Raw genomic sequence first — 56,411 nt, 5'->3', positions numbered from 1 at the left:
CTGTCCGGGCTGACCGTCGTCGTCGACTGTGCGCACGGCGCGGCCTCCGAGGTCGGACCCGCGGCCTACCGTGCGGCCGGTGCGACGGTCATCGCGATCAGTGCCGAACCGGACGGCCTCAACATCAATGATGGTTGCGGCTCAACGCATCTCGAACAAATTCAGCACGCGGTACGCGAGCACGGCGCCGACCTCGGCATCGCACACGACGGCGATGCCGACCGCACGTTGGCCGTCGATGCCGACGGCGCCGTCGTCGACGGTGACGCGATCCTGGCCATCCTCGCGCTTGCCATGCACGAGACCGGTTCGCTCGTCCAGAACACGCTGGTCGCCACGGTCATGAGCAATCTGGGCCTGCACATCGCGATGCGCGAAGCGGGAATCACCTTGCGCACCACCGCCGTTGGCGACCGGTACGTCCTCGAGGAGTTGCGTCGCGGCGGCTACAACCTCGGCGGTGAACAGTCCGGCCACGTGGTTTTCCCCGACTACGGCACCACCGGCGACGGCATCCTCACCGGATTGAAACTGATGGCTCGTATGGCGCAAACCGGCCGCACGCTGGCCGATTTGGCTTCGGTGCTGCAGACCGTGCCGCAGGTGCTGGTGAATGTCCCGGTTACCGACAAGGCCACGGTCGCCGCCGCCCCCGAAATCCGCGAGGCGGTAGCGGAAGCCGAACGAGCCCTCGGGGACTCCGGGCGAATCCTGTTGCGCCCCAGTGGAACCGAGCAACTGGTTCGGGTGATGGTCGAGGCGACCGACCCGGTTCAAGCCCAGCAGTTGGCCGACGATCTGGCCAAGCGCGTCGCCGCGGTGTAGTTGGGGAATCGGCCGCACGTCCTGGCCGCTTTGGGTGGCGGGACCGGTACGAGGCCCGAAGGTTCGCTGCGGCACGGCGAGTTGTCCACAGGGAATCGGTTATCCACAGACTTTCTGTCTGCGCTGGTCGGGCACCGAGGGCGAGGTTCGGTTTCGCCGATAGTTGGCGTATGCGACCAGGCCTGGAAGAAGTGCGGGACAAGCAATTCGGGGTATTCACCTCATGGCAGGTGCTATGCGAGTACACCCGCGCGGAGATGCGAACGCTGCTCGACCGAGGCGAATGGGTCCGCGTCTTTCGCGGCGTCTTCCGCGAAGCAACCACCCCACCCTCCGCCCGACTCCGTGTCGAAGCGGCCCGACTATCCATGGGAGTGCCAACCCTTACCGCCGCCTACCACACAGCCGCGGAACTGCACGGTTTCCCGATACCGCACAGCCAACCCACCCACGTACTGGGCATTCAGGATTCACGATCCTGCCGCCTGATCGTGCATCGTGACCATGTCGACCAGGCCGAACTGGAACTGATCCACGGCATAGTCGCCACCAACCCCACCCGAACCGCAATCGACGTAGCTCGCACAGCGCCCCGGCCCGAAGCCCTGGCCACCCTGGAAGCCGCACTCCGCCTGGGCATCTCCCGCACAGCCCTCACCACCGAACTCCAACGCCACCACCGACGCCGCGGCTACACCCAAGCCGCCGAACTGATCCCCCTGGCGGCCTCTCACCTCAAATCGCCCTTCGCCACCCGCCTGCACTGCACGGGACCATCCCGCCTCGCCCTTGGGCCCACGGCATCCCCGGGTGCGCGTCGATGAGGCGCGGCTCAGCAAGCGGCACCTATAGTTCGCCGGGCAGCAACCCCGACCCGATGAGCCGCAGAAATCACCTAGCTTTCGGTGAGATGTCCGTTGTTCATGTGCCAGCGGCGGGTCGCGGTCACCGAGTCGAGCATGCGGCGGTCGTGGGTGACCAGAAGCATTGTGCCTTCGAAGGATTCGATGGCCTGCTCGAGTTGTTCGATGGCGGGTAGGTCGAGGTGGTTGGTCGGTTCGTCGAGCACCAGCAGGTTGACGCCGCGGGCTTGGAGCAGGGCGAGTGCTGCGCGGGTGCGCTCACCGGGAGAGAGGGTTTCGCAGGACCGCAGGACATGTGGGCCGCGCAGACCGAATTTGGCCAGCAGGGTGCGGACATCGGCGTCGGGCCAGTCGGGCATTTCGGCGCTGAAAGTTTCCGCGAGGGCGGCACTTCCGCTGAAGAGCCCGCGCGCCTGGTCGACCTCGCCGATTTCGACGCCGGAGCCCAGTGTGGCAGTTCCGTTGTCCGGCTGGTTTTTTCCGAGCAGCAGAGCCAGGAGTGTGGACTTGCCCGAACCGTTGGCGCCGGTCAGCACGATGCGGTCGGCCCAGTCGACCTGAGTGGTGATCGGCCCGAGCTCGAACTCCCCTCGGGTGAGGGTGGCATTCGACAAAGTGGCGACCACCGAGCCGCTGCGCGGCGCCGCCGCGATGGACATGCGCAGTTCCCACTCCTTGCGCGGCTCCTCGACCACATCCAGACGCTCGATGCGCCGTTGGGTCTGGCGGGCCTTGGCGGCCTGCTTCTCGGTGGATTCGGCGCGCATCTTGCGGCCCGCCTTGTCGGAATCGACCTTCTTGGGGTCGCGGGCCTTTCGGCGAGCATTGCGAACGCCGTGTTCGAGCCAGTTGCGCTGCATTTGGGCGCGGGCCTCGAGCCCGGCCTTGGTGTCGGCGTACTCCTCGTAGGCCTCGCGCGCGTGCTGGCGGGCGATCTCACGCTCCATCAGATACGCCTCGTAGCCGCCGTCGTAGATTCCCACCTGCTGCTGCGCGAGATCGAGCTCGACAATGCGATTCACGGTGCGCGCCAAGAACTCTCGGTCGTGACTGATCACCATCAGCGGCACCCGCACGCCGGTCACGAACTGTTCCAGCCGGGCGAGACCGTCGAGATCCAGATCGTTCGTCGGCTCGTCGAGCAGCAGAATGTCGAACCGGGACAACAGAACCGAAGCGAGTCCGGCGCGGGCCGCTTGGCCGCCGGAGAGGCCGGTCATCGCGGTGTCGAGGCCGTTCGGCAGGCTTTCCGCGAGACCGAGATCCGCCGCGACCTCCTCGGCCCGCTGGTCCAGATCGGCGCCGCCGAGCGCGAGCCAGCGCTCGAGGGCCGGCGAATATTCGTCCGCACCGCCGTCGGCCAAACGCTCTGCCGCGGCATCCATGATCCGCTGTGCTTCGGCGACACCTGTTCGGCGAAGGAGGAATTCGAGCACCGTCTCCCCGGGGATCCGCTCGGGCTCCTGCGCCAAGTACCCGACGGTGGCGTCGGGCGGGGACAGCGTGATGCTGCCGGTGGGTGTCGATCGGTTCGCGAGCATGCGCAGCAGCGTCGACTTGCCCGCCCCGTTCGTGCCGACCAAACCGATCACATCACCCGGCGCGAGGGTGAAATCGAGGTCGTCGAACAGGGTGCGTTCGCCGTGGCCCGCGGAGAGTCCGCGCGCGTGCAGAGTGGTGCTCACCAGCATGAGTCTGCCGTGTCCGTGCCGCACCGGCACCGCGGGGTCTGGTCGGTGCTCGGGGTTGCACCCTGAGTCCGCGGCCTGCGGAAATCAGGGTCGGGATAGGTCATGCGACCGATGTGAAGCGCTGTTTTCCCCGGCAGAGTTGATGCCGTACCGAACATCACCAGAGAGGGAACACAATGACCGCCCCCGCGCCCACCCGCCGACTCACCCGCTCCACCCACGACAAGTGGATCGCCGGCGTCTGCGGCGGCATCGCCGAATACTTCGGCTGGAACGCCAACGTCGTCCGGTTGCTGTTCGTCCTGTCCTGCTTGCTCCCGGGCCCGCAGTTCGTCGTGTATCTGGTGCTGTGGCTGATCATTCCGAAAAAGTGATTGTCCCCAATAATTAGGGCGCGGAGCTGCGTTCGGGACTCGCGGATGACACTATGGACCGGTACCCACCGATCGACCGCCGTGTCACCCACGCGAGTCCCGACCAGGAGGAGTCATGATCACCTCAGGTGAATTCCCGGGCATGGATCTACCCGGCATCGACGCATCCTCCTCCCTGGACGGCCTCGGAGAAGTCGAACTGCACCACCCGACCCAGGACATCGACGGCGACGGCACCCTCGACACCGTCACCACCACCGGCCCCGAGGCCATGCAGGTGTGGACCGACTGGGACCACGACGGCATCGCCGACCAGGTCACCGTGGTCGAGAAGGACGGCGATTACTCCGCGTGGGAGTTCCATCGGCATCCGGACGGGACTTCCGAGTGGGTGCGGACCGATCAGGGGAAGATCGGGCACTAGCCTCTGGTTTGTCGGCCCGGCCCTGTTCTCGGGGTCGGGCCGTACTCATTTCTTCTGCGACGCGTCGACGCTTGGTTGTAGCCGATAGACCCACCCAGTAGATTTCTGCGCATGCGACCTGGGCCGATCGATCCGATGGAACCGGATCCCGCCCGTACGCGTCGAAGGAAGTAAGGCAAGCACTCGGCGCGAGCTGGATCGCCGCCGCACGATCGGACGACAGGACTGGAGGGGCCTTACCGATGACCGATTCGAGCCAGATGTTGGGCGTCAAGACCGGGGAACTCGGTCAGTTCGGCAGCGACCTGCAGCTGTCGGCGGCTGTGGTGACGAACAGCGCCAAGCGGATATCCGACAATATGTTCGGCGACGGGGATGCCGGGCGTAACTACGCGACCCAGGGGAAAGCAATCCACAGCGGGTTGGAAAATGTCGTGAAATGGCTGAAAGCTTGGGGATCGGCCGGTGCGGCCATCGGTGATACGGCGGGTGCGGCCAGCATCGTGTATTCCGATACCGACAAAGAGAATGCGGACAAGACCAAAAATGCTTAGTCATATTCCGAAGCTGGCGGGTTCGAAGGAGTCATAGCATGGCGGATACCACGTCACCCGACATCAGCGGTAAGAATGCCGATGCAATTCTCGATACGGGGTCGTCAGGACTGCAGTTCTTTGCTCAGTTGATCGAGCGTTATAAGAAGGCGTTCGGGCATGATCCGAGTCTGACCTTGAATCAAATCTACGCCAGGTATGACGAACAGCGAGGCATGAACCTGGAAAAGCTGGCCAATACGGCTACCGCTCTCCGTTCATCGCTCAATGAGGTTGATACCCAGTGGGATACGCAGTATGCACTGTCGCAGAAGTTGGACACGATATGGCAGGGGCAGGCGGCTGGAGCCGCGAAGTATATGTTCGGGCAGCAGCTCGCGATGTCCAAGGAGGACCGACGTAAGGCTAGGGCCGCGCTCGATGCGATTACAACCGTAGTGCCGAAGCTTCGGTCGGCGGTTCAATCGAAGGCGGATCACGTCCACGAACTGGCAAGCAGTTCCGGCGAAGTAAAGGTCGACGGCAAGTCGCCCTCGGATATCGACGAGATAATCAAAGGCGCCAATACCGGCTGGTCGGATTTTTCGTGGAAGGATTGGGGTATTGTTGCCGCGGTTGGTGTCGTTACCGTCGGTGCCGGCAGTTCGGCCGCGGCCGGAGTGCTGGGCCTCGATAAGGAATCGACGAAGAAGGTCAGCCGTAAGTGGCTCGACGATGTTTTCAAGAAGAAATTCGAGGACACGCTGACCAACTTCGTGGACAAGTGCAACTCGACCGATACGGCGATCAAAGAGGCGTATCCGTTGCTGGTCAAGGCCATGGAGGATTTGGACAGCAACCCTTATCCACGCCCGCAAGGGACCACCACGGACAAGACGAACAACAATCCCACCAACAACAACTCCACCACGACTTCGTCGACCCCCGGCCCCGGGACGACGACCCCGAGCACGAATACCTCGACGCCGACGACTACAACCACGGCAACGACGCCCAGCGCTGCCACCACGGCGAGCAATCTCCTGTCCGGGCTGTCCTCGCTTACCTCTGCGGCATCGCAATTGACTTCACTCGGTCAGACCGTCGGTCAAGGACTCACCTCTCTGGGCACTTCGATCAAGGACGGGATCGATAATGCGGTGCAGGAGATCGAAAAGATTCTCAACCCGACGAGTACTGAAGACAAAGATGGCGACGGCAAGCCGGATGACAACAGTAAATCGGGTGCCGAGTTCGATTTGGCCGGAAAGCATTTGAAGTTCGAGATGGGCCAGGACGGACAGTTGAAACTCGTCTCGACCGATGCCGACGGAAAGTCGCACGAGTACAGCATGAAGCTGGACGAGAACGGTGCACCGGTTATCTCGGACACCGAGGTCGAGAAGGAAGGCGAAGACCAGGGGGGCGCTTCTTCCTCTGACAACTCGCAGGAGGAGGAGGGCACAGGAAGTCCGGGCACAACCTCCGGCGTGCCTACCGGAACGGGCACCAAGCGGGAAGAGGACGGCGAGCACACGCCCGACCCGGCGCTTACCGGCACCGAGGAAGAGAAACCCGAGCAACCTTTCGATAGTGGGGCGCAACTCGCCGAGGCCGGCCCGCTCTAGCAAGTGGATGCGATTAGTGGAGGTGCACGATGACGAACTACTCGGAAGAGATCGAGCGGATATTCGAAGAGCACGACCGCCGGTCTCGGATGCTGCGCGAGGAACTCGTAGAGATCGAGCAGCGAAGTGCAGAGCGGGGACGCGACTTCGTTGAACAAATGAACGAAGAAATGCGCACGTTCTGGGAAGAACGCGCTGAGGAGTTGGAGAAGGCACAGGCGGAGGCGGACGAGCGAGAACGTCGCGAGACCGAGGCTCGTGCCGAGCAGGAACGCCTGGCTGCCGAGGCACGGGAGCAGCGCGAGGCGATCGCACGGTCGATCGCAGCCCGCAAAGCTCACGATGTCGTCACACCGATCGACGAGGATGACGACCCTGAGTCCGAGTACTACCGCCGCAAGAGCTGGTTGATCTGAGGATTGCCGGGTTCTACCAGCGGTCTTCTTCGGCTTGTCGGAGGCGTTGGGTTGTTTGGTCGATCCAGGTGGTGAAGTGGCTGGTCAGGGCGGTGGGGGTGGTGGGGCGGACGGTTATGTGCTGGGAGCGGTGTTCGGTGTAGCGGCCGTCGTTGGTTATGTCGTGCCATTGGATGGTGGTCAGCGGGGTGGTGAGTTTGTTGGCGGGGCCGGTGTGGAGGAGGGCGGAGCCGCCGCCGTCGGCGGGGCGGTTGAGGAGGCGTTGGTAGCGCTCGCGAGGAGAGTTGCGGGTGACGCTCTCGAGGTGGCTGTTGGGGCGGCCGTAGATGTCGTTGGGGTGGAAGGTGGCGGGTGGGTTGGTGCCCGGGGTGCAGGGAGGGAGGGAGCTGGTGAGTTGGGCGGGGAGGTGATCCACGGGGAAAAGGCGGCAGCGGATGGGGCCATTGGTGCCGCCAAAAGTGGCTTGGGCCAGTGACATGGCGTGGTGGTCGGTGCGGGCGCCGACGATTCGGTAGACGCGGACGCCGCCTGCCGGGTTCTTGTGTTGGGTTGTGCCGCCGAAGATCTGGATGCGAATGGTCGAGGCGGTGAGGGTGTGCAGGGCGAGTTGGATCTCCTCGAGTTCGTCGGCGGAGTAGCGCTCGCGCATGGTGACCCGGTGCGTGTCGAAGTTGTCGCGGTGGGCGAAGCGGCTGGTGAAGCGGAGTGGATTGGGGAAGCGGTCGTTCGCGGGGCTGAACCACAGTGCGGCGAAATCGTCCGGCTCCCAAGTCCATTCAGCCATCTGGAGATTCCAATCGATCGTGCGGGTGGTTCGTGACGGGTGCGGTGCGTCCGTTGCGTTTCTGACCAACAGGTTTCGGCCGCGGTGGGTGCGCCCGCCCGCATGGACGATCCCGGCCTGCGTCGAGCGCGGCCGGAGGGGTGTTGTGCGGCGGTCAGGTGCGGGCCGGCGGGGGCGGGGATTCCGGATCTTCGCCGATCACGCCGCCAGGGAGGGTGCGCGCGATCTCGCCGAGTAGTTCTTCGGTATTGGCGGCGTTGATGAGGTAGTCCGGTATCTGGTGGGTGCTGTCCTCATCGGACTTGCCGCGGCCCGCGCCGGCGCCCATACCGCCCATTCCCATTCCGCTGCGTCCGGTCGAGGTGGATGTAGTGGCCGCTGCCGCAGCGGGATTGGTCGTAGTTGTCGTGGGCGTGCCGGATACGGTGCGGCCGGGACTCGGCGACGTCGAGGTGGAACTGCCTGGCGAGCCGGGCGAACCCGTGCCGATCGGGGTGGAACTCGGGGTTGTCGCGGTGCTCGGCGTTGTCGCGGTTGTGGTGCCCGGTGTCGTCGTAGTCGGTGTCGTCGACGCCGTGCTGCTCGGGTTCGTCGAGCTAGAGCTGGTATCTGTCGGGTTGGTGTCGGTGGACGTGGTCTCCTCGGGAGACTTGCCCTCGGATTCGGTCCCATCCTTGGTCTCACCGCCAGTCGAGGTGCCGCCCGTCGGGCCCCCGGAGGTCCCGCCGGGACCGGACGATCCCGGTTCGTTGCCGCCGGATTTGATCGGCCCGGAGATGTCCAGTGGATTGGTCGGGTCGAGTGCGGTGGGCAGCACGGGAACTCGTCCGTCGAACTCGGCGAATTTGTTCACGTAGTTGGTGAGCATGGCGTTGCGTGCGCCAGCGGTCGCCTCGTTCTTGGTGTTTTCTTCTTCGTGGGCGCGGGGCGGCCAGACGTTCGCGGTCCAGGAGTGGTGGTTGGCTTCCGGAATTCCGTTGGCGACGTTGCGGACTCCGTCGGCGGCGGATTCCATGTCGTTCGACATCTGGGTGATCAATGGCGTCAGCTCGTGGGCGCTGGTGACGTAGCGGTTGATCGCGTCTTTGGCTTTATCTGCGGCCGAGCCTTCCCATGCTTCGGCGATCGAGCCCTGGACGGATCGAGCGAAAGTCTCCAGCCCCTGGTCCCATTGGGTGGCCACGTTGGAGTAGGTCATGGCCGCACCGTGGGCATTCTTCGGATCCAGCGGTTTGAAGGCTTCCTCGATTTCGGTACGTTCCCAATGGAATACGTTCTCCCCGTGCGGGGGGATTCTCGTGGGCTCATTGCCTGACATTGAATCGCCCTTCTTTACAGACCCGGCCAGGAGAAGATCTTCGGCGTCGCCGGGGCGTGCTGCGGCAGGTTGTCCTTCGAGTCCTTGTGCCGTGCTGCCTGGTCGGTATCGGCACCGGCAATGCGTTCGCGGACAGCGCGGAACAGGGTCTGGAAAACGGACCCGGCCACGAGCTTCCCCCTGCCGACCATGTGGTCCTCCCCGGTCGCCGGATGTCGATGACATCGAACAGGGCCGGACCGGCTCCCCGCCCCCAATTCAGCTGGATCGACCGTACCGAGCGGTCGACCACCGTGCAAGCGCCCCACAACCGAGTTCCACTGGTCCTCCACGGCCCGTAGTCCGGTTGAACCACCCGGAATGCCAACGGCCCGTTGACAGTCCGCAGTCCGCGGCCCTACCGTTAAATCGGAATCGGATTCCGGTTCCGTCAACTGATCGATAGGACCCTCATGACCACCCACTGGACCCTCCCGCGAATCCTCGTCGGCGCCGTCCTCCTCAACACCCTCATCGGCCCCCTCCTCGCCGACCTGGTCATCCCCGACATCGCCGACCTGCACCTGCACAACCCGGCCTGGCCCCCACATGCCAAATTCCACGACGCCCAATACATCGGCATGGGCACACTCATCGGCGCGATCGGGCTGGTGGTCCTATGGCAGCGAAGGGGGAACCTGCGCGCCCAGTTCTATCTGGCTGCCGCACTCGGATCGGTCACCTGGCTGGCCATGTTCGGCGCGCTGCTCTTCCCCGGTACCGCAGCCCAGGATCCGGAGCACGCCGCCGAAGCGACCAGGGTCATCGGCATGGACCCGCAACTGTTCATTGCGTTGGTGATGCTGATCGCCTTGGCGGTAGCGATCGTCGTCGAGCGCACCCGCGCACCGATCCGGGTCTAACCTACGACCGGCAGACAGGGAGATAGATGACCGACCCGAACACCCGCAAACTCCGCACCGACGCCGCCCGCAATCGCGACCAGGTCCTCGCAACCGCGACGGCACTGTTCGCCGAACGCGGTGATGAAGTGCAAATGGCCGATGTGGCACGCGCGGCCGGGGTCGGGGTCGGCACCATCTATCGTCATTTCCCGACTCGCCGCGCCCTGATCGAGGCGGCTGCTGAGCAGCGTTTCGCCGGGATTCTCGAGCATGTGCGCCGCACCTGCCTGCCGAATCCGGATACGCGGCAGGCACTGGCCGGTTTCCTCGGCCATGTCGCCGAAGTGCACGAGCAGGGGCGTGCACTGTCCGGCACCATCGAATCGATGCTCGGCGACACCGAACCGCGCGGTACGGTACGCGACGACCTGGCCGAACTCGGGGCGGAACTGCTGGCCAGGGGGCGAGGCGACGGCAGTATTCGCGCGGATGCGACCGTCGCCGACCTCTATATGATCGTCGGCGCGGTCGCCACGATCAGCCGCGACGGATTCGGCGATTGGCGGCGGTTCATCGAACTCGCGCTCGACGGCCTCCGGCCATGATCACTTGCGCAACAACTGCGCGAGTTGCATGACCGAGAGCTTCGGCTTCTCCTCTTCGCGCGGCGCTTCCGGATCGACAACCGTGGCGTGCGGGATTGCCGCTTCCGGATCGGAAAACGCCGCGTATGTCTTATCGCGCAACAGTTTGTGCAGCAGAAACCCGGTGAGCAGCGCCCGCGTCGTCCGCGCGGTCTTGGCTTCGTGTTTGCCTACCCCCAACGCCGCCAGCGCGCGACGTCCTTCGACAATGCCGTTGTGCGACGCCCCGTCGACCGCCCGCAGCACCACCGGCCCGGCCCACGCGGCGGTCAGCGGGATCGCATTCGAGCTGACCGATTCGATATCGGTCGCCCCTGCCAACACCAACGCGGGTGTGTCGATATCCGGTGCGATGGTCTCGGCGGTCGGCGCGGTCGGCGCTGGATAGAGGGCGGCAACCGCGGCGACGCGACGCTGTCCGGCGGCGATCACCGCGGCGCCCGCGCCCATGCCGTGCCCGGCCAGTGCCAGCCGGTCCGGATACACGCTGATAGCACCGTCACCGAGCCGGACGCTGGTGCAGATATCGAGCGTGGTGAGCAGATCGGTGGCCAATCCGAGGTGTGACGGAATCGGCCCGCGCTCGGTATCCGGGGCCGCGGCCACAAAACCCCAGGACGCCAGGTGTTCGAGCGTGGCGCGATAGTTGGCGGCGCCGGTCAGCCAGCCGTGGCCGAATGCGACCGCGGGTAGATTCAGTCCGGACTCCGGGGTGAACACCACCCCGGGCTGACCGGCGATGGCGAGATTGCCACGCAGTACGCGGTGGGGTCCCCGGCTGGTCAGGGTGCTCAGGAGTGATTTCACAGACGCCGACACGACGTGAACGTTATCCGATAAGTACTCTGGTGAGCCATGTGCGGAATCGTGGGGTACGTCGGGTACCGGGACGCTCTCGGCGTTGTCGTTGACGCGTTGCGCCGCATGGAATATCGAGGATACGACTCCGCGGGCGTCGCGATCCTGGATGGCACGGGCGTGTTGGCGGTGGAACGCAAGGCGGGCAAACTGGCCAATCTCGAGGCCGAACTCGCCGAGGTGGGGGCCGACCACTTCGCGGGCACCACCGGCATGGGACACACTCGCTGGGCCACCCACGGCGCGCCGACCGACCGCAACGCCCATCCGCACCGCGACATCACCAACAAGGTGGCCGTGGTGCACAACGGCATCATCGAGAACTTCGCCCCGCTGCGCCGGGAGCTCGAAGACGCCGGCGTCGAGCTGAGCAGTGACACCGACACCGAAGTCGCCGTGCACCTAGTGGCGCGCGCGTACGCCGAAGGCCCCACCGCGGGTGATTTCGCGGCGAGCGCGCTGGCCGTGCTTCGCCGGTTGGAGGGTGCGTTCACGCTGGTCTTCACCCATGCCGACCATCCGGACGTCATTGTCGCCGCGCGCCGCTCGACGCCGCTGGTCGTCGGTGTCGGCAAAGGCGAGATGTTCATCGCCTCCGATGTCACCGCATTCATCGAGCACACCCGCGAGGCCGTCGAACTCGGCCAGGACCAGGCCGTCGTGATCACCGCCGACACCTACGCGGTCACCGACTTCGCGGGCAATGACGGATCGGCGCGTACTCGCCCGTTCACCATCGACTGGGATCTGGCCGCCGCCGAGAAGGGCGGGCACGACTTCTTCATGCTGAAGGAGATCGAGGAACAGCCCGCCGGTGTCGCCGACACGCTGATCGGCCACTTCACTCACGACGAGGCCGGTGGCCGGATCGTGCTGGACGAGCAGCGCCTCGCCGATCAGGAACTGCGCGACTTCGACAAGGTATTCGTCGTCGCCTGCGGCAGTTCCTATCACGCCGGACTGTTGGCCAAGTACGCGATCGAGCACTGGACCCGGCTGCCCGTCGAGGTCGAGCTGGCCAGCGAATTCCGTTATCGCGACCCGGTTTTGGACCGGTCCACGCTGGTGGTGGCGATCTCGCAGTCGGGTGAGACCGCCGACACGCTCGAGGCGGTGCGGCACGCGAAGGAGCAGAAGGCGCGCGTGCTCGCCATCTGCAATACCAATGGCGCACAGATTCCGCGCGAGTCCGATGCGGTGCTCTACACCAGGACCGGACCGGAGATCGGCGTCGCGTCCACCAAGGCGTTCCTGGCGCAGGTGGCCGCGAACTACCTGGTCGGGCTGGCCCTGGCGCAGGCGCGCGGCACCAAGTATCCGGATGAGGTGGCCCGCGAGTTCGCCGAACTCGAGGCGATGCCGCACCTGGTGCAGCAGGTACTGGAGACCGCGCCGCAGGTGCGCGCGATCGCCAGGGAACTGGCGCATGTGCCGACCGTGCTGTTCCTCGGCCGCCACGTCGGCTATCCGGTGGCGCTGGAGGGTGCGCTCAAGCTCAAGGAACTCGCGTACATGCACGCCGAGGGATTCGCGGCGGGTGAGCTCAAGCACGGCCCGATCGCGCTGATCGAGGAGGGGCTGCCGGTGATCGTCGTCATGCCCTCACCCAAGGGGCGCGCGGTACTGCACTCGAAGCTGCTGAGCAATATCCGTGAGATCCAGGCCCGCGGCGCCCGCACCATCGTGATCGCCGAGGAGGGCGACGACACGGTGCGCCCGTTCGCCGACGATCTCATCGAAATCCCTTCGGCGCCAACGCTTTTCCAGCCCTTGCTGTCGACCGTTCCGCTGCAGATCTTCGCCGCCGAGGTGGCTCAGGCGCGCGGCTACGACATCGACAAGCCCCGCAACCTGGCGAAGTCCGTCACCGTCGAATAGCGCCTGGTCGATCTACTCAACGCGCCGTCCCCCGCCCGACCGGTCCGGCTCTCGCGAGCTTGCCTGCAGACTTCACTGGTGCCGGAGCTTACGGGGCGCTCGGTGGAGAGAGCTGGCGTGGCTTGTTCGGCAGGGCGGCTTGGTAGATCTATCGCGCGGTGAGGCGGTCGGCAGGGGACGGCTCCGCTGTGACATCCGGGTGCCGGTGGTGTGCTGCGACGTGGGTTCGGCGGGACAGTCGTAACCGGCGAGCGCCGCCGGTTACGAGGGCTGCCCGGCCGTTACCAGGGATTCGGTTGGCTCGCTTGATGTTTCGGCACCGCGACGTTCGAGATTGCCCGACGGGAATGCCAAGCCGAGCGCACTCACGACCAGGACGACCCCGACCCAGTTGGGTGCGGTGTACCCGTATTCCGCGGCGATGACGACGCGCCGAGCCATGCGGAGATCGCGTTGCCGAGGTTGAATGCGTGGTCTGAATCGAGCCTGTGCGGCTCACTCGGTGCGCGGGTTGATCGGCGAATGCCGTCGCACCGCTATTCGACGGTGACGGTCCCGCGCATCTGGGGGTGCAGGGAGCACAGGTAGCGGTAGGTGCCGGGGGCGAAGAAGGTGTAGCTCCATTCGCCTTTGTCGAAGATCGGGCTGTTGATGCCCATGGCCTTATCGCCGATGCCCTGGACGGTGTGCGGAACGGAGTCCTTGAATTTCCAGGTCACGGTCTCGCCGACCTTGACGGTGACCTCGGCGGGCGAGAACTTCATATCCGTGACGTCGACGGTGACGGCGGCGGGTTTCGAATCGCCGGACTTGGTGGTCGTCGGCTGGCCTGCCTTCGCGGTGGTCGACGCGGCGGTCGAGCTCGTATCGCTGGAGCCGCAGCCCGCCAGCAGTAGTGTCGCGGCCAGGACGAATCCGGTTGCGATCCGGGTGGACATCGCGCGGCGCACCATCGGCATGACGGCCAAGCGTAGTCTGCTGACGGTGCGGGCTCGCGCGGCACCATGGTGTCGCCGCTCCGGCGTATCCCGTACGAGCGGAACCGCAGTGCCCGATCGACACAGTGGAGGCGAGCGTCCATGTCCAGCCAGCGAGGCTATTTCACCGCCGATGAAGTGCGCGCGGCCGAGGCCGAGCTGTTCACCCGTGTCCCCGAGGGCATGCCCATGCATCGGGCGGCCTACGGATTGGCGACGGTGGTCGCGAGCGAGTTGCGTGCGCGGACCGGCGGCATCGCGGGCAGGTCGGTGCTGCTGCTCGTTGGCTCCGGCGATAACGGCGGCGACGTGCTCTGGGCCGGATCAATGCTGCGTCGCCGCGGCGTCGCCGTGTCCGCTCTGCTGCTGAATCCGGAACGCGCCCACGCGAAAGGCCTTGCCGCACTGCGCAAGGCGGGTGGCAGGATCCGAACTGCGGCGGATGTATTGCGTGCCGATGATGCGAGCTCGGCCACGTCAGGCGACGCCGGATCGATTCCCGCCGGGGCGGGTGGCGCGACGAGGGCAAGTTCCCTTGGACGGGGCGCGGTCGGGTCGAGTCCCGTCGGATCGGCTGGCGTCGCCGAGCTGAGCTCTGCCGGATCGAGCTCTGCCGGATCGAGCAGCGGTGCACCAATTCTCGATGAAACTGGTTTCGGCGCACCCGACCTGGTGATCGATGGCATCGTCGGCATCTCCGGCCGCGGACCGCTGCGTCCGATGGCGGCGGAAATCGTTGCCGCTCTGGATGTTCCGATCATCGCCGCCGACCTGCCGAGCGGGGTCGATCCGGACACCGGCGCGGTGACCGGGCCCGCTGTCCGAGCCGAGGTTACGGTCGCATTCGGCGCTTACAAACCGGTACATGCCTTGGCCGCGCCCTACTGCGGCCGAATCGAATTGGTGCCCATCGGTTTACGGCTACCCGAAGCGAATCTCGCAGCGCTGGAACCTGCGGAGATCGGTGCGCGGTGGCCGATCCCGGGGCACACAGACGACAAATACACCCAGGGCGTCACCGGCATCTGCGCGGGCAGCGCGACCTATCCCGGCGCAGCCGTGCTGTGCACCGGCGCGGCCGTCGCGGCCACCTCCGGTATGGTCCGCTACGCCGGAACCGGCGCGGCGGAGGTCCTCGATCATTTCCCCGAAGTCATTGCCGCCCAGGATATCTCGTCCACGGGCCGAGTGCAGGCCTGGGTATTCGGCCCCGGCGCGGGCACCGACACCGACGCCCGCAAACGACTCGCCGAAATCCTCGCCACCGACCTTCCCGTCGTCGTCGACGCCGACGGCCTCACCTTGCTCGCCGCCGACCCCGACCTGGTCCGCGGCCGCACCGCCCCGACCGTATTGACCCCGCACGCAGGCGAATTCGCCCGTCTGGCCGGGCAAGAAGTCGGCCAGGACCGGGTGGCCGCCGTTCGCGAACTCGCCGAATCCTGGCAACTCACCGTTCTGCTCAAAGGCCGAGCCACCCTCGTCGCCACGCCGGGGCGCCGTGTACTCGTCAACGAAGCAGGGGGTTCCTGGGCCGCCACCGCCGGTGCGGGTGACGTCCTCTCCGGCATCATCGGCGCCCTCCTCGCTGCGGGCTACGATCCCGCCTGGTCCGCCGCCGCTGCCGCCCGCGTCCACGCCCTCGCCGCCAACCTCGCCGCCCACGAAAACCACCCTTCCGCAGCCCCCACTTCCGCATCACCGCTCCTCGACCACGTGCGTCCGGCAATCCGAACTCTGCGCACGCTTGCGGCAAAGTGACGTGTGCTGCCCTGGGCCGCCCTTTTGCCGCATCGACGCCCCTGCGAGACGCGCTGGTCTCGGCAACAGGCGGCCGTCCGGAGCATCCGAGTCCTACCTGCGCTGGCCTCCGAGCGCCCCTGCTCCGCCCCTCGCCGCTGGGCCATGAACCGACGCCCTCGCGCGAGTCAGGTGCCGAATGGCAGGATCAATAAGCGTGGAGGCGCAAGTGGAGACGGTTATCGATCTGGATGCCATTGCCCACAACGTGCGGATCCTGCGTGAATATGCGGGGGATGCGGCGGTGATGGCGGTGGTCAAGGCCGACGGCTACAACCACGGCGCCGTCGAGGTCGGGCGGGCCGCGCTGGCGGCCGGTGCGGTGGAACTCGGGGTCACCACGGTCACCGAGGCGGTGCAGCTGCGCACCGCCGGAATTGCCGCCCCGATCCTGTGCTGGCTCAATAATTCCGATGCCGACTTCGGCGCCGCGGTCGAGCACGATATCGAGATCGGCGTCTCCTCCCTGGAGCACCTGCGGGCGATCGAGGCCGTGGCGCGCGCCTCCGGCCGGACGGCCATCGTCTCGCTCAAGGTCGACTCCGGCCTCAACCGCAACGGCATCGCGCCGCTCGAGTACCCGGAGGTACTCGCGGCCCTGCGCACGCTGGTGGACGAACAGGTGGTGCGGTTCCGCGCGATCTTCTCCCACCTCGCACACGCCGACGAGCCGGAACACCCCTTTCTCGACGTCCAGCGCGACCGCTTCGTCGAGGCCGTAGCCGCCGCCAAGGAATACGGCCTCGAACCGGAACTGGTCCACCTCGCGAATTCGGCCGCCACGCTCACCCGCCCGGATCTGGCTTTCGATATGGTCCGTCCCGGTATCGCGATGTACGGCCTGACTCCGATACCCGAACTCGGCGAGTTCGGCCTGCGGCCCGCGATGACCTTTCAAGCGCGAGTCGCCCTGGTCAAAGAGGTCGCCGCCGGTGAGGGCGTCTCCTACGGCCACCAGTGGATCGCTCCGCACGACACCACCGTCGCCCTGATCCCCGCCGGATACGCCGACGGTGTGTTCCGTCCGTTGAGCAACCGCTTCGCGGTGTGGCTCGGTGGCGAATTGCGCCCCAACGTCGGTCGCATCTGCATGGACCAATTCGTCGTCGATCTGGGCGACAATGCCGCGGGCGTCGTCGAGGGCGACACCGCGATCCTGTTCGGCGCGGACCAACCGCGCGCCCAGGACTGGGCAGATCTGCTCGGCACCATCCACTATGAGATCGTGTGCTCCCCACACGGCCGAGTGGTGCGGCGCCACGTAGGGGGAATTCGATGAGAACAGTCGTCCGCGGCGGTTTGGCAACCGCCGGTGTGGTCGGCGCGCTGGCGGGCGCCCATGCCCTGCGTCGCATCGGCGCCCGGGTGCTCTGGCCAGCTCGCGTCGATGAATACCGCGACGAGAACTTCGACCTGCTCGACGAGGACCGCTCCGGCGCGGTGCTCACCGAAGACGGTGTGCGCCTTGCCACCCGGGAATGCGGCCCGCCCGACGCCCCGGTCACCGTGATCTTCGTGCACGGCTTCTGCAACACCATGGAGTCGTACCACTTCCAGCGCCGTGATCTGGAAAAGCGTTGGGGCACAAGCGCTCGCCTGGTCTTCTTCGATCTGCGCGGCCACGGCCGCTCCGGCACCCCGACCACCGACAGCTGCACCGTCGCCCAACTGGGGCGCGATCTGGCGGCCGTCATCGAGGCGACCGCTGCGACCGGGCCGGTCATACTGGTCGGTCATTCGCTCGGCGGCATGGCGGTGCTCGCCGCGGCGGCGCAGTTCCAGGAGTTGTTCGCGGCACGGGTGATCGGGATCGGTCTGCTCTCGACCGCCGCGGCCGAGGTCACCTCGGCGGGCATCGCGCAGCTGCTGCGCAACCCGGCGGTCGACGGTTTCCGCTTGGCCGTGCACACCGCGCCCGCGTTGGTGCAGGCCGGGCGCAGCACTGTCCGGCATGTGATCACGCCGATACTGCACGTCAGCTCGTTTCACGGACACGTCAGCCCAACACTGTCGCGCTTCACGACGCTCATGATCGACCGCACGCCCGTCGAAACGATCGTGAAATTCCTGAAGGCCTTCGAACTGCACGACGAATCTGCCGCGCTGCCGACGCTCGCGGACCTGCCGGTGCTGGTGCTCGGCGGCGCGCACGATGTCGTCATCCCGTTCCGCAATTCGCGGGCGCTGGCACGCGAATTGCCCGAGAGCGAACTCGTCCGACTCGATGACGCCGCGCATATGGCGCATATGCAATTCCCGGATCTCGTCAATGCCGCACTCGACCGGCTGCTCGTGCGTGCGGGCGTCATCGACGACACTCGATCAACCGCGGAGGTCGCCGGTGGCTGAACGGCAGCAACGGATTCTGCCCACGGTCGCCGACACGGAGGCCTTCGGGCGCGAACTCGCCGCCGGTCTGGGCGCGGGTGATCTGGTGGTGCTCGACGGACCGCTCGGGGCGGGCAAAACCGCACTGACTCGCGGTATCGCCGAGGGCCTCGGTGTGCAGGGCCGGGTCAGCTCACCGACCTTCATCATCGCCCGCCAGCACCGGGCCGGACAGCGCCAGGGCGCCGCGCCGGTACCGCTGGTGCATGTGGACGCGTACCGACTCGGCGGCGATCTGGACGAATTGGACGCCCTGGATCTCGACACCGATCTGCATCAGGCGGTCGTGGTGGTGGAGTGGGGCAAGGGTGTCGTGGAACACCTCGCCGAGCGGCACCTGTACGTGTTGCTCTCGCGCGAACCGAATTCCGAAGTCCGCACCGCGATCTGGGAATGGGTCGGATAGGTCGCGCGGAGGCCCCTTGACCAGGGTGCCGTAACTACCGAGTAGCTCCGCACCACGCCCAGGTACCACCCGGTATCGTTGGGCCAATCATGCTTGTACTAGCCGTCGACACCGCGACACCCGCCGTAACGGCGGGATTGGTGGAACTGGAGCAGGCCGCACCCGGCACCGTCGCCCCGGCGCGGGTGCGCACCGTCGCCGCTCGGGTCCGGGTCGACGCTCGCGCTCACGCCGAGGTGCTCACTCCGCAAATCCTCGAATGCCTCTCGGAGGCAGATCGTTCCAGGGCCGATATCGAGGCCGTCGTGGTCGGCATCGGGCCGGGGCCGTTCACCGGACTGCGCGTCGGCATGGCGACCGCCGCCGCCTTCGGTGACGCGCTCGGCGTCCCGGTCTACGGTGTGTGCAGCCTCGACGCGATCGCCGCCGACGCGATGCTCGAACCGTCGCTGCTGCCGGACATCACACCCGAGAGCGAACTGCTCGTGGTCACCGACGCGCGCCGCCGCGAGGTTTACTGGGCCCGCTACCGTGACGGATATCGCATCGAGGGCCCTGAGGTGAGCAAGCCCGGTGACCTGGATCCCGTACAGGCCACCATGATCGCCGGTTCCGCCTCGCACGTCGACTTGTTCGACCTACCCGTGCTCCCGGCCGAAACCCCGTCACCCGCCGGTCTGGTGCGGGTCGCCGCTGCCGAACTGCTCGCGCGCGCCGTTCCGGAACCGTTGATCCCGCTGTACCTGCGCAGACCGGATGCGGTGGAACGGAGCTACCGCACGCTCGACCGGACGGGAGCGTGACGGCCATGGAGCCCGACCGGAGGTCCAAGGGGCGAAGCGGACCCGTGACTCGCATCGAGCCCATGGACGTCGCCGATATCGAGCGCTGTGTCGAACTCGAGCAGTTGTTGTTCCCGGAGGACGATCCGTGGCAGGCGGTGTCCTTCCACTCTGAACTGGCCGGACCGCACAACCGCTATATCGTCGCGCGCGACGAGGCCGGGCGAATGGTCGGCTATGCGGGTATCGCGCTGCTCGGTGATGCCGAACACCCCGAGGCCGAGGTGCACACCATCGGCGTCGATCCAGGCTGCCATCGCGGGGGTGTCGGCACGATGCTGCTGGAGGCGCTGCTCGCCGAGGCGGGTAAGCGCGGCGGGCCGGTCTTCCTAGAGGTGCGCACCGATAACACCCCCGCCATCGCGCTCTACGCCAAGCACGGCTTCCACATCATCGGGCTGCGCAAGAACTACTACCACCCGAGCGGCGCCGACGCGTACACCATGCGCAGACCGGAACTAGCAGCGAACCCGGCCTGGCGCCCGCAGCCGGCCGAATCGGCACAACCGAACGAGGTGCTTTCGTGATCGTCATGGGTATCGAAAGTTCCTGTGACGAAACGGGAGTCGGCATCGTGCGCCGCCACCCCGACGGGACCTGTGAACTGCTCGCCGACGAGGTCGCCTCCAGTGTCGAGCAGCACGCCCGCTTCGGCGGCGTGGTCCCGGAGATCGCCTCGCGCGCACATCTCGAGGCCATCGTGCCCGCGATGCGCCGAGCGCTGGCCGCCGCGGGCATCAGTAAGCCCGATGCACTCGCGGTGACCATCGGACCCGGACTGGCCGGTGCGCTGCTGGTCGGCGTCGCGGCCGCGAAAGCCTATGCGGCAGCGTGGGATGTGCCGTTCTACGCACTGAACCATCTCGGTGGACACGTCGCGGTGGACACCCTCGAACACGGTCCGATGCCGCCGTGCGTCGCGCTGCTGGTCTCCGGCGGGCACACGCATTTGCTGCACGTCACCGATCTGGCCGAGCCGATCGTCGAACTGGGCAGCACCGTCGACGACGCGGCGGGCGAAGCCTTCGACAAGGTCGCCCGGCTACTCGGCCTCGGCTTCCCAGGCGGACCCGCTCTGGATGCCGCTGCGGCGCACGGCGATCCGAAGGCCATCGCCTTCCCCCGCGGCATGACCGGCCCGCGCGACGCCCGCTACGACTTCTCCTTCTCCGGCCTCAAAACCGCCGTGGCCCGCTACGTCGAGGCGGCCCAGCGCAACGGCTTCACCGCCGCTGAACTGCCGATCCCGGACATCGCGGCATCGTTCCAGGAGTCGGTCGCCGACGTACTCACCATGAAGGCGGTACGTGCCGCCCAGGACGTCGGCGTGCAGACCCTGGTCCTCGGCGGCGGCGCCACCGCCAACTCCAGAATCCGCTCGATGGCCGAAGATCGCTGCGCCGCAGCCGGATTGCGCCTGCGCGTCCCCAAACCCCGCCTGTGCACCGACAACGGCGTAATGATCGCCGCCCTCGGCGCCCACGTAATCGCAGGCGGCGCAACCCCATCCCCCCTGACCGTCGCCACCGACCCCGGCCTCCCGGTCTCCGTCAGCCAAGTCTAGGGGAGCGCGGAGGCAATCAAGATCAGGTGGCACTGAGGGCGGTCATCTCTCGCATTTTGCCGCCATGGTTTCCACGTGATCATTCGACCAGCCGGGCGCGCCTGGTGGGGGTGGGGGAAACTGTGGATGGGGGTGTGGTGGGGGAGTGAGTTCTTGGGGCGAGTTGTTTGCCGTGGTTTCCTGGCTGTGATGGGCGCGTGGTGTGCCGTACGCGGCTTACCTCCCGCAGTCAGGTGGGCAGGCGGTGGCTTCCAGCGCGGTCGACTGGCTGTGGTTGCGTTGTCGGAAGTTTGCCGAGGGTAGTCGAATGGGGGCTGTGGGTGGGATTCTGAGCAACCATTCGACTACCTCGCCGGGTGAGCTGCGTCTGGATGGTGGCAGCACATGAATTGCTCCGGCTCCCGAACCACCCTGTCTGCCTGGGTTTCAGTCGTGCGGTCCGACCAACTGCCCCGACAGCCCCGCGCTCGATCCAGAATTCGCCTTGGGTGGGAATGGAATCCGCGATTGCGCGGGCGTCTGCGGGGGACCCAGTTGCGGCGGCGCTGACGCCGGACCGCGGTCTTGGCCCGACGACCCGGCACCCGGCGAATTCGGATTTCCGAACAGCGGTCCGAGCAACTCGGGGAACGGAATCGGCGGCAGGTTCGGATCCGGGCGCAGCGTCGGCGCGGACGGGGTGGTCCCGACGGGCGACGAGGCGGTCGAGGTGGCCGGTTGGCCGCGGTCCGGAGTGAGCGAGGGGATATTGGCGCCGGAGGGGCGGTTGGTGCTCTCCCGGTTCGGGCCGGTGGTCGAACTGCCCGCACCGGTCGGTGGCACCACCGTCACCGGCGCCGTGGGTAGTTGGGCACTGCTGGTGGTGCCCGCGGGGGAGATCTCGTCGTCCCCGGTCGGTGCGAAGGTCTTCACCCCGTAGCCGATGACCAGCCCGACCACCACGATCGCACCCGCCAGCGTGCCGACGACCTTGGTGAAGGTACCGACCGGCGCGTCGGCGGCGCCGACGACCGGGAATACCGACGGCTGCACCGAATCCGCCACCAGCGCGGCGCCTTTCGCGATCACCGCCTCCGGATCGTCGATGGTGTGCACCGGAATGTCGAGCGCGCGTTCGAGGGTGGACAGGACGGCCGGAATATTGGCCCCGCCGCCGATCACGATGACGGCCTGCGGAAACGTGGGCGCCCGCGCGAAAACCGCGGCGACGAAAACGGCGGTCTCGCGCAGCAGATCCGAGATCAGTTCCTCGAAGTCGGCCCTGGTCAGCTTGAGCGGCTGCCCGGCGACATGATCGATGGTCACGGCGGGCGCGATCGATAGGTGTTCCTTGGCGGCGCGGCCGCGGTTGGTCAGCATGCCTCGGTTGGGGCGGGTGCCGCGCCGGGCGTAGTGCAGATCGACGAGGTGGTGATAGATCAGCTCGTCGATGGCGTTGCCGCTGATCGCCGCGGTGCGCTCGGTACGCAGGACGGTGGAGTCGGCTTGGTCGGCCACGGTGACGCTGAGACCGGTCGCGCCGAGGTCGACGATGGCGACCGTCTCGTAGCGGTCCACGAGTCCGGTGTGCCGCAAATACGTAAGTGCCGCAGTACCTTCCGGAACCAGCCGCAGATCGCGCTGTTTGCCGGTGGCCGACCGGATCACCTGCGCCTGCTCTTTACTGCGATAAGCGACCGCGACGCTGGTGGGCGGGCGACCGGCGGCGGAATCGACACCGACCGATTTCGCGCCGGCGAAGCGCGCGCCGACCGGATGCGTCGGAAAGGCCACGTCATAGGAGAGCTGCGTGGTCGGAAGCTGGGTGGTCATGAGCTCGATCGAGGACGCGACGAGATCGCCGAGATCGGAGTGGGCCGCGTCCGCGGAAACCACTCGATAGTCGAAACTCTGCGCGCCGTTGGACGCGGTAGCGACCAGCGCCGAGCACACGACCTCGTTACCGGCCGATATGCCGAGGGATGTTCGCATGTCACCTCCCTTCGAGCGGATGGTCATGGTGTCGCCGACCATCTCGAATGGACAGCCGGACAGCTCGCGTGGATGGCGAGCGATCCGGACGCGGGACCGGGCCGACCCGTTGTCCGGATGGGTCGCTGGGTCGGCCATGGATCACGTGTGGTCTTGCCCTCTGGTGAAGCTTCTTGTTTGAAAACGCTGGTGTCGTGACGCTGGTACTGACGTTGATCTTGCTCTTGCGGAGCGGGTATTGCTCTGTGGCACTGGGTGTTTCGTGACGCTTGGTGCTCCCCCCACGGCGCCGGTTCGTGACGAACACGGCGAGCGGAGCACGACCGTCGTCAATACTGTCACAATCCGTTATCCGAACGTTACAGATTTGCCGAAGTCTTGGGAAGCCCTCAGACATCTGGGCGTGGCGTGGCGCACGCGTGTCGGAAAATGACACGCATAGGCGGGGACCAACGGTTTTGGCACCGTCCAACCTTGAGCGCTGGCACTCTCATGTATAGAGTGCTAGTCGGCACTGTGTGATGTGCGTGTGCCAGTTCGACTACTGAGCAGGGGTCCCGGCACCCGCGACGACGGGGCTGATGCGCAGGGTCGAGTTCGAGTGACCGTCGGCGACTGCTGCGGGTCGCTCGATACAAACCGATACCGATGGTCCGGGACAACAGTTCCGGACGACCGTAAATCCCCTGAAAGTGGAGGGCTCAACGTGGCGAGCGTGAACATCAAGCCGCTCGAGGACAAGATCCTCGTCCAGGCCAACGAGGCCGAGACGACGACGGCCTCCGGCCTGGTCATCCCCGACACGGCGAAGGAGAAGCCGCAGGAGGGCACCGTCATCGCCGTCGGCGAAGGACGCGTCACCGACAAGGGTGACCGCATCCCGGTCGACGTCAAGGAAGGCGACGTCGTCATCTACAGCAAGTACGGCGGCACCGAGATCAAGTACCAGGGCGAGGAGTACCTCATCCTGTCGGCGCGCGACATCCTGGCCGTCGTCACCAAGTAGCCGATAGGCACATGCGTTCCGCCCCGGTGTCTTTCGCGACCCGGGGCGGAGTGCGTTCGGCCCAGAACACACAGGAGCTGACAAAAACATGGCAAAGCAGATCGAGTTCGACGAGAAGGCTCGTCGTGCTCTCGAGCGCGGCGTCGACAAGCTCGCCGACGCGGTGAAGGTCACCCTCGGGCCGCGTGGTCGCCACGTCGTGCTCGCGAAGGCCTTCGGCGGCCCGACCGTGACCAACGACGGTGTCACCATCGCGCGCGATATCGACCTCGAGGATCCGTTCGAGAACCTCGGCGCGCAGCTGGTCAAGAGCGTCGCGACCAAGACCAACGATGTTGCCGGTGACGGCACCACCACCGCCACGGTGCTGGCCCAGGCGCTGGTGCGCGCGGGTCTGAAGAACGTTGCGGCGGGCGCGAATCCGATCGTGGTGGGTTCGGGCATCGCCAAGGCCGCCGACGCGGTCTCCGAGGTGCTGCTCGCGCTGGCCACCCCGGTCTCCGGCGAGCAGGCCATCGCACAGGTCGCCACCGTCTCCTCGCGCGACGAGGAGATCGGCGAAATGGTCGGCAAGGCGCTGACCACCGTCGGCAAGGACGGTGTGGTCACCGTCGAGGAGTCCTCGACGCTGCAGACCGAACTCGTCGTCACCGAGGGCGTCCAGTTCGACAAGGGCTACCTCTCGCCCTACTTCGTCACCGACGCCGACAGCCAGCAGGCCGTCCTCGAGGATGCCTACATCCTGCTGAACCGGGAGAAGATCAGCTCGCTGCCCGATCTGCTCCCGCTGCTGGAGAAGATCGCCGAATCCGGCAAGCCGGTGCTGATCATCGCCGAAGACGTCGAGGGCGAGGCGCTGTCCACCCTGGTGGTCAACTCGATCCGCAAGACCCTCAAGGCCGTTGCGGTGAAGGCCCCGTTCTTCGGTGACCGGCGCAAGGCCTTCCTCGACGACCTCGCCGTCGTCACCGCGGGCACCGTGGTCAACCCGGATCTGGGCATCTCGCTGCGCGAGGCGGGCATCGAGGTGCTCGGCAAGGCGCGTCGCGTCGTCGTCACCAAGGACGACACCACGATCATCGACGGTGCGGGCACCGCCGAGGACATCGCGGCCCGTGGCGCGCAGCTGCGGCGCGAGATCGAGGCCACCGATTCCGATTGGGATCGGGAGAAGCTCGAGGAGCGCCTGGCCAAGCTGGCCGGCGGCGTCGCGGTGATCAAGGTCGGCGCGGCCACCGAGACCGCGCTCAAGGAGCGCAAGTACCGGGTCGAGGACGCGGTCAGCGCGGCCAAGGCCGCCGTCGACGAGGGCATCGTGCCCGGTGGTGGCACCGCCCTGGTGCACGCCGCCGCCAAGCTCGTCGAACTGCGCGACTCGCTCTCCGGCGACGAGGCCATCGGTGTCGAGGCGGTGCGTACCGCACTGTCGGCGCCGCTGTTCTGGATCGCCACCAATGCGGGCGTGGACGGTTCCGTGGTGGTCAGCAAGGTCGCCGACGGCAAGGAAGGCTTCAATGCCGCCACCCTCGCCTACGGTGATCTGCTCACCGACGGTGTCGTGGACCCGGTCAAGGTGACTCGCTCCGCGGTCGTGAACGCGGCGTCGGTGGCCCGGATGATCCTCACCACCGAGAGCGCCGTGGTCGACAAGCCCGCCGAAGAGGAGCACGACCACAGCCACCACGGTCACGCGCACTGAGCGCAGGCCGCACGGCAGAAGGCCCCCGGGACCGCACGTCCCGGGGGCCTTCGTCTTGTGAACAATATGAACGCAATGGCACGCAACAAGTCGAAAAATATCAATCGCGAGAACTGATTCCGACTCGGGTCGGCGAAGTTCTAAGAGGCGACGGGTGGTTGCTCTGCGGCGATGGCGGCGAGCAATCTGGCACGCAGGGCGGCGGGCGGCTGGGCCGCCGTCGCCTCCGCGAGAGTGCCGAGAACTTCCTTCGTCTGCTGGACTTCGGTCATGAATTCCGCGCGTAGTACGGGGTCCTCGCCGTCGAGCACTTCCTGCACCGCATTGTGGTCTTCGTCGTCGATCGATCCGAGCGCGACGGCGTGCGCGAGATCGATCCGGGCTTCGTTCATCTCACGTCACCCCCAAACTTTTCTTCAGTCGTGTCAATCCGTCCCGTATACGGGACTTAACGGTCGGTAACCCTACGCCGAGGAAGTCGGCGACTTCCGCGTAGGTTCGCCCGCCGTAGTAGGCGAGCGAAATGGCTTCCCGCTGAGTCTGTGTCAACGTCCCTAGACCCTGCTGGACGGCCTGCTGCTCGAGCCTTCGCTCTACTTCTTCGGTGACCTCATCGAATTCGTTGCCGAGAACCCTTATCCCATAAGCGACTTCGCGCAGGGTATGGGCCTGTTCGGCGCGGACCCGGTCGACGGCCCGCCGATGGGCGAGGGTCATCAACCATGTCACCGCGGAACCTTTGGTCGCGTCGAAACTCGACGCGGTCCGCCAGATCTGGAGATACACCTCCTGGGTGGTCTCCTCCGCGTAGCCGGGGTCGTGCAGGACGCGTAGCACCAAGCCGAACACGCGCGCGCACGTTCGGTCGTACAGCTCGGCGAATGCCTCCTGGTCGGACCGGCCGCAACGTTCGAGAAGTGCGGCGAGCTCGATACTTTCGGCGGCGCGTGCCGTTACCGCAGATTCCACCCGATTCGACGTAATGGTGGGTGGGATGGCTTCTCTTCGGAACGAGTCGCCCTCTGCGGCCGGCGGCCGCGTTGTCACAACGCTCCATTCTGTGTCATCGGTCACTACCGTAGCGGGCCGCTATCGCACCCCGTGCGGTGGGGTATCAGCGAACCGCATACGGAGCCGGCAACTGCCCGGTAAACCTCGACACGCCAGACGCTTCTGGAGAGGACACGCCGTGACACGCCGCTGGTTTCGCGAAACGCCGTATCTACAACCGACTTCGGCTTGTGGCCATCGCCGGGTGTTTGCTAGGCATTCGGCGCGCCGCGCCACCTGGATGGGAAGAAGTTGGTTTTAAACGGCCATCCGACGACGGTTACGTCGAGCGTGCATCTCCCGCTCGGTTTCGGACATACCGCCCCAGATGCCGTAGGGCTCGCTGACTTTGAGCGCGTGGCTGCGGCACTGCATGAGCACCGGGCAGGCTCGGCAGATCTCCTTGGCGCGCATCTCGCGTGCGGTGCGGGCGCGGCCGCGTTCACCGTCCGGATGGAAAAACACCGCGGAGTCCTGGCCTCGGCAGGATCCTCGCATCTGCCAGTCCCAGACGTCCGCGTTCGGTCCGGGGAGGTGGGTCGGCATGGGCATGGTGAACTCCTCGTGGTGCGAGCTCGTCAGCGTTGTCGAGCAGTTGTTCTGCAACAGTTGTGGCCACGGCGCTGGGTCGGCGGCGTGCCATGGGCTCGCCTATTGCGGTCGCTGCAATTTCGCGCGGCGCCGACCGTGGCGATGAGTTACGTTAGGTCCAGCCGCGAAATTCCGTCAATAGTTCGATGCAGCAGTTTTCTAAATCTTAAGCTGCGAAAATTAACCTCGAAGCTGTTTACTTTTTGAGCCTGTCCGGTAATACTGATCGGTTGGCCAGCGGGCGGTATGTCTTCGCATGGCGTCAGTATTCCGCATTCCCGCAGGTGGGAACGGGTCGATGGTTGCATCCCCGTGTGGTAGCCAGTAGGCGAAGACGTGGGTCCTATCACACCGACGACGGCCCGCTACGATGTCCGGTCGGCCGGAGATGGCAGAAACGGGGCGCTGAGGTTAATTGCGCGAAACGCATGTGAATTCCGGTCGCACACGCTATGTGATTGCCGGAAGTACTTTTACTTGATGGAAACATGGCGACGGCGATGAAATGCTCAATATTAGCCGGAAGTACCTGACGGCCGGTTTCTCGCTGCGCGATCCCCTGCGGCACTCGGGTTAGAGTTCGGCGTGCTCGTGCCTGCTTCCCCCATATATATCGAGTCCGCCATGCTTGCCGACGCGGCTTTCGGCGCCTGCCCCGGCCGTGCCGCTACCGAGTTGCCAACCGCCGCGAACCCGCTCGATTCGTGGCATCGGGCGGTGATTTTCGGTGGTCAGGGTCGCTACGCCGCGGCACGTGAAGAGTTGCGGGTATTGCGCGCGCGGACCACCGATCCGGTGCTGCTTTCGCTGGCCGCGAGTACCGAGGGCTCGTTTCTGCGTCAGCTCGGCTGGCATGCCCGCGCCGCCGGATACGACGGTCGCGCGGCCGCGTTGATCGTGCCGACGGGGGATGCGGTCGGTCCGGAACGCGTGGACGCGATCTGTGACGCGCTGACCGGTCTCGCGGCCGACGCGCTCGGCACCGGCCGTCTGGCGCTCGCCTCCCGCCTGCTCCGGCGCAGTCATGACGCGATGACCCAGGCGCGGTCGCCGCATGGCTGGCGAACGCTGATCCGGTGGCATTGGGTCTGCGCGGAGACCGCGCTCGCTGGCGGTGCCGCCGACACCGCCGCACCCCATGCCGCGACGGCCCTCGCACTGGCCGAGGACGGGCCGTCCGTCCGGCACCGGGTCAAGTCCCGGCTCTTGGTCGCCGCGACCGCCGCGGCAGCCGGTGATGTCGAGCGTGCGCGAACGCTCGCCGATGAGGTCGCCGAGCAGTGCCGCGCGCACGGATTGCTCCCATTGCGTTGGGCCAGTTCGATGTTGCGCTCCGGGGTGTCCACGGGGGCTCGCGCAAGCGCGGCCGCGACCGATGCGCAGCAGTGCGCGCAGGCAATCGGCCGTCGTGGCGGGCACTTTCGTCCCATGAGTGATTCTCGAGTCTGATCAAGACACCACCGTGTTGCCCGGATCCACGGGTTGTATCGCTATTGTTAGACCCGTTCCGCCCCTTCGGCGGAAGCACTGGTCATCACTGCCGGTGCCACTTGTAACGCCAGGAAATTCTCTGACGATGACGAACACGGGCGAAGAGTTGGACCTCGCCGTCGCTGCCGCTGCGCAGGGCGACAGATCCGCTTTAGCTCAGGTACTCGAATTGGTCCGCCCGTTGGTGGTGCGCTATTGCCGCGCGCGGATCGGCGCCGCGGAGCGTGGACAGCTCTCTGCGGACGACGTCGCGCAGGAGGTATGTCTGGCCGTGATGACAGCTCTGCCCCGGTATCAAGACCAGGGCAGGCCCTTCATGGCCTTCGTATACGGAATCGCTTCGCACAAGGTTGCCGACGCTCATCGCAACGCCGCCCGTAACAAGGCGGAGGCAATGGCCGAAGTACCAGATGTCATATCCACCGACCAGGGGCCGGAACAGCGAGCTCTCGAGTCCGAAACGAGCAGGCAGATGAACAGTCTGCTCGCGACGCTTCCGGAGAAGCATCGAGAGATTCTGATCCTGCGTTTGGTCATGGGTTTGTCAGCAGAAGAAACCGCAGTCGCCGTGGGCAGTACGGCGGGTGCGATACGCGTCGCCCAACACCGGGCGCTCGCGAAACTGAAGTCACAAGTGGCGAGGGCAGGTGAAATGTATGGCTAGGGATGGCGAGCGCGGTCGGGGCGACTGGAAGGCGCGACGTGGATCGCGAAACAGCGGTCCCTACGCCGGGAGTGGTGACACCGGTCCGGTGGACATCGCGGCGGTGCGCAGAGACGATGCGCTGATCGATGCCATTGCTAGCAGCGGCCCGGTACAGACCGACAGCGCGGAGGAGTTTCAGCTCGCGTCGCTGCTGGCGGACTGGCGAGCGGAGTTGATTTCTCCGCCGTTGCCCGCTGAACCGAATCTCGATGAGATCGTTGCCGCGGTCAATCAGGAGATCGGTGCCCGGCAGGTTCGGATCGGTGCGCAGTCCGGTGGGCGACTACGGCTTGTCCGTCCGATTCTCGGGACGGCTGCCGCGCTGGCACTGGTCATCGGTGGTCTTTCGGCGTTCTCCTATGGCGCCGCTCCTGGTGATCCACTCTGGCGCGTCAAGGAAGTCGTGTTCAGCGAACAGGCGCAGTCGACCGTGGTGCAGCGCGCCGACAGCGATCTGGCCAACGCGAAAACGATGCTCGCTCAGGACAATCCGGAGCAGGCAAGGGCAAAGCTGGAGGGCGCCAAGGCGAATGCCGAGCTGATCGACGATCCGGTCAAGCGGGACAAGCGAATCAACGAATTCAATGTCTTGCTCGCGGAGTTGAACAAGATCGCTCCGGAGATCGGGAAGTCGCTCGCGGCGAGTACGACACCGACGACGACACCCAACCCGGCAACAACCGACGGCACCAACTCGCCGACCACCAAGCCTTCCGGCGATGCTGGTTCTACCTCCTCGGTGGTGCCGCCGGTCGATACGAAGGTGCCGACGACGACGGAACCGAACACGCCGGGTAAGTCGACACCGCCGACAACCGCGCCGCCGATAAGCACTCCCGCTCCTGAACAGCCCACCCAGCCCAGTCATCCGACTCAGGCTCCGCCGACCACCGTGGGAACCCAGCCCACGGGGGTCGTGCCGAGCGTGGATTCCGGCCCGCCCGCGCAACCCCCGACTCATCAGCAGCCGCCGACCTTCGTGGTCCCCACCGGTTTGCCGTCTTTGCCGGGGTTGCCCGGATCGGGGCCGGCCACTTAATCGGAGTCGATACTCCGACAGCGCTTTGGTTCGGGAGAAGCGCTCGATCCAGTAGAAGCGCTGTGGCGGATGCATATCCGCCACTTCCGCGCGTGCGTGGGTGCGCGGACATTCGAATTGTTGTGCATGAACCGATCGCCGACCGGCGGTCGGCTTCTTGTCTGTCAGCTATCTCACATCGCGCCCGCGCGTCAGCGCGCTGTGTGGGGTGCGCGATGTCAGCTGTCGAACCCGTCGAATCCGTCGCCGTGGAATGCCTCGTTCATCGAGGCGTCCGCGTATCCCCGGCAGTAATCCCAGGTGACATACGCTTCCGGCATCGGGTCGTAGGCGGGCTCGTGCGGGCGCACCGTGCCGTCGACCAGCAGCTGAAGCAGGTTGGCGCGCAGCATATCCCAGTCGTGGTAGTGATCTTGTCTGCAGTCTTCGCAGCTGACCACGAGTCCTCGGATGCCACGGTGCGCTAGTAGTGCCTCATACACCGCAAGGTCGGCGAGATCCTCCTCGACCGCAAGGCGCTCGTGGGGATCCAGCGGTTCACCGGGCTCGATGGCATCGAGCGCGGCGGACGGGTCGGAGGGGTCTCCGGCGAACGGATCCGGCGGCAAGCCAGGTGGTAGATGGTCACGCACACCCCCACGGTACGCAGAACAGGGTGCTCTTCGCCAGCTATGCGGCGCGCCAGTTTCGGTGGTGGGGTCAGTTCCGTGAGCGAGCGCAGCGAGTGAACCATAGGCACAGGCGCCCACGCGCACGGCGGAGCCGAGCGTCAGCGAGGCGCAGTCGTGAGCGAGCGCCAGCGAGCGAACCATGGATACAGCGCGCCTGGCGCGCGGCGGGGCCGAGCGTTAGCGAGGCGCTGTCGGGCGCCTGTTTGCGGGACAGATACCATGGGGGACAGGCCCCGGCCAGTATCCGACAGCGCTGGCGGAGCCGCCACCGTCCATCCCATCAGCTTCCACGACGCCGGCCAACCCGGCGTTCGTTGCTTTCGACGTCCAGGAGGGGTCGATCCGAATGAGTAATCCCGTATCGGGCGAACGAATCGCGGTCCGCCCTCCTACGGGTGGTGACGATCCGAACAAGATCGCCATGCTCGGCCTCACGTTCGACGATGTGCTGTTGCTACCGGCCGCTTCGGATCTCATCCCGAGCTCGGTGGAAACCTCCAGCCAGCTGACCCGTGAGATCCGGTTGCGCACCCCGCTCTGCAGTTCCGCCATGGACACCGTGACCGAGGCGCGGATGGCCATCTCCATGGCGCGCGCGGGCGGCATGGGTGTGTTGCACCGCAATCTGGCCGTCGCCGATCAGGCCGCGCAGGTCGAGACCGTCAAGCGGTCCGAGGCGGGCATGGTCACCGACCCGGTGACCTGCCGCCCCACCGACACCCTCGCCGAGGTCGACGCGATGTGCGCCCGCTTCCGCATTTCCGGCCTGCCGGTGGTGGATGAGACCGGCGCGCTTGTGGGCATTATCACCAACCGCGATATGCGCTTCGAGGTCGATCAGAACCGGCGGGTCGCCGATGTGATGACCAAGGCGCCGTTGATCACCGCGCAGGAGGGCGTCACCGCCGAGGCCGCGCTCGGTCTGCTGCGTCGCCACAAGATCGAGAAGCTGCCCATCGTCGACGGTAACGGCCGCCTGCGCGGACTCATCACCGTCAAGGACTTCGTCAAGACCGATCAGTACCCGAATGCCACCAAGGACCGTGACGGCCGCCTGCTCGTCGGTGCCGCGATCGGTGTCGGCGAGGACTCCTGGTCGCGCGCCATGACTTTGGCCGACGCCGGGGTGGACGTGCTCATCGTCGATACCGCGCACGGCCATCAGGCCGGTGTGCTGCAGATGGTGACCAAGGTCAAGGCCGAGGTCGGCGATCGCATCCAGATCGTCGGCGGCAATGTGGCCACCAGGGCCGGTGCGGCCGCGCTGGTCGAGGCGGGCGCGGACGCGGTGAAGGTCGGTGTCGGTCCCGGCTCCATCTGCACCACCCGCGTGGTCGCCGGTGTCGGCGCGCCGCAGATCACCGCGATCCTCGAGGCCGTCGCCGCGTGCAAGCCGTACGGCGTTCCGGTTATCGCCGACGGCGGCATCCAGTTCTCCGGTGATATCGCCAAGGCCATCGCGGCTGGCGCGTCCACCGTGATGCTCGGCTCGCTGCTGGCCGGTACCGCCGAGTCGCCGGGTGAGCTGATCCTGGTGGGCGGCAAGCAGTTCAAGAGCTACCGCGGCATGGGCTCGCTGGGAGCGATGCAGGGCCGCGGCCAGGCCAAGTCCTACTCCAAGGACCGCTACTTCCAGGACGACGTGCTCGCCGAGGACAAGCTGGTGCCCGAGGGCATCGAGGGGCGGGTGCCGTTCCGCGGACCGGTCAACCAGGTGATCCATCAGCTCGTCGGCGGCCTGCGGGCGGCCATGGGCTACACCGGGTCGCAGTCCATCGCGGATCTGCAGGAGGCGCAGTTCGTGCAGATCACCGCGGCGGGGCTCAAGGAGAGCCACCCGCACGACATCACGATGACCGTCGAGGCGCCCAACTACACTGGTCGCGGCTAGCCCGGTTGACGTTTGTGTACTGGACCGTCCGGTCCGTGCATGATTGGGCTTGGTAGCGTCTCCACGCGCTTCGACAGCGAAGGCTGTGCGAAGCGAGGAGGCGCTCCGAGGTCCGGACTTCGGCCTGTCGCCTCACGCGACCACAACGGAGCGAGTCTTACGAGCGGCCCGTCTCGCGGCCGAGCCGTCGAAGCGCATGCGACGAAGTCGCGAGTCTCGACGGCGCCGCTAGCGACTGCTTGCAGGTCGCTCGAAAGGGTCGGCCGCGAGACACCAGGGGGCCGCGAACACGCCGCGCCGCAGGCGCGGCCAAGGATACAGAGGAGCAAGCGTGCGCGACATGGTCGAGATCGGTATGGGTCGGACCGCCCGGCGTACCTATGAACTGGACGATGTCGATATCGTCCCGTCGCGGCGGACTCGTTCGTCGAAGCAGGTATCGCTGGCGTGGCAGTTGGACGCCTACCGATTCGAGATCCCGTTCCTGGCGCACCCGACCGATGCGCTGGTCTCGCCGGAGTTCGCCATCGAACTCGGCAGGCTCGGCGGACTGGGCGTCATCAACGGTGAGGGGCTGTGGGCCCGGCACGCCGACGTCGCCGCGAAGATCGACCAGCTGCTCGAACTCGTCGCCAAGGGCGGCTATGAGCGGGCCGTCGGGCTGCTGCAGGAACTGCATGCCGCGCCGATGCAGCCGGATCTGCTGGCCGCCGCGGTCGCGCAGGTGCGGGCCGCCGGTGTGACGGTGGCGGTGCGGGTGAGCCCGCAGAACGCCCGCGCGCTGACCCCGGCGCTGCTGCAGGCCGGTATCGACCTACTCGTGGTGCACGGCACCATCATCTCCGCCGAACATGTCGGCGATGGTGAGCCGTTGAACCTCAAGACGTTCATCGCCGAACTGGATGTGCCGGTGGTGGCCGGTGGCGTGAGCGATCACAAGACCGCGCTGCACCTGATGCGCACCGGCGCCGCGGGCGTCATCGTCGGTTACGGTTCCTACCCCGGCGCGACGACCACCGGCGAGGTGCTCGGCATCGGGGTGCCGATGGCCACCGCCATCGCCGATGCCGCCGCCGCGCGTCGCGACTACCTGGACGAGACCGGCGGACGCTATGTGCACGTGATCGCCGACGGTGATATCGCCACCTCGGGTCAGTTGGCCAAGGCCATCGCCTGTGGCGCCGATGCCGCAATGCTCGGCGTCCCGCTTGCGCTGGCCACCGAGGCGCCGGGCCGCGGCTGGTACTGGCCTTCCTCGGCCGCGCATCCGTCGGTGCCGCGCGGTTCGCTGCTGCACGTGGAGGATCCGTGGGATCTGGGCGGCGAGCTGTCCGGTGATACCGGCGAGTCGGTGCGTCCGAGCCTGGAGCGTGTCCTGTACGGACCCTCCGACGACCCGTTCGGCTCGCTGAATCTCGTTGGCGGCCTACGCCGCTCGATGGCCAAAGCAGGCTACTCCGACCTCAAGGAATTCCAGCGGGTCGGCCTCAGCGTGCGCGCGTGACCCCAACCCCCTCGGCTCGCCGAGCGCAGTCGAAGGGTGGTCGACGAGACAGTTCGCAGCCGCCATTCGGCTTGTCGGCGCACTACGGGTCAGCGGACGTGGGTGGGCACGGATCGGTCGCGGAGGAACTGCTGGATGGCGTGATTCACCGGTTCGGGGTGGGTCATCGTTACCGCCAGGCGCGCGCCCGCGATCTCGACGAAGGTCGATGCGGTGAGATCGGCGGCCAGTTGCTGGGCGCGCTCGCGGGCGATGCCGCTGTCGGTGGCGTGAATCACCAAGGCGGGGCAGGTGATTTCGGATAAGCGATCCGAAACCGAATCGCGGCCGAGCAGACAGCCCGCGGCGACCTCGATGCCCTGGCGGTCGCGGACCAGCCAGCGTTTGGTCCAGATCGCCCGGTACCACTCGTCATCGCCGATCAGCCAATACGCGAGCTGTTCGACGGCCTCCTGCCGGGAGCCGTCGTCGTACCACTCGTCCAGGAATTTCTGGGTCGCGGTGGATTGCTCGGGCGTCGGGCCGTTCGCCTCGGTGCTGATCAGGATCAGTGCGGAAACCCGCTCGGGTGCGATGAGCGCGGTGCGCAGCGCGGTGAACCCCCCTTGCGCGGTGCCGCCGAACACGGCGCGTTCGGCGCCGAGATGGTCGAGCACGGTGAGGGCGTCGCGCGCGGCGGTCCAGTAGGTGAACGGTAGCCCCTGGTCCCTGGTGCGGCCGTGTCCGCGCGCATCCCAGGACACGATCCGGAATTCCGGTGCGAGCGCGGCCATCTGGGATGCGAACATCGTCCGGTCCATGAAGAATTCGTGCGCTAGTAAGACCACCGGACCGTCGCCGCCACTGTCCTCGTAGTGAATGTCGGCGTCTATCGCGCGGGCGAAGGGCACGGCATGAGGATAACCAGCAGTGTGGGGGCGCGCGGGAGGATTTCCGCCGCTGACATCAAAGCCTCGCTGGCGCTCGGCTCCGATGCCAGCGATGCTGCTGTGCCGATGGTTCATCGCTGCGCTCCCTGCCGACTACGCCTAGCTGGCGCTCGGCTCCGCCGTCAGGGAGAACCCTGCTGTGCCGATGGTTCGCTCACTGCGCTCCCTGCCGACTGCGCCTAGCTGGCGCTCGGCTCCGCCGTCAGGGAGAACCCTGCTGTGCCGATGGTTCGCTCGCTGCGCTCCCTGCCGACTGCGCCTAGCTGGCGCTCGGCTCCGCCGTCAGGGAGAACCCTGCTGTGCCGATGGTTCGCTCGCTGCGCTCCCTCACTAAACTGTTCGAGTGGCAGAAACCCAGAGACCGGTCCTCGTCGTCGACTTCGGCGCACAGTACGCCCAGCTGATCGCCCGGCGGGTCCGTGAATCGAGTGTGTATTCGGAGGTGATCCCGCATACCGCCACGGTGGACGAGATCGCCGAGAAGCAGCCGCTCGCGGTGATTCTGTCCGGCGGACCGTCCAGTGTGTACGCCGAGGGCGCACCGCAGCTCGACGCGCGGCTGTTCGATCTCGACATTCCGGTCTTCGGCATCTGCTACGGCTTCCAGGCCATGGCGCAGGCGCTCGGCGGCACCGTCGCGCATACCGGCACCCGTGAATACGGTCGCACCGATCTCGATATCGATGGCGGTCTGCTGCACGGCGGCCTGCCCACCAGACAGCCGGTGTGGATGAGCCACGGCGATGCGGTCACCGACGCGCCCGAGGGCTTCGAGGTCACCGGCACCAGCGCGGGCGCTCCGGTCGCCGCATTCGAGAACCGGGCCCGCAAGCTGGCCGGTGTGCAGTACCACCCCGAGGTGCTGCACTCGCCGCACGGCCAGCAGGTGCTCAGCCGCTTCCTGCACGAACTCGCCGGCATCCCCGCCACCTGGACCCCGGCCAATATCGCCGAATCGCTGATCACTTCGGTGCGCGAGCAGATCGGCGACGGCCATGCGATCTGCGGGCTGTCCGGCGGTGTGGACAGCGCGGTCGCCGCCGCGCTGGTGCAGCGCGCGATCGGCGACCGCCTGACCTGTGTGTTCGTCGACCACGGCCTGTTGCGGGCGGGGGAGCGCGAACAGGTGCAGCAGGACTTCGTCGCCGCGACCGGCGCCAAGCTGGTGACCGTCGACGCGGTGGACAAGTTCCTCGGTGAGCTGAAGGGCGTCACCGATCCGGAGGAGAAGCGCAAGATCATCGGCCGGGAGTTCATCCGGTCGTTCGAGGATGCGGTCTCCGAGGTCGTCGTGGAACAGAGCGGTAGCACCAAGCCGGAGGTCGAGTTCCTGGTGCAGGGCACGCTCTACCCGGATGTCGTCGAATCCGGTGGCGGCAGCGGCACCGCGAATATCAAGAGCCACCACAATGTCGGCGGTCTGCCCGACGATCTGGAGTTCGACCTCGTCGAGCCGCTGCGGTTGCTGTTCAAGGACGAGGTGCGCGCGGTCGGCCGCGAACTCGGGCTGCCCGAGGAAATCGTTGCCCGCCAGCCGTTCCCGGGGCCCGGCCTGGCCATTCGCATTGTCGGCGAGGTCTCCGCGGACCGCTTGGAGACGCTGCGGCAGGCCGATGCCATCGCACGCGAGGAGTTGACCGCCGCCGGACTCGATCGCCAGATCTGGCAGTGTCCCGTGGTGCTGCTCGCGGATGTGCGCAGTGTCGGCGTGCAGGGCGACGGCCGCACCTACGGTCATCCGATCGTGTTGCGTCCGGTCTCCAGCGAGGACGCGATGACCGCCGACTGGACCCGGCTGCCCTATGACGTACTCGAGCGCATTTCCACCCGCATCACCAATGAGGTGGCCGAGGTCAACCGGGTTGTCCTCGATGTGACGAGCAAGCCGCCGGGCACCATCGAATGGGAGTGACCCCGCAATCGGGACTGATTTGCCGGATTTCGGGAGTACCGTCAGCCGGATAGACCAGTTCCCCAGGGGGTCCGGATGGCAGCGAAGAAGCCGCTCTGCACCTTCCACGCGGTTGTCGAGGCACCGTGTGGGGTGGTGGCCGCGCTGCTCACCACGGTGAGCCCGGGCCCGGTCGGTCCGGACAACGCCTTCTTCCTCGTCGACGGGCCCGACCCCGGGATCGAGTTGCGCGGCGGCCCGAACGAATTCCGGGCCGCGATCGCCGGGGATCTCAATGGGATTCGGGTCGAGGTGGATCGGGCGCAGGCGATGTTCGCGGTCGAGGGGCAGCGGTGGTTTCGCGCCGAATGTCGAGTGCTGCCGCATCCGAAGGGCGCTCGGGTGATCCAGCAGATGTTCAACGTCGCGACCAGTGGGCGGTGGATGGTGCCGATGATCGCACGGGGTGTCGAGGGCAAGCAGCGGGTGAGTATGCAGCGGCTACTCGACCGGATCAGTGAACATTTGGGCTGTCCGGCCTATTTGGAGTAGCGGTTGTGGGCGGCGGTGTGCGGCCGAGGATGAGCTGCCCGAGTAATAAGCCGCCACCGAGATAACTGCGGCTCGGTGTCAGCGGCATGAAACGGCCGATCGGGATTCCCGTATGGTCGGTCGGTTCGTCGTGGGTGTCGAACTGTTCCATGGGCATTGGCGTTCTGCTCCTCCGTAAAGAAAATGGCCCGTCCGCGGGACGGGCCATTCGGGTGATCAGCGGGGTCTGCGCGGGGAGATGACCAGGAAGATGCCGACCACGATGGCGGCGATCACGACGACCCAGCCGAGTGAGGCCACACCGGTGGCGGTCATGGTGGCCGGGCCGATGAAGGCCCAGATGCTCACGCCGAGGGCGAGCAGTCCGACGATCAGCAGGGAGACGGAAGGTCCCCGCTTGGTGACGTTGTCATCGGTGGGGTCAGCCACGGTGCACCTCCGCATTGCCGGTCCGGACGTGGACTTTCAGGTCGAGCACCGGTGCGCCGTCGGCATGCGGGCCGGTAATACCGGTGGGGCAGTTGACATCTCCCAGATTGACGGTGCAATCGGTGCGCACCGCCATACCCTCGGGCAGCAGGATCCTGGCATCGCCTAGCCGGACCGCGACCTCGACGGTCCGGTTCTCGGTCAGGTTCAGCGACCGCAGATCCAATGTGCCTGTCCCCACCGTCAACTCGTACTTCGGGGCCAGGTCGGCCATCGAGGTCGGCGCCCAGGTGCGATCGCCGACGGTGGCGCTGTCGAATTCGATCGGGCCGAGCATCGAGGCCAGCACCACGAATCCGGCGAGCGGTGCGGTCAACACCAGCAGGCCGAAGCCGCGACGGAGGAATGCGCCGATCACCAGACCCAACCCGATCACCGCCAGCGCCACCGCGCCGATGCGTCCCGGTGTCATCCACTCGACGCCGGAGGCGGCCAGCGCACCCGCACCCGCGGCGGCCAGGATGGCCAGGCCGAGCACCACCGGGGTGAGCCGGGAGCGGGGACGCTTCGGCGGGGGCGCGACGATGGTGCGGGTCGGGGTGGGTTCGGGGAGGTCCCAGGCGAGTGGGGCGACGCCGAGCGGGTCCCAGGAGGGTGGGGTCAGACCGGTGGGGGGCGCGGCCGTTGTGCGGGATGGGGGAGTGCTTGTGCGCGAGGTGGATTCGGTTCGCGATGAGCTACTGCCGCTCTCCGAGTCGGTGTCGCTCCCGCCGGACGTAGCGGCAGGTTGTGTGGTGTCGCGACCTGTTGCGCTGGACGTAGTGGTCCCGCCGGGCGTGTGCGGCGATTCGGAGGCGGGAATTCCCGGCGTTGTTCCGTTGTCGGGCGTTGTGGTCCCGACGGGAGGCGCTTCGGGACCCGCGTCACCCTTGTCGAGCAGGACGGTATCGGCCTCTTCCTTACGCAGCAGGACGGTGTCGGGATCGGCTGGCGTAGCGCCCGCATCGATCGGCGTGCCGTCCTTTTCGATCAACTCGGTTTCAGCGTCGCCATTTTCGGCATCGGGCATGCGAACCGTGTCCGGATCTGCCTGCTGCGCCGAGGTATTCGGTGCTGCCTGGGCCGGAGCATCCGGAACATATGCGTCCGGCAACTTCGTGTAGGGGGTGTACATCGGCGGCACATCGGGTGCGTAGAAGTCGCCGGGCATCGCACGCGGGGGGAATACCGCCCCGGGGTAGCCGGTCGCGGTGAGACCGCCGTCGAAGCCGCCGAGCGAACTCGTGCCGGGCGGCGGCTGCGGGTTCCGCATATGCAGCATCCACCAACCGGCCAGCAGCAGCGACATGCTGATCATGCCCGAGCCTGCCAGTCCGACGCCGACCGGTCCGATGGTGCTGACCGCGATGGCGAGCGCCACGATCAACACGATGGTCTTGGTCTGCGACTGCGAGCTGTGCCCCTTGCCGAACAGCGACTCGGCCGCCGAGGACTGATCACCCGCCGCGCTGAACAGCAGCCAGGCGAGCAAGTAGAGCACGATGCCTGCCCCGCCGAAGATTGTCGACACCACGAGCGCGACCCGCACGAGCACCGGATCGATCCCGTAGCGCTGCCCGAACCCGGCCGCGACGCCCGCGATCGGACCTTGCCGCGGCAACCGGACGGGCCGCGACTGCCACATCTGGTGAATCTGATCGCCGAAGCTCGTTTTCGTCATGGTTTCCATGGTCGTGCTGACCAGCACTTCGGCGCATCGGGGGGAACCCTGAGAAAATCTCTGATCTCTTTGGACCAAGCGGTCTCTTGTTTAGTCGCAGGGCGGACGGTAGGAGAGTTGGGGCAGGTAGCGCTGCCAGAGTTCGGGCGTCATGAGGGTGGCGGTGGCATGACAGATGCGTTCGATCGCGTGCTGCTCGTCCAGATCCCACAGTCGACGCTCGCCACCGCTACTCGAGGCGGACAGATAGTCGCCTTGTGGATGGAACTGGATGAACCAGACGTTGGGGCCGGGCGGTGCGATGGAACTGGCCGTGAGGCGGGGATGACGGCGATCGGTGAAGTCCCACAACCGCACCGATCCGTCGTTTCCGCTGGTGGCCATCGTCTTGCCGTCGGGACTGAACGAGGTCGAGCTGATCGCCAGATTATGTGCGGTGACCCGGTCACCGATCGGCTCTGGCGATGCCGGGTTACTGATGTCCCAGACCTGGAAGGTTTCGTTCGCGACGGTGACGGCGGTGCGGCCGTCGGGGTGCATGATCACGTCGAGCATCAGCGGCGAGTGCTCCGGCGGGGACGTACCCATCCGGACAGGGCGGTCCGGGTTCGAGATGTCCCACAGTGCCAGCCTGGTTCGCAGGGCCATCGCCGGCGAACTCGGTTCGGACAGGGTCGACTCGATGATCGCGAGGGTGGGCCCGGTCGGATTGAATCCGATGGCTTGGACCTGCGCGGGAGCCACGGACGTCGGTGTTCCGAGTAGCACCGGCCGGGAGCGGTCCGCAATGTTCGCGAGTTGGAAAGTATCGACCTTGGGATCCACAGTCTGCGCCGCCAGGGTCCAGTCGCGGTTGAAGCTCAGGCGCGACCATTGCGACGACGCGGCCTGCCAGTCGCCCGATACCCGAATGTTCTCCGGGTCGGAGAGGTCGACAAGGAACATCGGCCCCGTCGGACCGTCCCGCGCTATCAAGGACTTTCCGTCAGGGCTCAGGGCCCGGATCGATGATCCCGGTTTCGCCCGGAATTCCCCGATCCGGATTGGTTCCCGGGGGTTACCGGTATCCCATATGACGAATGTGCCGTCGCTGGAATCGCTCACCATTCGGGTGCCGGTGGCATCGAATATCGGACTCCGGCCCCAATCGGTGTGCCCATCGAGAACCGCAGGAGCCAGGGACCACAGCCGCACGACTCCCTCGGTGCCACCGACGGCCAAAATCTTTCCATCCGAGCTGAATGCCAGCCCCGTCGGTTCACCGGTACATCGGGTGGGAATTCTCGCGTCGTTGAGGCAGCGGGATGGAATCGCCGACAGCTGGGCGCCCAGCGGGGTCGGCTGGGCGGGATCGGCGATATTCCATAGTTTCGCTCCGGTGGCACCACCGGTCGCCAGTGTGTGGCCGTCCGGGCTGAAGGCGAGCAGGGGGACCGGCTGCTGAACCACGTTATCCACCAGCGGATTTCCGAGCGGGCGCGGGTGGGCGGGATCATCGGCGGCCCACAACTGGGTCACGCTGACGTAGGTGTGTCGTACGGTCAGGCGTGGACCGGCCAGAGCGAAGACGGTGTTGTCAGGGCTGAACCGGATTGCTTCGACATCGTGGGGCACCTCGAATGGTGTTCCAGCGCGGGTGATTTCCCCTGTGGCCGAGACGGACCACAATTCGACCGTAGCGATACTGCGGTCCCAGTCGCTGGTCGCGACCGCCAGTAACCGCCCATTGCCGCTGAACGCGAACGTGGACAGGTCCCGATTGCGCGGCGCGGGGATGAACCGACCCTGGATCGGTTCGGCCGGGTTGCCGACATCCCACAGGGTGATGCCTTTGTCGCGCATGGACCCGACTGCCAGCGTCCGTCCGTTCGGGCTGAAGGACACCAGATAACCCGTGTCGCCGGTGGCCGTCGGCGGTGATCCGAACAGCCGGGGATGCGCCGGATCACGGACATCCCACAGCTGCGGTCGCGCCGAAGTGCCGGTGGTCGCGAGCACCGTGCCATCCGGGTTGAATGCCATGGACATCGCCCCGGAAGGGGATTCGCGTAGCGGCTCGCCCAGCGGGTGGGGATGTCGCGGATCGGCGACGTCCCAGAGACGGATGGTGTTGTCGTTGCTCGCGGAAGCCAGCACGCGGCCATCGGGTCGGTACGCGATGGTCCTGATTCCCTCGTCGTGTGCGACAAATGGTGTTGCGAGGGCGAGGTTCTGGGTCGCGAGCAACCGTGCCCGCACCTCCGGATCGCCCGGCCTGAGTTGTCCGGCAACGAGATATAGCTGCGCGGACAGCGATGGATCGATTTGTTGTAGTCGATCCGCCTCCGCCAGTACGGATCCGAAGTTCTTGTCGTTGCGCTGCTGTTTGGTGAGCTCGGCCTGCGCGTAGGCGACCGTGCCGAGTACGAGTAGGCCGACGCCGAGCATGGCGAGGGCTACGCGGGTCACCGACGACCGTCTGCGGGTATGCGTTCGCGCTGCTCGGGAATGCTCGAGGAAAGTGCGGATCTGGCCGCCGACCGCGGGTGGATCGACATGACCGAGTGCGGTCTCGAGCCGGGTGCCCCGATAGAGCAGTGAGGGATCCTGCCCGGTCGAATCCCATTCCGCGGCATCGGCTTCCAGCCGCTGCCGGACCAGGTAGCCGACGCGGTCCTCATCGATCCAGGTGTGCAGTCGCGGCCACGCGTCCAGCACGATCTCGTGGGTCAGGTACACCGAGTCGGAGTCGAGGGTGATCAGGCGCGTGCGGGCAAGCAGTTCCAGTGCGGCCGTGGCGGATACCGGGTCGGTGGTGCGTTGCAGCAGGTTCGGACGGACGGCGATGCGCCGGGTATCGCGCGAATCATTGGCGACGGCAACGAGTCCGAGCAGCACATCCTTCGCGGAGGACTGCTGGGTGTCGGATAGTTCGCTCCATGCCTGTTCGGCGGTGGCGGCGATGGAGCCGATGACACCGCCCGCCTTGCGATATCCGGCGACGGTGAGTTTGCGACCTTCGCGGTGCTGCCAGGTGGCGGCCATGACGTGCGACAGCAGCGGGAGTGCGCCCGGATCGTAGCTCTGGCGGTTCTCGTGATCGCCCAGTCCGCAGAGTTCGGTGATCACCAGTTCCGCCAGGCCGGACTCCAGTTCGAGCCCGGCGTGGTTGGCCGGCCCGATGAGTGCTCGGTCCAGTTCGTCCAGCCACATGGGGCCGAGTAGATAGCTCCGGTGTTCGAGAGCGTGCTGCAGGATCGGGTAGTCGAGGCACTGGGCATAGAAATCGGCGCGCAGGGCGATGACGACGGTGAGGGCATCCTCGGCCCGAGTGGCGCAGCGGTCCAAGACATTCAGGAAGGTTTCGCGCTCGCGCTCATCCGGGCAGGCGGTGAACAGTTCCTCGAACTGGTCCACGATGAGCAGTCGGCGTTGGTCGGCGCTCCACTGGTCGAGCGCCGTGCACACCTCGTCGGCGGATGGCTCGGCTATCGTGTTGTCCGCGTGAAAAGCCTTGGCCAGCGCGCGAAGCGGCCTCGCCCCGGGTGTCATCGTGGCGGTCGACCAGTTGTCGGTGACGGCGGGTATGAGTCCGGCGGCCAACAGCGAGGACTTGCCCGCACCCGATGCGCCGATCAGCACGACGACGCCATCCGCATCAGCGGCGGCGCCCTGGACCAGATCGACGAGTTCGGCAGTGGATCGGCTTCTGCCGAAGAACAGGTCCCGGTGCTGCTTGCGATACGAGGTGAGGCCGAGGTAGGGACAGCCCGCGTCGTCCTCGTCATTCGGTGTCCAGGCGATGGCGGCCTGCCAGAGCCGTTGCCACTCACGCACTTCCAGCAACTGCCGACTGACCTGCGACTCGGCCTTCTTGGCCAGGTCGATCAGGGTGAGCACCACCGGAAGCAGTGATTCGAAGCGAGCCGGAACATTGCGCCCCGCCTTCCAATCGCTGATCCGTTGCACCGAAGCACTCGCGGCAGCCCGCGTCCCCTGCGCGGCCCGCATCCTCGCTCCGGCCGCCGTGGCCACCCGTCGCAGCGTCGGGTTGCCCGCGGCCGCATAGAGATCGGCGAACCGTTGCGCGAAAACCGCACGCGGTGATCGGATTTCCCCCCGGGCCTCGGCGGTGGTGTCCCCTGCTACCACGTGCGCCCGATCTTTTTGGGCGACACAAACATAGGGACAATTTAGCCGGTTCGAGGACAGGTACGAGTCGGGCGGCGGTGCGATCGTCGATCGCACCGCCGCCCTTGGACTGCCGGATTACAGGAAGATCCGGTCTCCTGTTACCGCGTCGGCGGCGGTGACCTCGGGTGTGTCGGCCGTGAGGGTCACATAGGACTGGATGGTGAGCGGGCCGCCGCAGTTCTTGACCACCAGGTGATAGTCGTGGCTGACCAGATAGCCGGTGCCGCCGAGAGCCAGTGCCTTGGTGCCCACTTCGATCGGCTTGATCTCGCCGGGGCCGATCGACATGTCGAGGCTGACACCGCCGTAGATTTTCGGGCCGATGCTGGCATCGAAGTTCGGTGACGTCGAGTCGCCGCTGCCGCTGACACCGATGCTGAACCCGGCGTCGAAGCCGATCCCGGCCTGGATATCGACCGTGAGATCGAGATCGACCGCACAGGCGACCAGATAGCCCGCCTTCATGGTGCCCGTCGCATTCGCGGGGATGGTGCCGTAGAAGGTGTTGTCCAGGAATACCTCTCGGTTGGTCGGCATTCCATTGAGCGGGGGGACCGGGCGGAACTGTTCGTCCATGTGGCCGACGGTGAGCTCGAATCCCCCCGGGCCCGAGTAGTTCTTCTCGTGCGGCGCCATCCCCTGGGCGGCGGCGAATGGCATACCCGCCAATGCGATTCCGATTGAGGTGGCGGCGGTGAGCAGTACCGACTTGATGTTCATGATTCCTCCCCGAACCTGTGCTCGGCCCCCTGCGGCGCGAGTCCCCTGCGTTCAGTGGGACGTTTCCGCCCCGGAAGAAACGTATGGCGCGCGGTGGTGCGCCGCCGCGGCCGTTGACCGGTGGAGGTATGAAAAGTACTGGTAGATGCGTTCGGGACCAGTTATCCGGTCCGGCGGAGCACGAATCGGCATCCGGTCCGCTCCGCGCCTCCCGCGACGGCTGAGCGGCGGATAAGAACGACAGGTCAGCGCGGGTTTCTTGTCCGGACCGGACGGCATCGGTGTGACGACAGGTTTACCGGGATCGGTGCTGGCGGCGTTCGGCTCGGCCGGACTGTTTCAGGACTCCACGATGTCGACCAACTGCTTACCGAGATTGCCGCCCTCGAAGACAGCGCGCAGTGCACTCGGTGCGGATTCCAAGCCGCTGCTTGCGGTTTCGGCGATGGTGAGCTCGCCCCGGTCGTGCCAGTCGCGCAACGCCGCGAACGCCTCCGGAAAACGGCCGAGATAGTCGAGAAAGATGAACCCTTCCATGCGTGCCCGGCGCATGGCCAGCTGCATGTAGTTCCGCGGCCCGCACTGGGGGTCCGCACCTTGATACCCGGAAGAGATAGCACCTGCCAGAACAACACGAGCGCCGGGCGCCAGGTGCGCCAGACCATGCTCCAGAACGCGGCCGCCGACACCATCGAAGAAGACGTCGACACCGTCCGGGGCCATGCGGGTCAAACAGGCGTCGATGTCATCATGTTTGTAATCGATGGCGGCATGCAGGCCCGCGTGATCAGTGATCCAGCTGCACTTGTCCGGACCGCCTGCGGTGCCGATGACAGTGCAGCCCAAAACTTTCGCTATCTGTCCCGCAATCGATCCGGTCACACCGGCCGCAGCCGACACCAGCACCGTCTGGCCGGGCTCGGGCCGGCCGATATCCGTCATGCCGAAGTACGCGGTCAAGCCGGGCGCTCCGAACAGGCTCAGCATCATCGTGGGGGGTACACCGTCGGGCACCACGTTCAGCCCGAACAAGCCACCTTCGGACGCGATGGCGTAATCCTGCCAGCCGACCATACCGGCGACCCAGCTGCCCACCGGATAGCTCGGAGTGTTCGAGTGCACCACCTGCCCCACCCCGCTACCCCGCATCACCGTGCCGACCGGGACCGCATCGATGTAGTTGTCCGCATCGTTGAGCCAACCACGCTGCGTGGGATCAATACCCAGCCGATGCACCCTGACCAGGGCTTCCCCCGGCCCCGCAGCCGGAACCGGAACGCTCCTGAGCTCGAAATCCCCATCCCGCAACGCCCCGTCGGGCCGCCTCCGCAAAATCCACTGCCGGTTCACCGTCTCCGCCACTCGGCGATGCTAAATCACACACATCGCAGTCTTCGAACCGTTTTCCACTGTGACCGATACGCACGGAATTCGGCATTACCGAGCGTTTCCTGAGCCCGAGATCAGGGTGATTCCTGATGGTCGGTGTCGGTGGGTCGTGCCAGTATCGAAGGCATGTACCCGTCCGTGCCCGCGTTCGATGCTGCTCGGGGGGCCGATCCCCGGGGTTTCGGCGCCGCGCCCGGGTTCACGCCAGGCCCCGGCCGCTTCGGCGCCGCGCCGGCCCTGCCGCCGACACCGCCGTATCCGCGGATGGTGCGGCGTTCGGGTGGCCGGATCGTCGGCGGTGTCGCCGGCGGTATCGCCGACCACCTCGGGCTCGATGTGTTCAAGGTGCGGATGGCGTTCGTATTGCTGTCCGCGCTGGCGGGGGCGGGGATCGTCGCCTACGGGATGCTGTGGATCTTCACCCCGGGCGGCCACGATGCGGTGAAGCCGACCGGTAAGGAGCGCCGTCAGGCGATCGGGTTGGCCCTGCTCGGGCTCGGGCTCGCGGTCGGGGTGTCGTGGTTGTTCAGCGGTACCGCGGCGAAGGTGATCGTGCCGATCGTCGTGGTGGCGGTGGGTGCGGCGCTGGTTTGGCGCGAGTACGACACCGACGGCCCGCGCTCGCTGCTCGGGCTGCCCGCGCGACCCTCGGTGGTGACCTGGTCGCGCATCGTCGCCGGGATCACCATGATCGTGCTCGGACTCGGCGTGGTGGTGCTGGCCAGGATCGATCTGAGCTCGCTCGGCTCCGCGCTGATCGCGGTGGCGGTCACATTGATCGGCGCCGGTCTGCTGACGGTGCCGCTGTGGCTGCGCATGATGCGCGCGCTGAATGCCGAGCGCGCGGCCCGCATTCGCAATGAGGAACGCGAGGAAATCGCGTCCCACCTGCATGATTCGGTGCTGCAGACGTTGGCGCTCATCCAGCGTCAGGCCGACGATCCGCAAGAGGTGGCCCGGCTGGCGCGCAGTCAGGAGCGGGAGCTGCGCCGCTGGCTCTTCGAGGATTCCGGGCCCGCGCAGTCGAGTCTGGCCGCGGCGCTGCGCACGATCGCGGGTGAGGTCGAGGATCAGCACGGGGTGAAGGTGACTCCGGTCACCGTCGGCGATGTGACGATGGACGGCGCCGACAGCGGGTCGGGCCTGCCGAAGGAGCATTTCACCGCATTGCTCGGCGCGAGCCGGGAGGCGCTGGTGAATGCCGCCAAACATGCGGGCGTCCCGGAGATCGATCTGTTCGCCGAGGCGGAACCGCATCAGGTGAGCATCTTCGTGCGCGATCGCGGGGCCGGATTCGATATCGCGGCGGTGCCGCAGGATCGGCGGGGTGTCGCGAAATCCATTCGCGCCAGAATCGAGCGGCGCGGCGGTCAGGTGGAGATCCTGTCCACGCCCGGTCGGGGCACCGAGGTGCGGATCATCATGCCGCGCACCGACTCCGGTGCCGATCGGGACCGGGCCGAGGCGGAACAGCCGGTCGGCGACGATCAGGTCGACGGAGTACGACAGACAGTTCGCAACGCCAAGTGATCGCCCCGATGATGCGACGCAGGTCGTAGCTCGGATGACGACGGCTGCGGTGGCAATTGTGGTACCGATGAAGTGCGGGCGGCCTGCGGGCGGTCCGCGCGTCAGGGTGGGTCGACCCACCGAGGGTGAGGAGAAGTAGGTGACCGTGCGGGTCTTTCTCGTCGATGATCACGCCGTATTCCGCTCCGGTGTGCGGGCCGAATTGAGCCGGGAGACCGATATGGAGGTCGTCGGAGAGGCCGGGGGCGTGGCCGAGGCGGTCGCCGGAATCAATGCCGCGCGTCCGGATGTCGTACTGCTCGATGTGCATATGCCCGACGGCGGTGGGGTCGCGGTACTGGCAGGCATCGATGACGGTCCGGTATGCCTGGCGTTGAGCGTCTCCGATGCCGCCGAGGATGTGATCGCGGTGATCCGCGCGGGTGCGCGCGGCTATGTGACCAAGACGATCTCGGGATCCGAACTGGCCGATGGCATTCGGCGGGTCGCCGGTGGTGATGCGGTGTTCAGTCCGCGGCTGGCCGGTTTCGTCCTCGACTCGTTCACCGGAAAATCGCCGGTCCCGGAGCCGCCGCTGGATCCCGAACTGGATTCGCTCACCCCGCGCGAACTGGAAGTGCTGCGGCTGCTCGCCCGCGGCTACACCTATCGGGAAATCGCGGAGAAGCTCTATATCTCGGTGAAAACCGTCGAGACGCACGCCTCCAACGTGCTCCGCAAGACTCAGCAGTCCAACCGCAACGCACTCACCCGCTGGGCGCACCGCCGCCGCATCGACTGAGCCGCAAGCATTCCGGTTGCCGCGCACTTCCTAGCCGCGCGCCGATTCGTGCGCCGCGCCGATTCGTGCGCGCGGCGTGAAGTCGCGCGGCAACTAAGAAGCTGTGGCGCAGCAGATTCCGGTCGCAGCGATCACATCATCGCGATGATGACGGCGATGATGAGGATCAGGCCGATCAGCAGGCCGATGGCGATGGCGAGCGGGGCATTGCTCGCTTCCTTCGACTTCGCCTTCGGGCGCTGGGGTGCGGCGGCCGCTGGACCCGACGGGTTGCCGCGATGCGGGCGCGGCAGCGGAGTCGAGTGCGGACTGCGCAGGCCCGATGCCGAATTGCGGGCCGCCCATGCCGGAATGGTGCCGTCCTCGGTGCGCACCGGAGCGCCGAGAATATACGGACCGGTGCCGGGACCGAATGCGGCGGTGAGGATTTCGTCCCGTGCCTCGGCCATGGTCGGCCTGCGCTGCGGGGCCGGTTCCATCATGTGCAGCAGCGCGTTGGTGAGCATGCCGCTGCGGCTGGGCGGGATGATCTGGGCCATGGCCGCGCGATAGACCACGGCGTCGGTGTCGTCGTCCATACCGAACGGCGGTTGCCCTTCGATCGCGGTGTAGAGCGTGGCGCCGAGGGAGAACACATCGCTGGCCGTGGTCGGCTGCGCGCCGCGCGCCACCTCCGGGGGGAGATAGGCGGGGGTGCCGGTGATCACGCCGTCCGGTTCGTCGGAGTTGTCGGTCGCACCACGCGAGATGCCGAAGTCGCTGAGCTTGGCCATGCCGACGACGGGTCCGCGGTCGGCGACGAGGATATTGCCCGGTTTGATATCGCGGTGCACGATGCCCGCGGCGTGCGCGGCCGCCAACGCATCGGCGACCTGTGCCCCGATCTGTGCCACCTCGATCGGCGGCAGTGCGTTCACCAGCGCCAATGCCCTTGCGACACTGCGTGATGGCAGATGTTCCATCACCAGCCACGGCTCGCCGGCCTCGAGCACCACGTCGTAGACGGCAATGGCGTGCTCGTGCGAGAGCTTGGCCGCGACCCGGCCCTCGTGCATGATCTGGTTGCGGATCTCGTTGGCCTGCGCCTCCGGGAGTCCGGCGGTGGAGAGCACCTGTTTGATCGCGACGTCCCGGTTGAGCAGACGATCGTGTGCGAGCCATACCGCGCCCATACCGCCGCCGCCCAGTTTCGACTGCAGACGGTAGCGGCCGGCAACCAGATAATCGGGGCCGACAATGGGACGAGCGCGTTCGGTCACGGTGCGAGGGTAGCGGAAAACGAGGCCAGCTGGCCTGATTCGCGCCGTGCCGGTTATTGCGTCAGCAGGCGATCCGGGTGCATTCCGTCCACCATGCCGATGAAGGGCGGGTGAATGCTGTAGCCGAGCATGCGCCGGATTTCGGGCGAGACCGCGCGCACCGTATCGCGACTGGTCGAGAGGGTGAAGGCCTCCTGGGTGCGTAACCACGGCTCGCAGTACTGCGCGGTGGCGGCCAATCGCGGGCTCGCCGAGCGGTTCGCGCCGCCGCCGTGCCAGAGGGTGCCGAGGAAGAAGACGCACGATCCGGCGGGCATGACACCGGGCACGCGGACGTCGTTCTCTTGCGGTATCCGACCGTCCGGCCAGCGGTGACTGCCCGGGATCAGCATCGTCGCGCCGTTCTCGGCGGTGAATTCGTCGATCGCCCAGACGGTGGCCGCCGACAATGCCTTTCGTGGTCGCGGCACCGGATAGAAGCCGTCGTCGGGATGCAGGAGTTGGGCATTTTCGCCCGGGGCGATATTGATGATCTGCAACTGCGACAGCAGATATCCAGGCAGCAGAAGTCGATCCAGTAGGGCGAGCACGCGGGGATGGTCGACCAGCCGATCGACCATGCGCGTCTTGCCGAGCACACTGTAGAGCCGCTGAGTCCGGTGGCCCTCGAACGCATTTCGCCCATTCGGGCCGAGTAAGGGCAGGAGTTCTTCGCGAAGTGCCGCGCACTGCGCCGAGTCGAGCAGGCCCTCGAGAATTACGTAGCCGTCGCGATCGAGGGCGGCGAGATCGGCGTCCACCTGCGCGGCGGGGACGTCGCGTAATTCGTGGACCGTGCGATGGGTTCGGGACAGGTCGCCTGCGAGGTCCTCGAGTCGTTCGACCTCTGGTTGTGCATTACTCATGGTTCTTCCTTCCTGAGCCGGTTGCTCCGGCCACGAATTCCCATACTTGATCGGCGACGACGGCACGGTCCGGGCGCGGACTGCGGGTGAGCGCCACCGCAACTGCCATGTGCACGCCGCCGAGGACGGCCGCGACGAGCAGTTCCGGATCACGGTCCGCGGGCACCATGCCCTGGCGCTGGCCCTGCGCCATATTTCGGATGCCGACCTCGATCGCCTGCTGCAGCCGTTGCCGTTCCACGCCCGCCGCCTCGGCGTCACCGAATCGTCCGAGCGCGACGGGGGCGAGCGGATCGTCGTAGAGGAAGTTCACCCAGGCCACCACGCGCGCGTGTTCGCGTTCGCGCCAATCCCTTCCGGCGAATTCCGCATAGGTGACGGTTTCGCCGAGTCGGTCGTAGAAGTCGGTGATGACGGCGGTGAGCAGTCCGCTGCGCGAGCCGAAGTATCGATAGGGCAGTCCGACGCTGACTCCGGCGCGGCGGGCGACGGCGGCCACCTCGAGTTCGCCGGTTTCGCTCAGCTCCGCATGCGCCGCCTCCAGCAGTCTCCTGCGTGCCGTCGCGCCGCGGCCGGACCATTTTTGGTCACTCATGACTCTGATCCTAAGTTGAGTTCAACTCAAAAACAACGAAGTGATCGCGGTCGGTGCGCGTACTTGACGGAAATCGGGGGCGGGTTTCTACTGAGCGAGTATCGAACGTATATTCGATACCGATCGATAGCTGGATCGGTGCTGAACCTTTGATCGTGGAGGTTCGGGCCGCGCTTCGCCTCGGGTCCATCGTTGGAAGTAGGTGGTTGTGATGGGTTCGGATGAGGATTCAGGGGCGGGGAGGCGGCGGAATGGGATGCCGCCGAGGGATAAACCGACACTGGATGAGCTGCGCCGACGGATGGCGGCGATACCCGGGCGCGGGGAAGCGGCGGCCGAGCGGATTCCGCACGCCGCCGAATTGCGCAGGGAAGCGCTCGCGGTGCCGCCCGCCCTTGCGGAGCTGTTGCCCGATGGCGGCCTGGTCAAGGGTTCGGTGGTGGCCTATTCGGGTGCGAGTTCGCTGCTGGCCGGGCTGCTCGCCGCGGTGACCGAGGGCGGTGGACATGCCGCGGTGGTCGGGGTGCCGCGGCTCGGGCTGCTCGCCGCGGTCGAGATGGGTGCGCAATTGCAGCGCCTTGCCGTCGTCGCCGATCCCGGGCCGGATCCGGTGGAGGTGGCCGCGGTATTGCTCGACGGCCTCGATCTGGTGGTGCTCGGCCTCGCAGGCGCTGCTGTCGCCCCGTCTCGCACCCGTGTCATCGCCGCCCGCGCGCGCAGCAAAGGGGCCACCCTGGTGGTCACCGACGGCCGCTGGCCCAATCCGTCCCTGCGCGTGGACACCCGCATCGCCGGGTACGGCGGCCTCGGCGCGGGGCGTGGCCGTCTCCGCTCGCTCCGCCTCGAGGTCGCGGTCCGCGGCAAGGCGGGCCCACCCTGCCGCGGCCGAATCGAACTGCGCCCCAGTGTGAGTCGAGTGGAATGGGTGGCACTGGAAACGGTGGCCGCGGCCGATGAAGTGACCGTCGAGGCGCGCGGTGCGGCGTCATGAGTCGGGCCGTCACGCCATGCTCAGCTGCGCGAAGCGGCTTTTCCGTCGATTCGGGGTTTCGATGCGGCGGCCTCCTGATCCGCCTTCGCGATACGCGGCTGGCCGCGCCGCGTGCACATCGGTGCCCATATGAGCACGCCAGGCTCGGCCACCCCTCCCGCGATGCACAGGACCATGCGCCGTCGTGGCCACACCACACGAAAACCTGTGCTGCCGACCAGGACACGCCGCCGCTCGGCAGCGAGTTTCAGGTGGTACCGGGGATCCCGTCTTGCGACTGGGCACCGCCTACCAGGAATGCCCGGCTGCTGCGTGGGGTGCCCGTAGGGGTGGGGTGGTGATCCGGCCGAGTCGGGTGGGTGGGATGCGGGTGCTGGCGCTGTGGTGTCCGGACTGGTCGGCGGTGACGGCGGCGGCGGTGGCGCGGGTGCCTGCGACGCGGCCGGTGGCGGTGCTGTTCGCCAATAAGGTGGTGGAGTGCTCGGCCATTGCCAGGGCCGAGGGGGTGCGGCGTGGACTGACGAAGCGGGAGGCGCAGGCACGGTGTCCGAATGTGTATGTCGCGCAGGTGGATCCGGATCGGGATGCGCGATTGTTCGAGCCGGTGGTGGCGGCCATCGATGCGACGGTGCCGGGAGTGGAGGTGCTGCGCCCTGGGCTGTTGGTGCTCGGTGCGCGGGGTGCCGCCCGGTTTTTCGGGTCCGAGGAGGCGGCGGCCGAACGGATCGTCGACGCGGCCGCCGCGGTGGGGGTGGAGGCGCAGATCGGTATTGCCGACGAATTGTCCACGGCGGTGATCGCCGCGCGTTTCGCCGCGATCGTGCCGCCCGGCGACGGTGCGCGATTCCTGGCGCCACTGCCGGTGCGCGAACTCGCGCTCGAACCGAGCCTGTCCGCACCCGAACGCATCGAGCTGGTGGATCTGCTGCATCGCTTGGGGTTACGGCGGATCGGTGATTTCGCCACACTGACCCCGATCGAGGTCACCTCCCGCTTCGGCGCCGATGCCGTGCTGGCGCATCGCTGTGCCAGGGCCGTGCCGGAACGTCCGCCGTCCGCGCGTCGTCCGCCGCAGGACCTGGCGGTGCAGTATCGCTGCGAGCCGCCGATCGATCGGGTCGATGCCGCCGCCTTCGCGGGGCGCATGCTCGCCACCCAGTTGCACGAGGCGCTGTCCAATGCCTCGATGGCCTGCACCCGATTATCGGTGCTCGCGGAAACCGAGGCAGGCGAACAACTTTCGCGCATCTGGCGGTGCGCCGAACCGCTGACCCCGGAGGGCACCGCGGATCGGGTGCGCTGGCAGCTGGACGGCTGGCTCACCCGCCGCGACCGTCCCACCGCACCGATCACACTGCTGCGCCTGGAACCCGTCGAAGTCGTTGCGGCGAGCGCACTTCAGCTCGGTCTCTGGGGCGGTGTCGGGGAGGAGGACGAGCGGGCCCGCCGCGCCCTGATCCGGGTGCAGGGTCTGCTCGGCGGCGAGGCGGTCCGGGTCGGTGTGCTCAGCGGCGGCCGCGGACCCGCCGAACGCATCACCATGGTCGCCCTCGGTGACGAGCCGATTCCGGCCGCCGATCCGGCCCTGCCGTGGCCCGGCCGCCTGCCCCGCCCCGCACCCGCGGTGATCCTGGTGAACCGTCCGGTGGTGCGGCTGGAGGCCGCCGACGGAACGCCCGTGCAGGTCACCGACCGCGGCCTCTTCACCGCCGACCCGGCCCTGCTGCGTTGGGGCAGCAAGCAGTGGCCCCTTGCGGGCTGGGCAGGTCCGTGGCCGGTGGACGAACACTGGTGGACCCCGGAATCCGCCACCCTCTGCGCCGGAATCGCCGCCCGCATCCAGGTGCAGCTCGCCGGTGAACCGGCCGACGTCCGTGTCCTGCTGCTCATCTACAACGATCAGACCTGGCGCGCCGAGGGGCTTTACGACTGACTACGTGCGCGACCACACCAGCGCCAGCGTGAACGGATGTCCGCGCAGCTCCGCCCATTTCGGCTTGGCCGCGATCCATGCGTCATCCACCAGCGCCTCGGCCATCTCGGTGAGCACCCAGCCTGCCGCGGATGCCGCCGACACCTGCTCGCTGATCAAGTGCAGATGCGTGCTGATCGCAACCGGCTCTCCGGACGCGGGTGTGTAGTGCGTCGGCATGCCGGTCACCATCATGAACTGCGGGTGATAGCTGACCGTGACACAGGTGCCGCCGGGTGCGGCCAGCCGCCAGGCTTCGGCGTAGAAGGGCGTCAGCTCGTCCAGGTGCTCGTCGATCAGCGAGGAGATCACCAAATCGTATGCGCCACTTGTCAATCCGGTGTCACGCACATCGGCCTGAGCGAGTGTGGTGTGCACCCCGCGCTCGCGTGCCCGCGCCAGCATGCCCGCACTCGCGTCGACGCCATCGATATGGCGAATTCCCCGCTCTCGCAACCAAGCTCCGGTCCGCCCGGTCCCGCAGCCGAGATCCGCGGCGCGTCGCACCCCACTCCAGTCCGGTCGCCGTAGCCGATTCAGCAGTGCGAGATCCATCTCGTCCATGACGGTCTGCTCATACGTCGGTGCCCATCCGTCGTACCCGGCGGCGACGTCAACGGTGCGATAGTTGCGGCGATCGAATTCGGCGAAGGAGGGCATGGCCGCAGTATTGCCGCGATACCCCGGCCTTCGCCAGACAATTTCGGCACCGCACCCGCCGTGGCTTCGCTGGCCGAGTAATGGATGCCCGGACCATGCCGCCCTGGTGACCACGACGGAGCGAGTCTTACGAGCGACCCGTTCGCGGCCCGTCTCGCGTCCGAGTCGTCGAAGCGCATGCGACGAAGTCGCGAGTCTCGACGGCTCGGACGCGAGACACCAGGGGCCGCGAACACGCCGCGGCCCGCGCGGCCAAAAACACAGTACTCTCGGAAATCGTGGATCTCGCGGTGACCAGGGCTGTGCTCGACGGCGTGCGGATCGCCTATCGGGATTCCGTGGTGGGCGATGGCGTGCCGGTGGTGCTGGTGCACGGTATGGGCGGGGACGGGCATACCTGGGACCGGTTCGCGCACATCTTGATGCGGGCCGGGCGGCGGGTCGTCATTCCCGATCTGCGCGGGCACGGACGCAGCGCGCACACCGAGTCCTATCTGTTCGCCGAATTCGGCGCGGACGTGCTGAATCTCTGTGATCACCTGGAGCTGGACTCGGTGGATCTGGTCGGACATTCGCTGGGCGGTTATGCGGTGTCCTGTGTCGCGCAGGAACGGCCCGAGCTGGTGCGGCGGCTGGTCGTCGAGGAGTGCCCGATGCCACTGCGTTCCGGCGATGAAGAGGTGAAGCTGACCCGTCGCTTCCCGACCATTCCGGAACTCTGGCACGCCACCACCAGCCTGATCCGGCATCCGCGCGCGGTGCTCGCTTTCGATCGCTCGATGACGCGGACCGCGCTCGAACAGTTCCGCAAGCCGAATCCGGAGTGGTGGGATCGGCTCAGCGACATCACCGCGCCGACTCTGGTGCTGCGCGGCGGTCCCGGCGGCTTGGTCGATCCGGAGAAGCTGGCGATTCTGCGCGACACCATCCCGAACTGCGCGGTGACCGCCTTCACCTGCGGTCACAGCATCCACCGTGATCGCTACCGCGAATTCGAGACAACCGTGCTGCCGTTCCTGGCGACGCTCTCACCCGTGGCTATCTAGAGTGAAGCGGTGCCCGCGCAAGACCGTCCGGTTCTGTTCTTCCCCGACGAGCAGTCGTTCCGCGACTGGCTGCTGACCAACCATGCCTCGGTGGACGGGGTCTGGCAGGGGCTGATGCATCCGGCCGGACAGGCTGAGATCGATCGGGCCAAG

Annotated in this window: 54 protein-coding genes (2 of these 54 cut by a window edge); 32 read left to right on the top strand and 22 right to left on the bottom strand. The window is 66.7% G+C overall.

From position 1 onward, the window contains the following. Nucleotides 1–825 carry the 3' portion of a phosphoglucosamine mutase gene (glmM, locus tag ACQPZ2_RS39845; RefSeq protein WP_433523104.1) on the top strand. The gene continues 552 nt to the left of window position 1, outside the view, so 825 of the gene's 1,377 nt are visible here — the last part of the coding sequence; the start codon falls outside the window, past its left edge; its stop codon occupies nt 823–825. 170 nt (nt 826–995) lie between these two features. Next, entirely contained in the window at nt 996–1,649 is a 654-nt protein-coding gene (locus ACQPZ2_RS39840; protein WP_433523103.1) for a hypothetical protein, read from the top strand. Between the two features lie 71 nt (nt 1,650–1,720). On the opposite strand, the gene ACQPZ2_RS39835 is transcribed toward ACQPZ2_RS39840, so the two are convergent. Continuing rightward, nucleotides 1,721–3,379 (bottom strand): ABC-F family ATP-binding cassette domain-containing protein, encoded by a 1,659-nt coding sequence (locus tag ACQPZ2_RS39835; RefSeq protein WP_433523102.1) that lies wholly within the window; start codon nt 3,377–3,379, stop codon nt 1,721–1,723. Nucleotides 3,380–3,555: 176 nt separating this feature from the next. Between ACQPZ2_RS39835 and ACQPZ2_RS39830 the strand changes: the two genes are divergently transcribed. From ACQPZ2_RS39830 to ACQPZ2_RS39810, 5 genes are all read left to right on the top strand, one after another. Next, nucleotides 3,556–3,753, top strand: a complete 198-nt coding sequence (locus ACQPZ2_RS39830; RefSeq protein WP_040686696.1) for a PspC domain-containing protein — start codon at nt 3,556–3,558, stop codon at nt 3,751–3,753. A gap of 115 nt (nt 3,754–3,868) precedes the next feature. Continuing rightward, nucleotides 3,869–4,177 carry a DUF6802 family protein gene (locus ACQPZ2_RS39825; RefSeq protein WP_040686697.1) on the top strand — a complete coding sequence of 103 codons (309 nt, stop codon included), beginning with the start codon at nt 3,869–3,871 and terminating at the stop codon, nt 4,175–4,177. 242 nt (nt 4,178–4,419) lie between these two features. After that, on the top strand, nt 4,420–4,731 hold the full coding sequence (locus ACQPZ2_RS39820; protein WP_063039077.1) for a hypothetical protein: 312 nt from the start codon (nt 4,420–4,422) through the stop codon (nt 4,729–4,731). Between the two features lie 38 nt (nt 4,732–4,769). Beyond that, nucleotides 4,770–6,338: a hypothetical protein gene (locus ACQPZ2_RS39815; RefSeq protein ID WP_433523101.1), complete on the top strand. Its 1,569-nt coding sequence runs from the start codon at nt 4,770–4,772 to the stop codon at nt 6,336–6,338. 29 nt (nt 6,339–6,367) lie between these two features. Continuing rightward, nucleotides 6,368–6,754 carry a hypothetical protein gene (locus tag ACQPZ2_RS39810; RefSeq protein WP_063039073.1) on the top strand — a complete coding sequence of 129 codons (387 nt, stop codon included), beginning with the start codon at nt 6,368–6,370 and terminating at the stop codon, nt 6,752–6,754. Between the two features lie 13 nt (nt 6,755–6,767). Here the strand turns inward: ACQPZ2_RS39810 and ACQPZ2_RS39805 are convergent, their stop codons facing one another. The 3 genes from ACQPZ2_RS39805 to ACQPZ2_RS39795 form a co-directional block, all read right to left on the bottom strand. Continuing rightward, entirely contained in the window at nt 6,768–7,538 is a 771-nt protein-coding gene (locus tag ACQPZ2_RS39805; protein ID WP_433523100.1) for an ESX secretion-associated protein EspG, read from the bottom strand. A gap of 154 nt (nt 7,539–7,692) precedes the next feature. Next, nucleotides 7,693–8,856: a WXG100 family type VII secretion target gene (locus tag ACQPZ2_RS39800; protein ID WP_433523099.1), complete on the bottom strand. Its 1,164-nt coding sequence runs from the start codon at nt 8,854–8,856 to the stop codon at nt 7,693–7,695. A 14-nt stretch (nt 8,857–8,870) separates the two neighbouring features. Continuing rightward, nucleotides 8,871–9,047: a hypothetical protein gene (locus ACQPZ2_RS39795; protein WP_433523098.1), complete on the bottom strand. Its 177-nt coding sequence runs from the start codon at nt 9,045–9,047 to the stop codon at nt 8,871–8,873. A gap of 261 nt (nt 9,048–9,308) precedes the next feature. On the opposite strand from ACQPZ2_RS39795, the gene ACQPZ2_RS39790 reads away from it, so the two are divergent. Next, entirely contained in the window at nt 9,309–9,758 is a 450-nt protein-coding gene (locus ACQPZ2_RS39790; protein ID WP_433523097.1) for a DUF6640 family protein, read from the top strand. A 26-nt stretch (nt 9,759–9,784) separates the two neighbouring features. Further along, nucleotides 9,785–10,345 carry a TetR/AcrR family transcriptional regulator gene (locus tag ACQPZ2_RS39785; RefSeq protein WP_433523096.1) on the top strand — a complete coding sequence of 187 codons (561 nt, stop codon included), beginning with the start codon at nt 9,785–9,787 and terminating at the stop codon, nt 10,343–10,345. Here ACQPZ2_RS39785 and ACQPZ2_RS39780 read toward each other — a convergent pair whose 3' ends face one another. Further along, nucleotides 10,346–11,203 (bottom strand): dienelactone hydrolase family protein, encoded by an 858-nt coding sequence (locus ACQPZ2_RS39780; RefSeq protein ID WP_433523095.1) that lies wholly within the window; start codon nt 11,201–11,203, stop codon nt 10,346–10,348. A 36-nt stretch (nt 11,204–11,239) separates the two neighbouring features. Between ACQPZ2_RS39780 and glmS the strand changes: the two genes are divergently transcribed. Then, a complete protein-coding gene (gene glmS, locus ACQPZ2_RS39775) occupies nt 11,240–13,120 on the top strand; it encodes a glutamine--fructose-6-phosphate transaminase (isomerizing) (protein ID WP_433523094.1) in 1,881 nt (626 codons plus the stop codon). Nucleotides 13,121–13,381: 261 nt separating this feature from the next. Here glmS and ACQPZ2_RS39770 read toward each other — a convergent pair whose 3' ends face one another. Both ACQPZ2_RS39770 and ACQPZ2_RS39765 read right to left on the bottom strand, forming a co-directional pair. Continuing rightward, nucleotides 13,382–13,561: a hypothetical protein gene (locus ACQPZ2_RS39770; RefSeq protein WP_433523093.1), complete on the bottom strand. Its 180-nt coding sequence runs from the start codon at nt 13,559–13,561 to the stop codon at nt 13,382–13,384. Nucleotides 13,562–13,656: 95 nt separating this feature from the next. Then, a complete protein-coding gene (locus ACQPZ2_RS39765; protein WP_433523092.1) occupies nt 13,657–14,079 on the bottom strand; it encodes a cupredoxin domain-containing protein in 423 nt (140 codons plus the stop codon). A 120-nt stretch (nt 14,080–14,199) separates the two neighbouring features. On the opposite strand from ACQPZ2_RS39765, the gene ACQPZ2_RS39760 reads away from it, so the two are divergent. The 7 genes from ACQPZ2_RS39760 to tsaD all read left to right on the top strand — a co-directional run bounded on the left by ACQPZ2_RS39760 (nt 14,200) and on the right by tsaD (nt 21,097). Beyond that, the gene (locus ACQPZ2_RS39760; protein WP_433523091.1) at nt 14,200–15,858 is read left to right on the top strand and encodes an NAD(P)H-hydrate dehydratase; all 1,659 of its coding nucleotides are present in this window, start codon (nt 14,200–14,202) and stop codon (nt 15,856–15,858) included. A 178-nt stretch (nt 15,859–16,036) separates the two neighbouring features. Next, the gene (alr, locus tag ACQPZ2_RS39755) at nt 16,037–17,176 is read left to right on the top strand and encodes an alanine racemase (RefSeq protein WP_433523090.1); all 1,140 of its coding nucleotides are present in this window, start codon (nt 16,037–16,039) and stop codon (nt 17,174–17,176) included. Further along, entirely contained in the window at nt 17,173–18,246 is a 1,074-nt protein-coding gene (locus ACQPZ2_RS39750) for an alpha/beta fold hydrolase (RefSeq protein WP_433523089.1), read from the top strand. The genes alr and ACQPZ2_RS39750 overlap by 4 nt, the downstream gene beginning before the upstream one ends. Next, nucleotides 18,239–18,691: a tRNA (adenosine(37)-N6)-threonylcarbamoyltransferase complex ATPase subunit type 1 TsaE gene (gene tsaE, locus ACQPZ2_RS39745; RefSeq protein ID WP_062983010.1), complete on the top strand. Its 453-nt coding sequence runs from the start codon at nt 18,239–18,241 to the stop codon at nt 18,689–18,691. Before ACQPZ2_RS39750 ends, tsaE begins: the two co-directional genes overlap by 8 nt. An 89-nt stretch (nt 18,692–18,780) precedes the next feature. After that, nucleotides 18,781–19,494 carry a tRNA (adenosine(37)-N6)-threonylcarbamoyltransferase complex dimerization subunit type 1 TsaB gene (gene tsaB, locus ACQPZ2_RS39740; RefSeq protein WP_433523088.1) on the top strand — a complete coding sequence of 238 codons (714 nt, stop codon included), beginning with the start codon at nt 18,781–18,783 and terminating at the stop codon, nt 19,492–19,494. Between the two features lie 62 nt (nt 19,495–19,556). Next, nucleotides 19,557–20,060, top strand: a complete 504-nt coding sequence (gene rimI / locus ACQPZ2_RS39735) for a ribosomal protein S18-alanine N-acetyltransferase (protein ID WP_433527645.1) — start codon at nt 19,557–19,559, stop codon at nt 20,058–20,060. Beyond that, complete coding sequence (gene tsaD, locus ACQPZ2_RS39730) at nt 20,057–21,097, top strand: tRNA (adenosine(37)-N6)-threonylcarbamoyltransferase complex transferase subunit TsaD (protein ID WP_433523087.1); 1,041 nt, start codon at nt 20,057–20,059, stop codon at nt 21,095–21,097. Before rimI ends, tsaD begins: the two co-directional genes overlap by 4 nt. Nucleotides 21,098–21,523: 426 nt before the next feature. Here the strand turns inward: tsaD and ACQPZ2_RS39725 are convergent, their stop codons facing one another. Beyond that, nucleotides 21,524–23,068: an Hsp70 family protein gene (locus ACQPZ2_RS39725; RefSeq protein WP_433523086.1), complete on the bottom strand. Its 1,545-nt coding sequence runs from the start codon at nt 23,066–23,068 to the stop codon at nt 21,524–21,526. Between the two features lie 706 nt (nt 23,069–23,774). Here ACQPZ2_RS39725 and groES point away from each other — a divergent pair. Beyond that, on the top strand, nt 23,775–24,074 hold the full coding sequence (gene groES / locus ACQPZ2_RS39720) for a co-chaperone GroES (RefSeq protein ID WP_040686722.1): 300 nt from the start codon (nt 23,775–23,777) through the stop codon (nt 24,072–24,074). Between the two features lie 88 nt (nt 24,075–24,162). Continuing rightward, nucleotides 24,163–25,773, top strand: a complete 1,611-nt coding sequence (gene groL, locus ACQPZ2_RS39715; RefSeq protein ID WP_433523085.1) for a chaperonin GroEL — start codon at nt 24,163–24,165, stop codon at nt 25,771–25,773. Between the two features lie 140 nt (nt 25,774–25,913). Here groL and ACQPZ2_RS39710 read toward each other — a convergent pair whose 3' ends face one another. The 3 genes from ACQPZ2_RS39710 to ACQPZ2_RS39700 all read right to left on the bottom strand — a co-directional run bounded on the left by ACQPZ2_RS39710 (nt 25,914) and on the right by ACQPZ2_RS39700 (nt 27,375). Next, nucleotides 25,914–26,165 carry an RskA family anti-sigma factor gene (locus ACQPZ2_RS39710; RefSeq protein WP_040686724.1) on the bottom strand — a complete coding sequence of 84 codons (252 nt, stop codon included), beginning with the start codon at nt 26,163–26,165 and terminating at the stop codon, nt 25,914–25,916. Nucleotide 26,166: 1 nt separating this feature from the next. After that, the gene (locus tag ACQPZ2_RS39705; RefSeq protein ID WP_040686725.1) at nt 26,167–26,742 is read right to left on the bottom strand and encodes a sigma-70 family RNA polymerase sigma factor; all 576 of its coding nucleotides are present in this window, start codon (nt 26,740–26,742) and stop codon (nt 26,167–26,169) included. 339 nt (nt 26,743–27,081) lie between these two features. Next, nucleotides 27,082–27,375 (bottom strand): WhiB family transcriptional regulator, encoded by a 294-nt coding sequence (locus tag ACQPZ2_RS39700; protein WP_014981828.1) that lies wholly within the window; start codon nt 27,373–27,375, stop codon nt 27,082–27,084. A gap of 663 nt (nt 27,376–28,038) precedes the next feature. Between ACQPZ2_RS39700 and ACQPZ2_RS39695 the strand changes: the two genes are divergently transcribed. The 3 genes from ACQPZ2_RS39695 to ACQPZ2_RS39685 all read left to right on the top strand — a co-directional run bounded on the left by ACQPZ2_RS39695 (nt 28,039) and on the right by ACQPZ2_RS39685 (nt 30,650). Beyond that, the gene (locus ACQPZ2_RS39695) at nt 28,039–28,863 is read left to right on the top strand and encodes a hypothetical protein (protein ID WP_433523084.1); all 825 of its coding nucleotides are present in this window, start codon (nt 28,039–28,041) and stop codon (nt 28,861–28,863) included. 127 nt (nt 28,864–28,990) lie between these two features. Further along, on the top strand, nt 28,991–29,569 hold the full coding sequence (locus tag ACQPZ2_RS39690; protein ID WP_040686727.1) for a sigma-70 family RNA polymerase sigma factor: 579 nt from the start codon (nt 28,991–28,993) through the stop codon (nt 29,567–29,569). After that, nucleotides 29,562–30,650, top strand: coding sequence for an anti-sigma-D factor RsdA (locus tag ACQPZ2_RS39685; RefSeq protein WP_433523083.1), 1,089 nt, complete (start codon nt 29,562–29,564; stop codon nt 30,648–30,650). The genes ACQPZ2_RS39690 and ACQPZ2_RS39685 overlap by 8 nt, the downstream gene beginning before the upstream one ends. Before the next feature lie 218 nt (nt 30,651–30,868). Here ACQPZ2_RS39685 and ACQPZ2_RS39680 read toward each other — a convergent pair whose 3' ends face one another. Next, nucleotides 30,869–31,282 (bottom strand): DUF5319 domain-containing protein, encoded by a 414-nt coding sequence (locus tag ACQPZ2_RS39680; RefSeq protein WP_040686729.1) that lies wholly within the window; start codon nt 31,280–31,282, stop codon nt 30,869–30,871. A 385-nt stretch (nt 31,283–31,667) separates the two neighbouring features. Between ACQPZ2_RS39680 and guaB the strand changes: the two genes are divergently transcribed. Then, a complete protein-coding gene (guaB, locus tag ACQPZ2_RS39675) occupies nt 31,668–33,212 on the top strand; it encodes an IMP dehydrogenase (RefSeq protein ID WP_157124170.1) in 1,545 nt (514 codons plus the stop codon). A gap of 331 nt (nt 33,213–33,543) precedes the next feature. Then, nucleotides 33,544–34,716: a GuaB3 family IMP dehydrogenase-related protein gene (locus ACQPZ2_RS39670; RefSeq protein WP_433523082.1), complete on the top strand. Its 1,173-nt coding sequence runs from the start codon at nt 33,544–33,546 to the stop codon at nt 34,714–34,716. A gap of 89 nt (nt 34,717–34,805) precedes the next feature. On the opposite strand, the gene ACQPZ2_RS39665 is transcribed toward ACQPZ2_RS39670, so the two are convergent. Then, the gene (locus ACQPZ2_RS39665) at nt 34,806–35,606 is read right to left on the bottom strand and encodes an alpha/beta fold hydrolase (protein WP_433523081.1); all 801 of its coding nucleotides are present in this window, start codon (nt 35,604–35,606) and stop codon (nt 34,806–34,808) included. 382 nt (nt 35,607–35,988) lie between these two features. On the opposite strand from ACQPZ2_RS39665, the gene guaA reads away from it, so the two are divergent. Next, entirely contained in the window at nt 35,989–37,557 is a 1,569-nt protein-coding gene (gene guaA / locus ACQPZ2_RS39660; RefSeq protein ID WP_433523080.1) for a glutamine-hydrolyzing GMP synthase, read from the top strand. Between the two features lie 75 nt (nt 37,558–37,632). Continuing rightward, nucleotides 37,633–38,088, top strand: coding sequence for a hypothetical protein (locus tag ACQPZ2_RS39655; protein WP_433523079.1), 456 nt, complete (start codon nt 37,633–37,635; stop codon nt 38,086–38,088). Between the two features lie 216 nt (nt 38,089–38,304). Here ACQPZ2_RS39655 and ACQPZ2_RS39650 read toward each other — a convergent pair whose 3' ends face one another. The 5 genes from ACQPZ2_RS39650 to ACQPZ2_RS39630 form a co-directional block, all read right to left on the bottom strand. Further along, a complete protein-coding gene (locus ACQPZ2_RS39650; RefSeq protein WP_063039019.1) occupies nt 38,305–38,517 on the bottom strand; it encodes a hypothetical protein in 213 nt (70 codons plus the stop codon). Next, nucleotides 38,510–40,237, bottom strand: a complete 1,728-nt coding sequence (locus ACQPZ2_RS39645) for a PspC domain-containing protein (RefSeq protein WP_433523078.1) — start codon at nt 40,235–40,237, stop codon at nt 38,510–38,512. Before ACQPZ2_RS39645 ends, ACQPZ2_RS39650 begins: the two co-directional genes overlap by 8 nt. Nucleotides 40,238–40,327: 90 nt before the next feature. Then, on the bottom strand, nt 40,328–44,368 hold the full coding sequence (locus ACQPZ2_RS39640; RefSeq protein ID WP_433523077.1) for an AAA family ATPase: 4,041 nt from the start codon (nt 44,366–44,368) through the stop codon (nt 40,328–40,330). Between the two features lie 117 nt (nt 44,369–44,485). Continuing rightward, nucleotides 44,486–45,130 carry an MspA family porin gene (locus ACQPZ2_RS39635; protein ID WP_433523076.1) on the bottom strand — a complete coding sequence of 215 codons (645 nt, stop codon included), beginning with the start codon at nt 45,128–45,130 and terminating at the stop codon, nt 44,486–44,488. 339 nt (nt 45,131–45,469) lie between these two features. Next, nucleotides 45,470–46,492 (bottom strand): NADP-dependent oxidoreductase, encoded by a 1,023-nt coding sequence (locus ACQPZ2_RS39630; protein ID WP_433523075.1) that lies wholly within the window; start codon nt 46,490–46,492, stop codon nt 45,470–45,472. Nucleotides 46,493–46,645: 153 nt separating this feature from the next. Here ACQPZ2_RS39630 and ACQPZ2_RS39625 point away from each other — a divergent pair, with 153 nt between their 5' ends. Both ACQPZ2_RS39625 and ACQPZ2_RS39620 read left to right on the top strand, forming a co-directional pair. After that, nucleotides 46,646–48,049, top strand: coding sequence for an ATP-binding protein (locus ACQPZ2_RS39625; RefSeq protein ID WP_433523074.1), 1,404 nt, complete (start codon nt 46,646–46,648; stop codon nt 48,047–48,049). Nucleotides 48,050–48,194: 145 nt separating this feature from the next. Next, nucleotides 48,195–48,830: a response regulator gene (locus tag ACQPZ2_RS39620; RefSeq protein ID WP_040686746.1), complete on the top strand. Its 636-nt coding sequence runs from the start codon at nt 48,195–48,197 to the stop codon at nt 48,828–48,830. Nucleotides 48,831–48,961: 131 nt separating this feature from the next. Here ACQPZ2_RS39620 and ACQPZ2_RS39615 read toward each other — a convergent pair whose 3' ends face one another. The 3 genes from ACQPZ2_RS39615 to ACQPZ2_RS39605 are packed head-to-tail and all read right to left on the bottom strand — an operon-like array spanning nt 48,962 to nt 51,589. Further along, nucleotides 48,962–50,089: a serine/threonine-protein kinase gene (locus tag ACQPZ2_RS39615; RefSeq protein WP_433523073.1), complete on the bottom strand. Its 1,128-nt coding sequence runs from the start codon at nt 50,087–50,089 to the stop codon at nt 48,962–48,964. A gap of 53 nt (nt 50,090–50,142) precedes the next feature. Continuing rightward, nucleotides 50,143–50,994 (bottom strand): phytanoyl-CoA dioxygenase family protein, encoded by an 852-nt coding sequence (locus ACQPZ2_RS39610; protein WP_433523072.1) that lies wholly within the window; start codon nt 50,992–50,994, stop codon nt 50,143–50,145. After that, on the bottom strand, nt 50,987–51,589 hold the full coding sequence (locus tag ACQPZ2_RS39605; protein WP_433523071.1) for a TetR/AcrR family transcriptional regulator: 603 nt from the start codon (nt 51,587–51,589) through the stop codon (nt 50,987–50,989). The genes ACQPZ2_RS39610 and ACQPZ2_RS39605 overlap by 8 nt, the downstream gene beginning before the upstream one ends. A 256-nt stretch (nt 51,590–51,845) precedes the next feature. Between ACQPZ2_RS39605 and ACQPZ2_RS39600 the strand changes: the two genes are divergently transcribed. After that, nucleotides 51,846–52,580, top strand: coding sequence for a hypothetical protein (locus ACQPZ2_RS39600; RefSeq protein ID WP_433523070.1), 735 nt, complete (start codon nt 51,846–51,848; stop codon nt 52,578–52,580). A 364-nt stretch (nt 52,581–52,944) separates the two neighbouring features. Beyond that, nucleotides 52,945–54,513 (top strand): DNA polymerase Y family protein, encoded by a 1,569-nt coding sequence (locus tag ACQPZ2_RS39595; protein WP_433527644.1) that lies wholly within the window; start codon nt 52,945–52,947, stop codon nt 54,511–54,513. Here the strand turns inward: ACQPZ2_RS39595 and ACQPZ2_RS39590 are convergent, their stop codons facing one another. Beyond that, entirely contained in the window at nt 54,514–55,212 is a 699-nt protein-coding gene (locus ACQPZ2_RS39590) for a class I SAM-dependent DNA methyltransferase (protein ID WP_433523069.1), read from the bottom strand. A 278-nt stretch (nt 55,213–55,490) separates the two neighbouring features. Here ACQPZ2_RS39590 and ACQPZ2_RS39585 point away from each other — a divergent pair, with 278 nt between their 5' ends. Further along, the gene (locus tag ACQPZ2_RS39585; protein WP_433523068.1) at nt 55,491–56,258 is read left to right on the top strand and encodes an alpha/beta fold hydrolase; all 768 of its coding nucleotides are present in this window, start codon (nt 55,491–55,493) and stop codon (nt 56,256–56,258) included. Nucleotides 56,259–56,267: 9 nt separating this feature from the next. Further along, nucleotides 56,268–56,411, top strand: partial view of a hypothetical protein gene (locus ACQPZ2_RS39580; RefSeq protein WP_433523067.1) — the 5' portion only. 54 nt of this gene lie beyond the right edge of the window; only the first 144 of its 198 coding nucleotides appear in the window; the start codon lies at nt 56,268–56,270; its stop codon lies off the right edge, out of view.

This window comes from Nocardia pseudovaccinii, assembly GCF_050942345.1.
GTDB lineage: Bacteria > Actinomycetota > Actinomycetes > Mycobacteriales > Mycobacteriaceae > Nocardia > Nocardia pseudovaccinii.
This window is presented reverse-complemented; position numbering and strand designations above follow the sequence as displayed.

Excerpts from the sequence above, each read along its gene's own strand:
- ACQPZ2_RS39840 (WP_433523103.1), top strand. The coding sequence starts at position 996 with ATGCGACCAGGCCTGGAAGAAGTGCGGGACAAGCAATTCGGGGTATTC.
- ACQPZ2_RS39835 (WP_433523102.1), bottom strand. The coding sequence starts at position 3,379 with ATGCTGGTGAGCACCACTCTGCACGCGCGCGGACTCTCCGCGGGCCAC.
- ACQPZ2_RS39830 (WP_040686696.1), top strand. The coding sequence starts at position 3,556 with ATGACCGCCCCCGCGCCCACCCGCCGACTCACCCGCTCCACCCACGAC.
- ACQPZ2_RS39825 (WP_040686697.1), top strand. The coding sequence starts at position 3,869 with ATGATCACCTCAGGTGAATTCCCGGGCATGGATCTACCCGGCATCGAC.
- ACQPZ2_RS39820 (WP_063039077.1), top strand. The coding sequence starts at position 4,420 with ATGACCGATTCGAGCCAGATGTTGGGCGTCAAGACCGGGGAACTCGGT.
- ACQPZ2_RS39815 (WP_433523101.1), top strand. The coding sequence starts at position 4,770 with ATGGCGGATACCACGTCACCCGACATCAGCGGTAAGAATGCCGATGCA.
- ACQPZ2_RS39810 (WP_063039073.1), top strand. The coding sequence starts at position 6,368 with ATGACGAACTACTCGGAAGAGATCGAGCGGATATTCGAAGAGCACGAC.
- ACQPZ2_RS39805 (WP_433523100.1), bottom strand. The coding sequence starts at position 7,538 with ATGGCTGAATGGACTTGGGAGCCGGACGATTTCGCCGCACTGTGGTTC.
- ACQPZ2_RS39800 (WP_433523099.1), bottom strand. The coding sequence starts at position 8,856 with ATGTCAGGCAATGAGCCCACGAGAATCCCCCCGCACGGGGAGAACGTA.
- ACQPZ2_RS39795 (WP_433523098.1), bottom strand. The coding sequence starts at position 9,047 with ATGGTCGGCAGGGGGAAGCTCGTGGCCGGGTCCGTTTTCCAGACCCTG.
- ACQPZ2_RS39790 (WP_433523097.1), top strand. The coding sequence starts at position 9,309 with ATGACCACCCACTGGACCCTCCCGCGAATCCTCGTCGGCGCCGTCCTC.
- ACQPZ2_RS39785 (WP_433523096.1), top strand. The coding sequence starts at position 9,785 with ATGACCGACCCGAACACCCGCAAACTCCGCACCGACGCCGCCCGCAAT.
- glmS (WP_433523094.1), top strand. The coding sequence starts at position 11,240 with ATGTGCGGAATCGTGGGGTACGTCGGGTACCGGGACGCTCTCGGCGTT.
- ACQPZ2_RS39770 (WP_433523093.1), bottom strand. The coding sequence starts at position 13,561 with ATGGCTCGGCGCGTCGTCATCGCCGCGGAATACGGGTACACCGCACCC.
- ACQPZ2_RS39765 (WP_433523092.1), bottom strand. The coding sequence starts at position 14,079 with ATGCCGATGGTGCGCCGCGCGATGTCCACCCGGATCGCAACCGGATTC.
- ACQPZ2_RS39760 (WP_433523091.1), top strand. The coding sequence starts at position 14,200 with ATGTCCAGCCAGCGAGGCTATTTCACCGCCGATGAAGTGCGCGCGGCC.
- alr (WP_433523090.1), top strand. The coding sequence starts at position 16,037 with ATGGCAGGATCAATAAGCGTGGAGGCGCAAGTGGAGACGGTTATCGAT.
- ACQPZ2_RS39750 (WP_433523089.1), top strand. The coding sequence starts at position 17,173 with ATGAGAACAGTCGTCCGCGGCGGTTTGGCAACCGCCGGTGTGGTCGGC.
- tsaB (WP_433523088.1), top strand. The coding sequence starts at position 18,781 with ATGCTTGTACTAGCCGTCGACACCGCGACACCCGCCGTAACGGCGGGA.
- rimI (WP_433527645.1), top strand. The coding sequence starts at position 19,557 with ATGGACGTCGCCGATATCGAGCGCTGTGTCGAACTCGAGCAGTTGTTG.
- ACQPZ2_RS39725 (WP_433523086.1), bottom strand. The coding sequence starts at position 23,068 with ATGCGAACATCCCTCGGCATATCGGCCGGTAACGAGGTCGTGTGCTCG.
- groL (WP_433523085.1), top strand. The coding sequence starts at position 24,163 with ATGGCAAAGCAGATCGAGTTCGACGAGAAGGCTCGTCGTGCTCTCGAG.
- ACQPZ2_RS39710 (WP_040686724.1), bottom strand. The coding sequence starts at position 26,165 with ATGAACGAAGCCCGGATCGATCTCGCGCACGCCGTCGCGCTCGGATCG.
- ACQPZ2_RS39700 (WP_014981828.1), bottom strand. The coding sequence starts at position 27,375 with ATGCCCATGCCGACCCACCTCCCCGGACCGAACGCGGACGTCTGGGAC.
- ACQPZ2_RS39695 (WP_433523084.1), top strand. The coding sequence starts at position 28,039 with ATGCTTGCCGACGCGGCTTTCGGCGCCTGCCCCGGCCGTGCCGCTACC.
- ACQPZ2_RS39690 (WP_040686727.1), top strand. The coding sequence starts at position 28,991 with ATGACGAACACGGGCGAAGAGTTGGACCTCGCCGTCGCTGCCGCTGCG.
- ACQPZ2_RS39685 (WP_433523083.1), top strand. The coding sequence starts at position 29,562 with ATGGCTAGGGATGGCGAGCGCGGTCGGGGCGACTGGAAGGCGCGACGT.
- guaB (WP_157124170.1), top strand. The coding sequence starts at position 31,668 with ATGAGTAATCCCGTATCGGGCGAACGAATCGCGGTCCGCCCTCCTACG.
- ACQPZ2_RS39655 (WP_433523079.1), top strand. The coding sequence starts at position 37,633 with ATGGCAGCGAAGAAGCCGCTCTGCACCTTCCACGCGGTTGTCGAGGCA.
- ACQPZ2_RS39645 (WP_433523078.1), bottom strand. The coding sequence starts at position 40,237 with ATGACGAAAACGAGCTTCGGCGATCAGATTCACCAGATGTGGCAGTCG.
- ACQPZ2_RS39635 (WP_433523076.1), bottom strand. The coding sequence starts at position 45,130 with ATGAACATCAAGTCGGTACTGCTCACCGCCGCCACCTCAATCGGAATC.
- ACQPZ2_RS39625 (WP_433523074.1), top strand. The coding sequence starts at position 46,646 with ATGTACCCGTCCGTGCCCGCGTTCGATGCTGCTCGGGGGGCCGATCCC.
- ACQPZ2_RS39610 (WP_433523072.1), bottom strand. The coding sequence starts at position 50,994 with ATGAGTAATGCACAACCAGAGGTCGAACGACTCGAGGACCTCGCAGGC.
- ACQPZ2_RS39605 (WP_433523071.1), bottom strand. The coding sequence starts at position 51,589 with ATGAGTGACCAAAAATGGTCCGGCCGCGGCGCGACGGCACGCAGGAGA.
- ACQPZ2_RS39600 (WP_433523070.1), top strand. The coding sequence starts at position 51,846 with ATGCCGCCGAGGGATAAACCGACACTGGATGAGCTGCGCCGACGGATG.
- ACQPZ2_RS39595 (WP_433527644.1), top strand. The coding sequence starts at position 52,945 with ATGCGGGTGCTGGCGCTGTGGTGTCCGGACTGGTCGGCGGTGACGGCG.
- ACQPZ2_RS39590 (WP_433523069.1), bottom strand. The coding sequence starts at position 55,212 with ATGCCCTCCTTCGCCGAATTCGATCGCCGCAACTATCGCACCGTTGAC.